45 protein-coding genes and 4 tRNA genes are annotated in these 43,328 nt (G+C 67.2%); 28 read left to right on the top strand and 21 right to left on the bottom strand.

The window, feature by feature from the left end; all coding sequences use genetic code 11:
• Nucleotides 1-153: 153 nt before the first annotated feature.
• The 4 genes from A5733_RS05860 to A5733_RS05845 form a co-directional block, all read right to left on the bottom strand.
• Nucleotides 154-228 (bottom strand) — tRNA-Val (locus tag A5733_RS05860).
• Between the two features lie 17 nt (nucleotides 229-245).
• A tRNA-Cys gene (locus A5733_RS05855) sits at nucleotides 246-319 on the bottom strand.
• A 30-nt stretch (nucleotides 320-349) separates the two neighbouring features.
• Nucleotides 350-422 (bottom strand) — tRNA-Gly (locus tag A5733_RS05850).
• Between the two features lie 109 nt (nucleotides 423-531).
• Nucleotides 532-1,035, bottom strand: a complete 504-nt coding sequence (locus A5733_RS05845) for a DUF6636 domain-containing protein (RefSeq protein ID WP_233152629.1) — start codon at nucleotides 1,033-1,035, stop codon at nucleotides 532-534.
• A 118-nt stretch (nucleotides 1,036-1,153) separates the two neighbouring features.
• Here A5733_RS05845 and A5733_RS05840 point away from each other — a divergent pair.
• Both A5733_RS05840 and A5733_RS05835 read left to right on the top strand, forming a co-directional pair.
• Nucleotides 1,154-1,228 (top strand) — tRNA-Val (locus A5733_RS05840).
• Between the two features lie 105 nt (nucleotides 1,229-1,333).
• Nucleotides 1,334-3,721, top strand: a complete 2,388-nt coding sequence (locus A5733_RS05835) for a Tex family protein (RefSeq protein ID WP_076239442.1) — start codon at nucleotides 1,334-1,336, stop codon at nucleotides 3,719-3,721.
• A 3-nt stretch (nucleotides 3,722-3,724) separates the two neighbouring features.
• On the opposite strand, the gene A5733_RS05830 is transcribed toward A5733_RS05835, so the two are convergent.
• The 3 genes from A5733_RS05830 to A5733_RS05820 are packed head-to-tail and all read right to left on the bottom strand — an operon-like array spanning nucleotide 3,725 to nucleotide 6,470.
• Nucleotides 3,725-4,438, bottom strand: coding sequence for a TVP38/TMEM64 family protein (locus A5733_RS05830; RefSeq protein ID WP_076239441.1), 714 nt, complete (start codon nucleotides 4,436-4,438; stop codon nucleotides 3,725-3,727).
• A gap of 44 nt (nucleotides 4,439-4,482) precedes the next feature.
• Nucleotides 4,483-5,508 carry a ketopantoate reductase family protein gene (locus A5733_RS05825; RefSeq protein ID WP_076239440.1) on the bottom strand — a complete coding sequence of 342 codons (1,026 nt, stop codon included), beginning with the start codon at nucleotides 5,506-5,508 and terminating at the stop codon, nucleotides 4,483-4,485.
• 47 nt (nucleotides 5,509-5,555) lie between these two features.
• The gene (locus A5733_RS05820; protein WP_233152628.1) at nucleotides 5,556-6,470 is read right to left on the bottom strand and encodes a LysR family transcriptional regulator; all 915 of its coding nucleotides are present in this window, start codon (nucleotides 6,468-6,470) and stop codon (nucleotides 5,556-5,558) included.
• 372 nt (nucleotides 6,471-6,842) lie between these two features.
• On the opposite strand from A5733_RS05820, the gene A5733_RS05815 reads away from it, so the two are divergent.
• Genes A5733_RS05815 through A5733_RS05805 form a run of 3 tightly spaced genes read left to right on the top strand, consistent with a single transcriptional unit; the run spans nucleotide 6,843 to nucleotide 9,642 of the window.
• On the top strand, nucleotides 6,843-7,796 hold the full coding sequence (locus tag A5733_RS05815) for a TauD/TfdA family dioxygenase (protein WP_076239439.1): 954 nt from the start codon (nucleotides 6,843-6,845) through the stop codon (nucleotides 7,794-7,796).
• 32 nt (nucleotides 7,797-7,828) lie between these two features.
• On the top strand, nucleotides 7,829-8,848 hold the full coding sequence (locus tag A5733_RS05810; RefSeq protein WP_076239438.1) for an aldo/keto reductase: 1,020 nt from the start codon (nucleotides 7,829-7,831) through the stop codon (nucleotides 8,846-8,848).
• Nucleotides 8,845-9,642 (top strand): NADPH-dependent oxidoreductase, encoded by a 798-nt coding sequence (locus A5733_RS05805; RefSeq protein WP_076239437.1) that lies wholly within the window; start codon nucleotides 8,845-8,847, stop codon nucleotides 9,640-9,642. The genes A5733_RS05810 and A5733_RS05805 overlap by 4 nt, the downstream gene beginning before the upstream one ends.
• 79 nt (nucleotides 9,643-9,721) lie before the next feature.
• Here A5733_RS05805 and A5733_RS05800 read toward each other — a convergent pair whose 3' ends face one another.
• Genes A5733_RS05800 through A5733_RS05780 form a run of 5 tightly spaced genes read right to left on the bottom strand, consistent with a single transcriptional unit; the run spans nucleotide 9,722 to nucleotide 15,977 of the window.
• Entirely contained in the window at nucleotides 9,722-10,936 is a 1,215-nt protein-coding gene (locus A5733_RS05800; protein ID WP_076239436.1) for an acyl-CoA dehydrogenase, read from the bottom strand.
• 5 nt (nucleotides 10,937-10,941) lie between these two features.
• Nucleotides 10,942-12,576 (bottom strand): ABC transporter substrate-binding protein, encoded by a 1,635-nt coding sequence (locus A5733_RS05795; protein ID WP_076239435.1) that lies wholly within the window; start codon nucleotides 12,574-12,576, stop codon nucleotides 10,942-10,944.
• Nucleotides 12,573-14,171 carry an ABC transporter ATP-binding protein gene (locus A5733_RS05790; RefSeq protein WP_076239434.1) on the bottom strand — a complete coding sequence of 533 codons (1,599 nt, stop codon included), beginning with the start codon at nucleotides 14,169-14,171 and terminating at the stop codon, nucleotides 12,573-12,575. Before A5733_RS05790 ends, A5733_RS05795 begins: the two co-directional genes overlap by 4 nt.
• 1 nt (nucleotide 14,172) lies before the next feature.
• Nucleotides 14,173-15,021, bottom strand: a complete 849-nt coding sequence (locus A5733_RS05785; RefSeq protein WP_076239433.1) for an ABC transporter permease — start codon at nucleotides 15,019-15,021, stop codon at nucleotides 14,173-14,175.
• On the bottom strand, nucleotides 15,018-15,977 hold the full coding sequence (locus A5733_RS05780) for an ABC transporter permease (protein WP_233152627.1): 960 nt from the start codon (nucleotides 15,975-15,977) through the stop codon (nucleotides 15,018-15,020). Before A5733_RS05780 ends, A5733_RS05785 begins: the two co-directional genes overlap by 4 nt.
• Before the next feature lie 156 nt (nucleotides 15,978-16,133).
• Here A5733_RS05780 and A5733_RS05775 point away from each other — a divergent pair, with 156 nt between their 5' ends.
• Genes A5733_RS05775 through A5733_RS05765 form a run of 3 tightly spaced genes read left to right on the top strand, consistent with a single transcriptional unit; the run spans nucleotide 16,134 to nucleotide 19,211 of the window.
• A complete protein-coding gene (locus tag A5733_RS05775) occupies nucleotides 16,134-17,087 on the top strand; it encodes an LLM class flavin-dependent oxidoreductase (protein ID WP_076239432.1) in 954 nt (317 codons plus the stop codon).
• Nucleotides 17,088-17,119: 32 nt separating this feature from the next.
• On the top strand, nucleotides 17,120-18,394 hold the full coding sequence (locus A5733_RS05770) for an NtaA/DmoA family FMN-dependent monooxygenase (protein WP_076239445.1): 1,275 nt from the start codon (nucleotides 17,120-17,122) through the stop codon (nucleotides 18,392-18,394).
• 16 nt (nucleotides 18,395-18,410) lie between these two features.
• Nucleotides 18,411-19,211, top strand: a complete 801-nt coding sequence (locus A5733_RS05765; protein ID WP_076239431.1) for an SDR family NAD(P)-dependent oxidoreductase — start codon at nucleotides 18,411-18,413, stop codon at nucleotides 19,209-19,211.
• Here A5733_RS05765 and A5733_RS05760 read toward each other — a convergent pair whose 3' ends face one another.
• Nucleotides 19,212-19,709 carry a DUF1990 domain-containing protein gene (locus A5733_RS05760; protein WP_067770360.1) on the bottom strand — a complete coding sequence of 166 codons (498 nt, stop codon included), beginning with the start codon at nucleotides 19,707-19,709 and terminating at the stop codon, nucleotides 19,212-19,214.
• 31 nt (nucleotides 19,710-19,740) lie between these two features.
• On the opposite strand from A5733_RS05760, the gene A5733_RS05755 reads away from it, so the two are divergent.
• The 11 genes from A5733_RS05755 (at nucleotide 19,741) to pdxT (ending at nucleotide 29,794) form a co-directional block, all read left to right on the top strand.
• Nucleotides 19,741-20,370: a PaaI family thioesterase gene (locus A5733_RS05755; RefSeq protein ID WP_076239430.1), complete on the top strand. Its 630-nt coding sequence runs from the start codon at nucleotides 19,741-19,743 to the stop codon at nucleotides 20,368-20,370.
• Nucleotides 20,367-20,798, top strand: coding sequence for a TIGR02611 family protein (locus A5733_RS05750; protein ID WP_076239429.1), 432 nt, complete (start codon nucleotides 20,367-20,369; stop codon nucleotides 20,796-20,798). The genes A5733_RS05755 and A5733_RS05750 overlap by 4 nt, the downstream gene beginning before the upstream one ends.
• Nucleotides 20,799-20,872: 74 nt before the next feature.
• On the top strand, nucleotides 20,873-22,924 hold the full coding sequence (gene thrS / locus A5733_RS05745; protein WP_076239428.1) for a threonine--tRNA ligase: 2,052 nt from the start codon (nucleotides 20,873-20,875) through the stop codon (nucleotides 22,922-22,924).
• Nucleotides 22,921-23,517, top strand: a complete 597-nt coding sequence (locus tag A5733_RS05740; RefSeq protein WP_076239427.1) for an HIT domain-containing protein — start codon at nucleotides 22,921-22,923, stop codon at nucleotides 23,515-23,517. Before thrS ends, A5733_RS05740 begins: the two co-directional genes overlap by 4 nt.
• Nucleotides 23,514-24,191: a phosphatidylinositol phosphate synthase gene (pgsA, locus tag A5733_RS05735; RefSeq protein WP_076239444.1), complete on the top strand. Its 678-nt coding sequence runs from the start codon at nucleotides 23,514-23,516 to the stop codon at nucleotides 24,189-24,191. The genes A5733_RS05740 and pgsA overlap by 4 nt, the downstream gene beginning before the upstream one ends.
• An 8-nt stretch (nucleotides 24,192-24,199) precedes the next feature.
• Nucleotides 24,200-25,099 (top strand): phosphatidylinositol mannoside acyltransferase, encoded by a 900-nt coding sequence (locus tag A5733_RS05730; RefSeq protein ID WP_076239443.1) that lies wholly within the window; start codon nucleotides 24,200-24,202, stop codon nucleotides 25,097-25,099.
• A 34-nt stretch (nucleotides 25,100-25,133) separates the two neighbouring features.
• Entirely contained in the window at nucleotides 25,134-26,258 is a 1,125-nt protein-coding gene (locus tag A5733_RS05725; protein ID WP_076239426.1) for a glycosyltransferase family 4 protein, read from the top strand.
• Nucleotides 26,259-26,260: 2 nt separating this feature from the next.
• Nucleotides 26,261-27,322 (top strand): NUDIX domain-containing protein, encoded by a 1,062-nt coding sequence (locus tag A5733_RS05720; RefSeq protein WP_067770345.1) that lies wholly within the window; start codon nucleotides 26,261-26,263, stop codon nucleotides 27,320-27,322.
• 163 nt (nucleotides 27,323-27,485) lie between these two features.
• Entirely contained in the window at nucleotides 27,486-28,334 is an 849-nt protein-coding gene (gene pdxS, locus A5733_RS05715) for a pyridoxal 5'-phosphate synthase lyase subunit PdxS (RefSeq protein ID WP_233152630.1), read from the top strand.
• A gap of 33 nt (nucleotides 28,335-28,367) precedes the next feature.
• Nucleotides 28,368-29,216: an acyl-CoA thioesterase II gene (gene tesB / locus A5733_RS05710; RefSeq protein WP_067770341.1), complete on the top strand. Its 849-nt coding sequence runs from the start codon at nucleotides 28,368-28,370 to the stop codon at nucleotides 29,214-29,216.
• Nucleotides 29,213-29,794 carry a pyridoxal 5'-phosphate synthase glutaminase subunit PdxT gene (pdxT, locus tag A5733_RS05705; RefSeq protein WP_076239424.1) on the top strand — a complete coding sequence of 194 codons (582 nt, stop codon included), beginning with the start codon at nucleotides 29,213-29,215 and terminating at the stop codon, nucleotides 29,792-29,794. The genes tesB and pdxT overlap by 4 nt, the downstream gene beginning before the upstream one ends.
• 40 nt (nucleotides 29,795-29,834) lie before the next feature.
• Here the strand turns inward: pdxT and A5733_RS05700 are convergent, their stop codons facing one another.
• The 5 genes from A5733_RS05700 to A5733_RS05680 form a co-directional block, all read right to left on the bottom strand.
• Nucleotides 29,835-30,449 carry an RES family NAD+ phosphorylase gene (locus A5733_RS05700; RefSeq protein WP_076239423.1) on the bottom strand — a complete coding sequence of 205 codons (615 nt, stop codon included), beginning with the start codon at nucleotides 30,447-30,449 and terminating at the stop codon, nucleotides 29,835-29,837.
• A gap of 138 nt (nucleotides 30,450-30,587) precedes the next feature.
• Entirely contained in the window at nucleotides 30,588-31,061 is a 474-nt protein-coding gene (locus A5733_RS05695) for a hypothetical protein (RefSeq protein WP_233152626.1), read from the bottom strand.
• Nucleotides 31,062-31,126: 65 nt separating this feature from the next.
• Complete coding sequence (locus tag A5733_RS05690) at nucleotides 31,127-32,029, bottom strand: NAD(P)-dependent oxidoreductase (RefSeq protein ID WP_076239422.1); 903 nt, start codon at nucleotides 32,027-32,029, stop codon at nucleotides 31,127-31,129.
• Nucleotides 32,026-32,412, bottom strand: coding sequence for a carboxymuconolactone decarboxylase family protein (locus A5733_RS05685; RefSeq protein ID WP_067763788.1), 387 nt, complete (start codon nucleotides 32,410-32,412; stop codon nucleotides 32,026-32,028). Before A5733_RS05685 ends, A5733_RS05690 begins: the two co-directional genes overlap by 4 nt.
• A 33-nt stretch (nucleotides 32,413-32,445) precedes the next feature.
• Nucleotides 32,446-33,105 (bottom strand): TetR/AcrR family transcriptional regulator, encoded by a 660-nt coding sequence (locus A5733_RS05680; protein WP_067763791.1) that lies wholly within the window; start codon nucleotides 33,103-33,105, stop codon nucleotides 32,446-32,448.
• A gap of 61 nt (nucleotides 33,106-33,166) precedes the next feature.
• Between A5733_RS05680 and A5733_RS05675 the strand changes: the two genes are divergently transcribed.
• From A5733_RS05675 to A5733_RS05660, 4 genes are all read left to right on the top strand, one after another.
• Entirely contained in the window at nucleotides 33,167-34,504 is a 1,338-nt protein-coding gene (locus A5733_RS05675; protein ID WP_076239421.1) for a hypothetical protein, read from the top strand.
• Entirely contained in the window at nucleotides 34,501-35,949 is a 1,449-nt protein-coding gene (locus tag A5733_RS05670) for an acyl-CoA reductase (protein ID WP_076239420.1), read from the top strand. The genes A5733_RS05675 and A5733_RS05670 overlap by 4 nt, the downstream gene beginning before the upstream one ends.
• A gap of 28 nt (nucleotides 35,950-35,977) precedes the next feature.
• Nucleotides 35,978-36,304: a hypothetical protein gene (locus tag A5733_RS05665; RefSeq protein WP_233152625.1), complete on the top strand. Its 327-nt coding sequence runs from the start codon at nucleotides 35,978-35,980 to the stop codon at nucleotides 36,302-36,304.
• 77 nt (nucleotides 36,305-36,381) lie between these two features.
• Nucleotides 36,382-37,137 carry a YebC/PmpR family DNA-binding transcriptional regulator gene (locus A5733_RS05660; RefSeq protein WP_067763800.1) on the top strand — a complete coding sequence of 252 codons (756 nt, stop codon included), beginning with the start codon at nucleotides 36,382-36,384 and terminating at the stop codon, nucleotides 37,135-37,137.
• Nucleotides 37,138-37,152: 15 nt separating this feature from the next.
• Here A5733_RS05660 and A5733_RS05655 read toward each other — a convergent pair whose 3' ends face one another.
• Complete coding sequence (locus A5733_RS05655) at nucleotides 37,153-37,803, bottom strand: NAD(P)H-binding protein (protein ID WP_076239418.1); 651 nt, start codon at nucleotides 37,801-37,803, stop codon at nucleotides 37,153-37,155.
• A gap of 35 nt (nucleotides 37,804-37,838) precedes the next feature.
• Entirely contained in the window at nucleotides 37,839-38,672 is an 834-nt protein-coding gene (locus tag A5733_RS05650) for an alpha/beta fold hydrolase (RefSeq protein WP_076239417.1), read from the bottom strand.
• Nucleotides 38,673-38,738: 66 nt separating this feature from the next.
• Between A5733_RS05650 and A5733_RS05645 the strand changes: the two genes are divergently transcribed.
• The 5 genes from A5733_RS05645 (at nucleotide 38,739) to ruvB (ending at nucleotide 41,935) form a co-directional block, all read left to right on the top strand.
• Nucleotides 38,739-39,341: a TetR/AcrR family transcriptional regulator gene (locus tag A5733_RS05645; protein ID WP_076239416.1), complete on the top strand. Its 603-nt coding sequence runs from the start codon at nucleotides 38,739-38,741 to the stop codon at nucleotides 39,339-39,341.
• Between the two features lie 22 nt (nucleotides 39,342-39,363).
• Nucleotides 39,364-39,663 (top strand): hypothetical protein, encoded by a 300-nt coding sequence (locus tag A5733_RS05640; protein WP_076239415.1) that lies wholly within the window; start codon nucleotides 39,364-39,366, stop codon nucleotides 39,661-39,663.
• 75 nt (nucleotides 39,664-39,738) lie between these two features.
• Nucleotides 39,739-40,296, top strand: coding sequence for a crossover junction endodeoxyribonuclease RuvC (ruvC, locus tag A5733_RS05635; RefSeq protein WP_067763812.1), 558 nt, complete (start codon nucleotides 39,739-39,741; stop codon nucleotides 40,294-40,296).
• Complete coding sequence (gene ruvA / locus A5733_RS05630; RefSeq protein ID WP_067763815.1) at nucleotides 40,293-40,880, top strand: Holliday junction branch migration protein RuvA; 588 nt, start codon at nucleotides 40,293-40,295, stop codon at nucleotides 40,878-40,880. Before ruvC ends, ruvA begins: the two co-directional genes overlap by 4 nt.
• Nucleotides 40,880-41,935, top strand: a complete 1,056-nt coding sequence (gene ruvB, locus A5733_RS05625) for a Holliday junction branch migration DNA helicase RuvB (protein WP_076239414.1) — start codon at nucleotides 40,880-40,882, stop codon at nucleotides 41,933-41,935. Before ruvA ends, ruvB begins: the two co-directional genes overlap by 1 nt.
• A gap of 20 nt (nucleotides 41,936-41,955) precedes the next feature.
• On the opposite strand, the gene A5733_RS05620 is transcribed toward ruvB, so the two are convergent.
• The gene (locus A5733_RS05620; protein ID WP_076239413.1) at nucleotides 41,956-43,224 is read right to left on the bottom strand and encodes an HNH endonuclease; all 1,269 of its coding nucleotides are present in this window, start codon (nucleotides 43,222-43,224) and stop codon (nucleotides 41,956-41,958) included.
• Nucleotides 43,225-43,328 lie beyond the last annotated feature (104 nt).

The raw sequence follows: 43,328 nt of genomic DNA, 5'->3' as shown, positions 1-43,328 counted from the left end.
ACGGCTGGGCCGGCAGATCAACACCCTAACCGCCACGACACACCGACAGCCGTACACACATTTTGGCCATTAACCCGCAGGTGCACCGTTGTGTGAGCTTTCCGCTCACAACAGAAAGGCCCGGTCGAAACCGGGCCTGACCTTGAAGAACTGTGGTGCGCGATACTGGGATTGAACCAGTGACCTCTTCCGTGTCAGGGAAGCGCTCTCCCGCTGAGCTAATCGCGCGGGTTGAAACTCTTTCTTGGAGGTGGAGACGGGAATCGAACCCGTGTGCACGGCTTTGCAGGCCGTTGCCTCACCACTCGGCCACTCCACCACTGGGGTTGATGCCACGATCGCACCTTCGAGCGGATGACGGGATTCGAACCCGCGACCCTCACCTTGGCAAGGTGATGCGCTACCAACTGCGCTACATCCGCGCGCCACGAGCGAGATCGTCGCCCGTCGCGATGCAGAACATTAGTCCACGGACGCGCGCAGACACAAATCCCCATTACGCGAGGGCGAAGTGGGGCTTAAAACGGTGTTTCAGAACAGTTGGTACCCCTGGCGTGAGATGGCGAAACCATGACGGGATTTCATGTCCCGACATGTGATGCCGGTTCCGGCGCTCTCGCAGCGCAGGGTTCCGGCGGTGATCGACTCCCGCTCGCTCAGTTGGGCATTCGCCTGTGGTGTGGTGTCGGTGGCGCAGACGAATGCGGCGGGCCGGCCGGGCCGCACCGAGATGCCGCGGCCGTAATCGAACTCACAGCTGGCCGGCCGCATCGGCGGGGCCCAGCTACGGTCGGTGACGTCGCACCGGGCCAGCTCGGCATCGAGGCGGCACCGCACGCTGCCCGACGGTGAGCTGAAGCTGGTGGGTTCGTTGACCTGCCGGTTCGTCAGGACGGACGCGCCGACAATGCGCGGGGTTACGCCCGGAGCGGAATCTGTCACGGTGACCCGATCGCTGCCGCAGCCGCTAAATAGGGCGCTAGCAGCAAAAACAGCGCCGCCGACAGTAGTCAGCCGAATGCGCAGGTGAACCATGACGGGTGACCATACGCCCGCATCGTGGTGCATATTTGGCAAATCAAACAAGTCGATCGGGTGGATACCGATTCGGGGATGGCTCCAGATGCGTGCTAGTGTTCGACGTCGTTCCCACGGTCTCGTAGCTCAGTGGGAGAGCGTCCGCCTCACACGCGGAAGGTCGCTGGTTCGAACCCAGCCGGGACCACCATCACCACCCACGGCTTCGGAGAAATCCGGGGCCGTTTTTTCGTGGCCGGACACACAGTTCCCCGTGCCCGGGTGTTGTCGGTTCGATTCGGTAGGGTCCTCCGACGTGACTCAGAGCGTGACCGTGGGAACCATCAAGTCCGTAACCGCCCGTCTGGCCGAGGAACTCGCCGTGAGCGAGCGGCAGGTCGCCGCCACGGTGGCGCTGCTGGACGAGGGCGCCACGGTCCCGTTCATCGCCCGCTACCGCAAAGAGGTCACCGGCAGCCTCGACGACGGTCAGCTGCGCACCCTGGAGGAGCGGCTCGGTTACCTGCGTGAGCTCGACCAGCGCCGGGAGGCCGTGCTGGCCTCGATCGAGGAGCAGGGCAAGCTCACCGACGAACTCCGCGCCGCCCTGATGGCGGCCGATACCAAGGCCCGGGTGGAAGACATCTACCTGCCCTACAAGCCCAAACGGCGCACCAAGGCCCAGATCGCCAAGGAAGCCGGGCTGGAGCCACTGGCCGACCGGCTGCTGGCCGACCCGTCCCTGGTGCCTGACGAGGCGGCCGGCGAGTTCCTCAACGACGATGTCGCCGACGCGGCCGCGGCCCTGGAGGGCGCCCGCCACATCATCATCGAGCGGGCCTCCGAGGACGCCGAGCTGGTGGGCGCCACCCGCGAGAAATTCTGGGCCGACGGCTCCCTGCGTACCGGACCGTGGTCGGAGGAGGCTGCGAAAAGCCCTGCGGCACAGAAATTCCGCGACTACTTCGAGTTCTCCGAACCGCTGGAGAACATGCCGTCGCACCGAGTGCTGGCCGTGTTGCGCGGTGAGAAAGAGCAGGCGCTGTCACTGAACTTCGACGGCGGCGAGGATGAGCAGTACCAGGCGATGATCGCTCAGGCGCTCGGCATCGACATGACCGCCAAGACTCCGGCCACCCCGTGGCTGGCCACCACGGTGCGGCTGGCGTGGCGCGCCAAGCTGATGATCTCGGCCGCCGTGGATGCGCGGATCCGGCTGCGTCAGCGCGCCGAGGAAGAGGCGGTCGCGGTGTTCGCCCGCAACCTCAAAGACCTGCTGCTGGCCGCGCCGGCCGGCACCCGGGCCACCCTCGGACTGGACCCGGGCTTCCGCACCGGGGTCAAGGTCGCCGTGGTGGACGCCACCGGCAAGGTCGTCGACACCTGCGCGATCTTCCCGCATCAGCCGCAGAAGCAGTGGGACCAGTCCAAGGCCACGCTGGCGGCCCTGATCGCCCGGCACAACGTCGAGTTGATCGCCGTGGGCAACGGCACCGCCTCACGGGAGACCGACGCGCTGGCCAGTGAGCTGATCGCCGATATCCGTGCGGCCGGAGCGAAAGCGCCGGTGAAGGCCATGGTCAGCGAGGCCGGCGCCTCGGTGTACTCGGCGTCGGAATACGCGGCCCGCGAGCTGCCCAGCCTGGACGTCACATTGCGCGGCGCCGTGTCCATCGCCCGGCGGCTGCAGGATCCGCTGGCCGAGCTGGTGAAGATCGACCCGAAATCGATCGGTGTCGGTCAGTACCAACACGACGTCACACCTGGCTCGCTGGCCCGCAGCCTCAACGCGGTGGTCGAAGACGCGGTGAACGCGGTCGGGGTGGATCTCAACACCGCCTCGGTGCCGCTGCTGGCCCGGGTGTCGGGTGTCACCGAATCCCTGGCCGAGGCGATCGTGGCGTACCGGGAGAGCGCCGGCGCCTTCCGCAGCCGCAAGGCGCTGCTGGATGTTCCGCGCCTGGGGCCCAAGGCCTTCGAGCAATGCGCCGGCTTCTTGCGGATCCGTGACGGGGAGGACCCGCTGGATGCCTCGGGGGTGCACCCGGAGGCCTACCCGGTGGTCCGCCGGATCCTGGACCGCTCGAGCGTCACCCTGGCCGAGCTGATCGGTGACGAGCGCACCCTGCGCGGGCTCAAGCCTGCTGACTTCGCCGACGAACGGTTCGGGGTGCCGACGGTCACCGACATCCTGGCCGAACTGGAGAAGCCTGGCCGTGACCCGCGCCCGGCGTTCTCCACCGCCACGTTCGCCGCCGGCGTGGAAAAGGTGGCCGACCTCAAGCCGGGCATGGTGCTGGAGGGCGTGGTGACCAATGTGGCGGCCTTCGGTGCCTTCGTCGACGTGGGCGTGCACCAGGACGGCCTGGTCCACGTCTCGGCGATGGCCGACCGGTTCGTCTCCGACCCGCACGAGGTGGTGAAGTCGGGTCAGGTGGTCAAGGTCAAGGTCGTCGACGTCGACGTGGAGCGCCAGCGCATCGGACTCACGTTGCGGCTCAACGACACTCCGCAGCGTGAGGCGGGCAAGCGGCCCGGCCAGGGCGGTCAGAACCGTCGTGACGGCGGCAACCAGGGCCGCGGCGGTGACCGGCGCGGCCAGAACCAGAACCAGAACCGCGGCAAGAATTCCGGGCGCCGGGACTCGAACCAGCCGATGGGCTCGATGGCCGAGGCGCTACGCAACGCCGGCTTCGGCCGCTAGCGGCTACGTCTGCTCCGGGGCCGGATCGGCCCCGGAGTGATGGCGCCGCCACGAGCGGAATCCGCGGTGCGCGGCGAATGCCCCGATGATGGCTGTGACGCACCAGACGCCGATCGCGGTGTAGGCCAACGGCGCGGACAGGTCGCCGATCGACGCGCCCAGTGCGGTGTAGACGAATGCGCGCGGCACTGATCCGATGAATGCCCCGGCGGCCATCTGCCACAACGGAACCCCGAACGCGCCGAAGGCGTAGGACGCGAGCGCATCGGATACGCCGGGGACGAAGCGCTGTCCGACCACGGCCCACAGGCCGCCCCGGGCGATTTGGCTGTCGAGCCGGTCGGCCCGTCGGGTTCCGAGCAGGGCCCGGGCGCTGTCGCGTCCCGCACGTCGGCCGATCAGGCTCGCGACCACGGCGGTACCCACGGTCGCGCCCAGCGTCACGAAGGTGCCCAGGACGGGTCCGAACAAGACGCCGCTGCCGGCAGCGAGGATCGGACCGGGCACGAACAGCGCGCCCAGCCCCGCCGAGACCACGACGTAGACGAGTGGTGCGGCCGGACCGGCGGCGGCCACCGCGCCACGAACGTCGTCGATGTCGATGACGCGGGCGATGGCCACCAGGTAGAACAAGCCGAACAGGAACGCCACGAAAACGATGAGCCGCAGGATGTGCGGCCACCGGTTGGTGGCGGACGAGTCATCGTGATCAGTCATGGCGAACACGATTCTTCCCCACGAGGTGATCCGTGGGTCCGCCGCTAAGCGCTTGTTGTCACCACGATGTCGTGTCGAAACTGCCCATCGGGTTCGGGCCCTAGCTTCTTCAGCGCGGCGGCGGCGTCGAGTGAACGTACCGGGCGGCCCACCCGCGCGTGTTCGGCGGTGACCCGCTGGATCAACTCGTTGACCGGAGCGCTCTGGCCGTGCAGGCGGGCCTGCAACACGATTTCGCCGTTGAACCAGTCGGTTTCCACCTGAGTGTGCCCCCGGGCCACGCTCTGCCACGTGGAACTGAAGTAGTCGTCGTGGACCCGGCCCTGCAAGAGATCCCCGCGCCGCTGCGCGTCCTGTTCCGCGGTGACGAAGGAAATGCCGGCAGCGGCGAGCACGCGTTCGGCTTCTTCGCGGGCCCGGGCGATCAGTGTGTCGGCCTGAGGCCCCGGCCGGTAGGCCGCGATCACCCCGTTGCCGAGGTTGGCGATCAGCTTGCGGTATTTCCACGCCATGACGTCGTCACGGACCTGTGATTCGAACCGGGCCACTCGTAGGGCGCTGCAGATCTGTTCGGCCAGTGCGTCCCGGCCCGTGGGGTAGCGGCCGAGATCGAGGATGCCCGCCACCGGGTGGCTCTGCTGGATGACCACGCCGGGATCGAGGTGAGCCGCCGGCAGCATCACCGTGACGCCGTAGACATTGGCGAACCTGCGCAGTGCGGCTGCTTCGTTGGCAATGCCGTTCTGAGCGACGAACACCGGTGTGTCGGCCGGGGCGTGGGCACTGAGATCGTCGAGTGCCGCGGCGGTTTGGTGGCTCTTGACCGCCAATATCACCACCGGACGTGTGGACCAGTCGACCTCACCGGCGTCGGCAGCGGCCGGCAGGTCGACGACGTCGGTGCCGGCTTGCGTCACCAGGGTGAGCCCACAGGTGCGGATCGCGTTGAGGTGTGCACCGCGGGCCACAGCCGTCACGTCGTATCCGGCCAACCGCAGCTGGCCGGCGATCACCCCACCGATCGCCCCGACGCCGTACACCACGAACGGGCGGGTCAAAGTTCTCGCCATCGCAGGTTGCCTCGATTCTTCGGTGTGCGCAGGACGACGGTGGTACCTCACGATGCGACGCCGAGTGGTTCAGCGGGCGGTGTCGGTAGTGCTTGGTCTGCGATCGCCCGCAATGTACGCAGGACGAGGTCGATGTTCGGATCGCGCTGTCGGCCGGCGCGGACGACCGCACTGATGGCGCGGCCGCCGAGATCGAGGCCCGGGACAAGCAGGCTTTCCAGGTGGGCGGGCACCGAGAGCCGCGGCACGATGGCCGACGCGACCTCGGTGGCCGCCAGCTCGCACAGGTTCTGCGCCCCGATCAGCCGGTGCTTCACCTGAGGGACGAAACCGGCGCGCTCACATGCCCGGAGCGCGGCCAGCTCCAACCCGGAATTCGGTGGGCCGGTGACCCAGAAACCGTCGGCCAGTGCGCACAGGCCATGCTTTTGGATTCGCAAACGCGCGTCGGTAGGGGCCAGCAGCACGAGCGGCTCGAACAACAACGGCGTGGTGGCCAACCCGCCGGTGGGCTCCGGGCCGAGGAAGTCGTACCGGCAGGTGATCGCGACGTCGACCTCGCCCTGACGCAGCAACCGCACTGCGCCGGTGCTCGTATCCTGCTGAACCTGCACTCGGAGATCCGGTGTGTCGCTGTTGAGCCGTTGCATCAGCGGAACCGCGAGCGTCGGAATGCCCATGTTGAACGTGGCGATGGCGACCTGCCCGGCCACTCGGTCACGGGTTTGCGCCACTGCGGTCATGGCCTCGTCGACGGCGATCAAGATCCGGCGCACGTGCTCGGCGAGTACCTGGCCGCTGCGGGTCAGCCCGAGTGTGCGCCCGTCCCGACGGAACAAGACTGCGCCCGCTTCTTCTTCCAGTACGCGAAGCTGTTGGGATACCGCAGAACTCGTGATATGGCGGTGCGATGCCACGGCACTGACCGAGCCGAGGTCAGCAAGGTCTGCCAGCAGCATCATCCGACGAAGGTCCTGCATCACGCACCGCCGGCGCGGTGCCGGGCGAGCAAGCCATCGACGCATGCGGCATCGGCGTTGAGCCCAGTGGTGAAGTCCGTCGGATTCACGGTCGTCAGAATGACAGAAGTGCCGGTCGCGCGCAGCTCAAGATACGCCGCGGTAGCCACCCCAATGGCGGTGAGCAGGGCTTTCAGGCTTCGGTGCGACAGAAATCATCGCAATTGTAATTCCGGTGTCATCCGGGCTTCACGTGAGATTAAGCCGAGCTGAAGGGATCCGGTAGTCGAAGACTGTTGTTCGTGCCCCGGGCGGCATCGACTCTGGCCGGTGCGAGAGGACTCGCTCAGCCGTCACGAGACAAGGAGTAAGCAGATGACCGACGTCCGCGAAAAGACCAGGGAAAGCAGCAGACTCACCGACACCGGGCTGGACATCGTGCCGGTGGCCGGCTACATCGGCGCCGAGATCCACGGTGTCGATCTGCGCGACGATTTGGAAGCCGGCGTCGTCGAGGAGATCCGGACTGCGCTGCACACCTACAAGGTGATCTTCTTCCGCGATCAGGAAATCGGACATGCCGAACAGGTCGCGTTCGCGCGGCGGTTCGGCAAGGTGACCCCGGCGCATCCGCACGAGGAGGAACCCCCGGAGGGTTTCCCGGAAATCCTGCCGATCGACAGCCGGCGCTACGAACGGCATCTAGGCCGTAAGCGCACCTCGTATGACAGCAGTTGGCACACCGACGTCACCGCGCTGGTGAACCCGCCGGCGGCGTCGATCCTGCGGGCACACATCCTGCCGCCCTACGGTGGTGACACGGCGTGGACCAATCTCGTTGCGGCATATGAGAATCTGCCCAAGGATTTGCGTGACTTCGCCGACAAGCTCGACATCAGGCATCAGTTCAATGCCCGGGCGGTGGCCGGCAGCCAGCGCGATCGTAAGGTGCGTGAGGCCAACCTGGTGAGTTATCACCCTGCGGTTCGGGTGCATCCCGTCACGGGGGAGCGCGCCCTGTTCGTCAGCCCCGGGTTCACCCGCGGTGCCCGGGAGATCCGGGGCTACTCACCGACGCAGAGTGAGGCGATCCTGAAGCTGTTGTGGGACGAGGCCACTCGTACCGAATACACCGTGCGGTTCCGCTGGGCGCCGGGCAGCATCGCGTTCTGGGACAACCGGGCCACCGCACATCTGGCGATCCCTGACGCCGGTCACCTCGACTACGACCGGGTGCTCTACCGCGTCACGCTTGAAGGCGATGTGCCCAGGGGCGTGGACGGCCGTGTGTCCGAGTCGGTCTCGGGTGAGCCGTTCTACGGATCCTGACCGAGCTCGAAGACAAGAGAAAGCAGGCACATATGACAGAGACACCGACGCGCATCGAGCAGCGCCGGTTGGGCGCCGACGGACCGGAGGTTTCGGCAATCGGACTGGGGTTCATGAGCTTTCGCACCGGAGCCGGGCCCGAGGACGAGAAGCAGGCCACCGAACTGGTCGCCGAGGCTGTCGACCTGGGCGTCACGCTGTTCGACACCGCCGACGTATACGGCCCGGAGTTCAGTGAGATTCTGCTCGGTAAGGCGATCCGGGGCCGGCGGGATTCGCTGACCATCGCCACGAAATTTGGCAATGCGCTGGATCGCGACACCAACCCCGATGCCCGGGCGCTGGACGGCAGACCCGAGTACGTCCGCACCGCGATCGAGGGCTCGTTGCGCCGCCTCGGGGTGGACCACATCGACCTGTACTACCAGCATCGCGTCGACCCGGAGGTGCCCATCGAGGACACCGTCGGTGCGCTGGCCGACCTGGTCGAGGCGGGCAAGGTTCGCCATATCGGGCTGTCCGAACCCGGTCCGCAGACGCTGCGCCGTGCGCACGCGGTACACCCCATCGCCGCGATCCAGAACGAGTGGTCGTTGTTCACCCGGGACATCGAGGCCGATACCGTGCCGGTCGCCCGCGAACTCGGCATCGGCATCGTGCCGTACTCGCCCTTGGGCCGCGGGTGGTTGACGGGCCGCGTGCGCAGCACCGAGGACGTCAAGGGGGTGCAGAGCCGTCATCCGCGTTTCGGCGCCGACGTGTTCGACCACAACCGGGCCCTGGCCGACACCGTGGTCGAGATCGCAACTCAGATCGGCGCGCAACCCAGTCAGGTAGCCCTGGCGTGGGTTCTCTCGCGCGGTCAGGACGTGGTGCCGATCCCGGGCACCCGTCACCCTGAGTACCTGCGGGAGAACCTCGGTGCGCTCACCGTGGATCTCGGTGCGGAACATCTGGATCAGTTGGAGGTCATCGCCGACCAGGTCGGGGGACACCGGTCCATCCGTCCCGAGCATCTCGGAGTCGAGGCTCCGGCGACGGCCGCGTCATGACCGTCATCGCCCGCTACGGCGACATCGACGCGGCGCTGGCCGTACACAACGACACGTTGGCGCTGCAACTGGCACACCGGTCAGTGCGGAAGTTCACCGATCAACCTGTGACCGATGAACACCTTTCGGCCTTGGTGGCCGCCGCCCAGTCGGCGGCCACCTCGTCGAATCTGCAGCCGTGGAGTGTGATCGCGGTTCGTGATCCGCAGCGCAAGTCCCGGCTGGCAGCGATGGCGAACAACCAGCAGTTCATCAACGAGGCCCCACTGTTCCTGGTCTGGGTGGCCGACCTCGGCCGGGCCCGGCGGCTGGCACAGCGGTCGGGCGCCGGACTCGACGGCGCCGACTATCTGGAATCGACGATCATCGGGTTCGTGGACACCGCACTTGCCGCCCAGAACGCCGTGATTGCGGCCGAATCACTGGGCCTGGGAACCGTTTTCGTCGGAGCGATCCGCAATCACCCCGAGGAGGTGGCAACCGAGTTGGAATTGCCGCCGCACGCGGTGGCGACGTTCGGTCTGGCGGTGGGCTACCCGGACCCGACGGAGAACGCCGGGATTAAACCGCGGCTACCGCAAGCCGCGGTGCTGCACCGCGAGCGGTACGACGCGCATGCCGCCGACTCGCATGTGCCCGGGTACGACGAACGGATCGCGGTCTACAACAACCGCTACGGCTTGTCCGGCACGTGGAGTGAGCGCGTGCTGAGTCGGCTGGCCGGCCCGCATTCGCTGTCCGGGCGGCACAAGCTGCGCGAGCAACTGGAACGCCTCGGCTTGCCGTCGCGCTGAGGAGACCAGCCGAATGTGAAGAGGATGGCGAAATTTTCGAAAAACCTCGCCATCCTCTTCACGTTGGGCGGAAAGCTGCTCAGAAGAACCCGGAATCGGGCAGCGCCGCGCCGTTGACCGCGAGATCCCCGAGCACCCGCGCCTTGTAGACCGTCGGGTTATGGGAGAACAGGGTCCGCAGATTGCGCCAATGCCGGTCCAGCTGCGCGGAGGCGCGGATCGAGGACGCACCGCCGGCGTCGAAGATGCGCGACGCGGCCCGCAGGGCAGGCTGCTCGATCGCCACCTTGACCCGTGCGGCGGCCACCGCGCCGCGGTCTTCCAGCTCGGCGTCGATGCCGCTGATCCGGGCGGTGTCGAGCGCCGGGGCCAATTCGGTTGCCGCCCGCAACACCAGCGCCTCGGCGGTGTAGGCGACGGCGTCGATCTCGCCGACGATCTCGAGCAGTTGCGGATCTGACGCCGGAGCGTCGGCGGTGGCGAAGGTGTAGGTACGCCGGCGGTCGCGGACCAGCGCGGCGGCCTCGGCGGTCAGCGTGCGCAGAATCCCCGCGGCGATCGCGTGCAGATACAGCTGCACCAACGCCCCGCGCGCCCGGTCCACGCCGACCCGGATGCCGAGCCGCAGCACCTCGTCGTCGTGCACCGCCACGTTGTCGAATATGGTGGTACCACTGCCGGTGTGGCGCTGCCCGATGCCATCCCAGTCGTCGGCATGGGTGATCCCGGCCCGGTCGGCCGGGACCACCGCGGCCACCGGGGAACCGCTTTCGTCCTCGGCCGTCGCGCGCACGTAATCGGAGAACTGGGCTCCGGTGCTGTAGAACTTTCGGCCGGTCAGGCGCAGCCCATCGGTCGTGCGCACCAATTTGGTGTCGTAAGTCTGGCCACCGACGCGGGCGGTGCTGAGCTCAGAACTCACTCCACCGATCAGTCGGCCCTCGGCCACCACCGACAGCCATCGATCCTTGGCCGGACTGCCCGGGACACGTTGTAGCTCTTCGACGGTCGCGTAGTGCACGCGCAGGATGTGGGTCAGGTCCGGGTCGGCCTGCGCCAGGCTGATCAGCAGCCCGAAGAATTCCGGCACGGTGTAGTCGCCACCGCCGAGGTCACCGGCCAGTCGGACCGCGCCCAGCCGGTGCTCCCGTACCAGCTGCAATCCCAGCCCGGGCGGTTCGTGTCCACCCTCGTCGAGGCGGCGCCGATAGTCGGCGGCAATCTCGTCAAGCACATCCTGCAGCTGTGGTCCGCGCGGAACGGGCACAGCCGTCAGCACCGAGTCGGTGGTCATGTGGGTCAATCCTTTCCGGTGATTGCGGTCGTTGACTCGTCGATCCAGGTGTCGTAGAACCAGGGCACCGAGTTGGCCGCGTTGGCGAATCCCCGCACCCGAGGGGCGACGGCGAAAATCTGGGTGTCTTCGAGCAGCGGAATCGAGTACGCGTTGTCGATGACGTAATTGTTGTATTCCTGCAGCACTTTCAGCCGCTGCGCCGGATCGGTGGCTTCGATCTGGGCGTGCAGCAACCGGTCGATGGTCGGGTCCGCGCCGTCGAGGGCGTACAGGTCACCGCCTTTGCTGTCGTAGTTCTGCCAGAGCCGCACCGGGTCGGCGGTGGGCCAGCCGTTGCGCCGCAGGCCAACCGAGTCCTCGATGCTGGCGGTGGGGTAGTTGGCGAAGTCGGTCTGGCGGATCACCAGCCGGATGCCGATGCGCCGCAGTTGGCGCTGGATCAGTTCGTACATCGGTTTGGCGGTGTGGTCGTAGACGTCCACATAGATCTTCACGGCCAACTCGTGCCCGTCTTTGACCCGGTAACCGTCGGCGTCGACGTGGGTCCACCCGGAGGCTTCCAGCCGCCGTACCGCTTCGTCCGGGTCGTAGCGGACGGCGTCGCTGCGGTCGGTGTAGCCGGGAAAGTTCTTCGTGACGATGTTCTGGGCCGGCTTCCAGTTGTCGGTGTAGAGGGTGTGCAGGATTTCATTGCGGTCGATGCCGAAGCCGATCGCCTTGCGCACGTTGATGTCCCGCATGAACGGCGCGCTCTGCCGGACATCGAGGGTGTTGGCCAGCCCGGGGGTACGCAGCCCGCGGACGTCGAAGCCCTCCCGGGCCAACAGGCGTTCGTCGGGCGGTTGTGAGTAGCGGATGGCGTCGGCCTGACCGGCACGCAGCGCGCCGACCCGGACGCTGTCCTCGGTGACCGGGATGACGGTGATGGTGTCCAGGTATGCCTCACCCTGGTGCGGCGCGGTCGCCGGCGCCCAGTTGTAGCCCCGGCGTTTGGACAGCACGATCTGCTTGTCCGGGATCTCCGAGGTGGCGACGAACGGCCCGGAGCCGATCAGGTTGGTGACGACGGATTGCTGCTCCTTGGTGGCATCGATCGTCGCGTCGGCGACCAGACCCGAGGTGTTCAGCGACAGCACCGCGATGAACGGCGCATACGGCTTGCGCAGGGTGACCCGGACCGTCCGGCGCGCGGGGTCGGCCGTGATCGAGTCGACCTCGGGGAAGTAGGTGTTGCGGGTGATGCCTTTGTCTTTGTCTCCCTTGGCTTCCCATTCCAGGTTGCGGCGCACGGACTCGGCGTCCAGCGGTTGCCCGTTGCTGTAGGACACGCCCTCGCGGATGGTGAACTCGTACACCAGCTTGGACGGATCGACCGTCCACTTCTCGGCGATCCACGGCACGAACTCGAAGGTCTTGGGGTCCTGGTAGATCAGGCGGTCCAGCATCTGGTCTTTCAACAGGCTGTTCTGCCAGTAGCTGACCTGGATCTGCAGCGAAGCCGGCGCCTCGGCATCCAGATATGTCAGGTCCCCACCGCGAGCGTCGGCCGGTCGCGCCGGGGCATCGTCGACGCTGCCGCATGCGCTCACCGCGGCGACGACCAGCAACCCCGCGGCCAGGACCCGCCGAATACTCATGCGGCCCGGGCCGGGGCGCCGGGGACGGCATCGAGCAACCGACGGGTGTAATCCTCCACCGGCGCGGTGAAAACGTCAGCTGCAGAACCGCTTTCCACCAAGCGGCCGCGCTCGAGCACGCTGACCTGGTCGGCGATCTGCCGGATCAGACTCAGGTCGTGGGAGATGAACAGGTAGGTCAACGCCAGTTCCTGCTGCAGCTCGATCAACAGGTCGACCACCTGTGCCTGCACATGAACGTCCAGTGCCGACGTCGGCTCGTCGAGCGCCAAAACCGGTGGGTGGAGCACCAAGGCGCGGGCCAATCCGGCCCGCTGCCGTTGACCGCCGGAGATCTCGTTCGGTTTGCGGCCGGCCAGCGCAGCCGGTAGCCCGACCCGGTCCAGTGCCTCGGCCACCTCCCGGCGCCGCTGCGCCCGCGACCCGATCCGGCTGATGCGCAACGGTTCGGCGATCGCCTCACCGATGGTGAACCTGGGATCAAGGGCGGCCAGCGGGTTCTGGTGTACCAACTGCAACGTCCCTGCCTGCTGACGCTGCCGGCCGGCGGGAAACGGGGTGTGTGCGGCCCGCACGGACCCGTCCACCTGCACCTCGCCGGCGTCGAAGTCGGTGAGCCCGGCGAGCACCCGGGCCACGGTGGTCTTTCCGGAGCCGGATTCCCCGACCAGGGCGTGGATCGAACCGGTCCGGACGTCGAACGTGACGTCATCCAGCGCCCGGTGCTCCCCGTAGCGTTTCACCAGCCGCTTCACCCGCAGGATCGACGGGGCCGAGGCGGTCGCGATCGGCCGGTCGGCGTACTTGTCCGGCGACAGCGCGGGTGCCGCGGCGATCAGCGCCCGGGTGTAGTCATGTGCGGGACTGGTGAGCACGCCTGCGGTGGGCCCGGATTCGCGTACCCGGCCGTCGCTCAGCACCACCACGGTGTCGCTGTGCTGTTCGGCCAGCGCCAGGTCGTGGGTGATGAACAGGACGCCGAGCCGGTGTTCGATGCGTAACTGGTCGATCAATTGCAGGATGCGGCGCTGCACGGTGACATCCAGGGCGGAGGTGGGCTCGTCGGCGATCAGCAGCCGGGGCTGACCGGCGATGGCGATCGCGATCAGCACCCGCTGCAGTTGACCACCGGAGAGCTGGTGCGGGTAATCGCCCGCCCGGCGTGCGGCGTCGGCGATCCCGACGTGGTCGAGCAGTTCCACGGCCCGTCGGCGGGCCTCGGGGCGATCGGCGATCCGGTGTACCCGCAATACTTCGGCGATCTGGTGGCCGACCGGTTTGAGCGGATCCAGGGACCCGAGTGGGTCCTGGGGGACGAAACCGACGGTGCTGCCGCGAAGTTCTCGCCACCGGCGTTGTGACAGCGCCGTGACGACGCGATCCTCGACGCGGATGTCTCCGGTGGTGATCCGGCCGTTGGCGGGCAACAGGCCTTGCACGGCACGGGCAATCGTGGATTTTCCTGACCCGGACTGGCCGACCAGGGCCACCACCTCACCGGCGCCGACGTGGAACGAGACGTCACGGACCACCTCGCCTCGGTTGGCGTACTCGATGGTCAGCCCGGAAAGCGACAGTAGTGCAGGAGAATTCATTTCAACCGACCTTTTCTCGAATGATGTGGGCAAGCCGCGACAGGCTCATCACGGTCAACACGATGGCCAGTGCCGGGAAGAACACCAGCCCGGGAGCGGAGTTGATGTAGTTGCGGCCCTCCGAGATGAGCAGTCCCCATTCGGGTTCCGGTGGTTGTGCCCCGTAACCGAGGAAGCTCAGCGAGGCGATCGCCAGGATCGCGGCACCGAACTGCAGTGCCGCCAGGGACAGCACCGAGGAGTAGGAGTTCGGTAGCACGTGCCGGAACAACAGGGTGAGATGCCCGGCCCCCAGATGGGCGCTGGCCTCGACGAACGGAAAGTTGCGCACGGCCAGAACCTCGGAGCGGGCTAGTCGGGCGAACACCGCGATGGAGGAGATGCCCACCGCGATGGCCGCGTTCACGGTGCCGAAACCCAGGGCCACGATGATGGTGATCGACAGCAGCAGTGTCGGAATCGACAGCAGCACATCGATGATCCGACCGATGACGCTGTCGGTGATCCGACCGAAGTAGGCGGCCAGCAGGCCCAGGAAGGTGCCGACCAGCAGGCCGATCACCACGGCGATGAACGATCCGGCGATGGTGGCCGCAGTGCCGGCGACCACTCGGCTGAGCAGATCGCGGCCGATGTAATCGGTACCGAACGGATGCGACAGGCTGGGGCCGGCCAACGGCAGCCCGGGGTTCTCCTGCAGCGGGTCGTAGGGTGCGATGACCCCGGGTGCGACGATCATCGCCGCCACCGCCAGCAGCAACAACACCGGCGGGATGTCCCAGGCTCGCACGGAGATCCGGCGGGCCGGCCGGGTTACGGCCACCGTGGACGCCGTATCGGTGACGATCATGCCGGCACCGCCGATCCGGTGGGTACCGCCGATCTCGCGATCCGCGGATCGATCAGCGGGTAGATCACGTCCACCAGCAGATTGACGACGACGAACGTCACCGACACGGTGATGACCACCGCCTGGATGATCGGAGTGTCCTGGTTGCGAACCGCGGTCTCGGTGAGATAACCGATGCCGGTGCGGTTGAAGATGGTCTCGGTGATCACCGAACCGGCCAGCAGCTCGCCGACCGTGATGGCCACGATCGTTACCGTCGGAATGGACCCGTTCTTCACCAGATGCCCGAAGATGATCCGGCTGTCGTCAAGTCCTTTGGCGCGCAACACTTCCACATAGGGTTGGGCCGCGGCGTTGCTCAGGCCCTGGATCAGAACCTGTGCAATGGGCGCGGCGACCGGCAGGGCCAGTGGCAGCGCAGCCAGCACCGTCGATCGCAAGCCCTCGTCGCGCACCGCCGAAACCCAGCCCAGGTCGAACGACAACCATTGCAGCGCCACCAGTCCGGTGACGAACACCGGGATGGACAGAAAAGTCGGCGGCAGCACCCGCGCGACTTCACGCACCGCGGACCACGGCGCGAACACCGCGGCCAGCGCGATGGCGAAGCCGAGCACTGCTGCGATCAGGAACGCGACGCCGGCCAGCGCCAGCGTCGAGGGCAGCGCATGGGCCATCAACCGGGCGACGGATTGCCCACTGTTGAGCGAATATCCGAGGTCACCGGTGAACAACCGCTGCACCGAGACGCCGAACTGCACGATCGCCGGATCGCTGAGCCGGTAGTAGTCGCGTAACACCTGAGCGTCCTGATCGGAGATCGGGTTCTCCGGATTGGAGATCTGTTGTTCGATCGGATCGCCCGGCAACACGTTGAGCACGAAAAACACCGCGGTGTATGCCAATACGATCACGATGATCGATTGCCCGACGCGCCGCAGGGTGAAGTTCAACACCGGGCGAACGCTAGAGTCGCGCCGCGGCAGCGACAATCATTCGCACCTTTAGGAACTTTAAGTCCAACGTTCAGTTGTGCTTAACCCTCAGCGCAATTGGAGTTGCGGTGATCGCAATTGTTGCCCGGCCCGGATCGTGGAACCACCGTGGATCGCATGGGGTCAACGTTTTCGGTCGGGGTGGAGGTCATCGGTGACGGTCTCGCCGACGACGGTGGCAAGGCCGCCGCTGTGGGACGGCTGGCCGCTCGGCTGGAGGACGCCGGAGTCTCCTACTGGGTGATCGGTGCCGGCCGGGGAGAGGTCAACGAAGTCGCCAGCGTGAGCTTGGAGCCATCCCTGTTGGCCACCATCGCCGCGCGGCACAGCACCCGGCTGGGTCTGGTGATCGCCGCCGCCCCACACCGCGACCATCCGTACAACCTTGCCCGCAGGCTGGTTTCGGCGGATCACGCCGCCCGAGGCCGGGTCGGTTGGCTGGCCCTGGATTTCGACCACAGCATCGCTCTCAACGCCGCCACCGACACCTGGACGGGCACCGATCTGGATGCCGACCACACCGCCGATGCGATCGCCGCGGTGCGCGCACTGTGGCGGACGTGGCCATTGGATTCCGTCGTGGGAGACCTGGACTCAGGTGTGTTCGCCGATGTGACCAGGATCCGGCGGGCCAACGTGCGCAACCGGTATCAGATCACCGGTCCGCTCAATGTGCCCGGCTCGGTGCAGGGCGACCTGCCGGTGTGGCGGCAGGCCGGACCCGACGCGGACGGCGGTGGCGCCGATCTGTTGATCGTCGAAGATGGCGATCCGATCCCGACGGGCGTCGGCGTCGTGATCCGGTTGAGATCACCTGACCGGGTCGAGGCGGTGCTCACCGGGTCCTCCGAGTGGCCCCCGGTGGCCGGGATCCTGCTGCGACTTGCCCCGGCTGAGCTCGACCACGTGCTGCAGCAGGTGCTGCCGGCAGCGCGCGAAAAAGGACTGCCGGGGGATCCCGCAGCGGGCACGCTGCGGGAACGGCTCGGCCTTGCCTTGCCCGAAAGACCCGACCTAAGCGGCAATCCGACGGTGTTCGACACCGTACCCAACCCCGGAGGACGACTGTGACACAACCAAACCGGTTGATCCTGAACGTCAATGTGCTCAACGTCGGTATCCACACCGGTGCCTGGCGGCGCACCAGTGAGCCCCCGACATCGTTCGCCGATCCGGGCTATTACGTGCGGATGGCCGAGATCGCCGAGCGCGGAAAGCTCGACGCGCTGTTTCTGGCCGACGGCCCGGCGTTGCGCGAGCATCCGGCGCTGCGTCCGTCGCAGGCACTCGAGCCGAGCGTCATCCTGGCCTCGGTGGCCGCCGAAACCGAGCACCTCGGCCTGATCGCGACGTTGTCGTCCACCTTCAACGACCCGGTCGAGTTGGCGCACCGCCTGCTCACCCTCGACCAGCTCTCCGGTGGCCGGCTGGCCTGGAACATCGTCACCACCTATTCGGTTGGGGCCGGGGGAAATTTCGGGGTGGCCGACTATCCGGACCGGCACGTCCGCTACCGTCGCGCCGCGGAATTCGTCGATGTGGTGCGCGCGCTGTGGCGCGATGCCGCCGACCCCGGTGGACGCGGAATCGACCACCACGGTGAGGCTTTCACGGTGGTCGGTGCCCTGCCGCAGGGACCGTCGCCGCAGGGATATCCGCTGTTGGTGCAGGCCGGCGGCTCCCCGCAGGGCCGCGAACTGGCCGGCCGCGTCGCCGATGCGGTGTTCAGCGCCGAACTCGACCTGGGCGCCGGCATCGAACACTACCGCTACGTCAAGGATGTCGCGGTGGCTTACGGCCGTGTGCGCAACGACGTCAAGATCCTGCCCGGGCTGATCACCACCATCGGCAGCACCCGGGCCGAGGCCGAGCGCCGGTTCGCCGAGCAGAACGCGCTGCTTCCGCCCGGGCACGATCTCGACCGGCTGTCCCAAGTGCTTGGTGAGGACATGTCGGACTATCCGCTGGACGGCCCGGTACCGGCGCATCTGCTCGGTGAGGTGGCCGATCCGGCGAAATTCGGTGCCTCCCTGGGCTTCCGGGAATCAGTGGTGCGGTTGATCGAGAGTCGAGAACTCACGCTGGGGGAGGCGGTGCGAGAGTTCAGCGGGGCCGGTCACCGGGTGGTGGTCGGCACTCCGGTTGAGGTGGCCGACACCATCGAGCGATGGTTCTTGGCCGGGGCTGCCGACGGATTCAACCTGATGCCCGACGTATTTCCGGACGGTCTGGAGATCTTCGTCGACGAGGTGGTGCCGCTGCTGCAGGCCCGCGGCGTGTTCCGCACCGAGTATGCCGAGACGACGCTGCGCGAGCGATTCACCGGCCGTGCCCATTCCGGTGGGGTACCCACCCTGGTCAAGGCCCAGCCGGCGTAGCCGTAGGTTGATACCCGTGGATACCCCGATCGCTGTCGTCACCGGGGCGAGTCGCGGCGCGGGCCGCGGGATCGCCGCAGCCCTGCTCGCCAAGGGGTGGCGGGTGTATGTCACCGGGCGGACGGTGACGGATCCGGGGGAGGGCGGAGTCGCGGTCCGCCTCGACCACTCCGATGATGCCGCGGTGGGCGCACTGTTCGAGCGGATCGCTGAACACGAGGGCCGGCTGGATCTGTTGGTCAACAACGCCGCCGCGGTCCACGACGATCTGGTCAACCCGAAACCGTTCTGGGAGAAGCCGATCGAGTTGGCCGATGTGCTCGACGTCGGGTTGCGTTCGGCCTATGTGGCGTCCTGGTACGCGGCTCCGCTGTTGCTGGCCGCCGACAAGGGCCTGATCGCGTTCACGTCGTCACCCGGATCGGTCTGCTACATGCATGGCCCCGCCTACGGTGCCCAGAAGGCGGGCGTGGACAAACTGGCCGCCGACATGGCCGTCGACTTTGGCGGCACCGGGGTCTCGACGGTGTCGATCTGGATGGGCATCCTGCTCACCGAGAAGCTCAAGGCCGCCTTCGCCGGACATCCCGACGCCCTCGCCAAGACAGCCGAGCATGCCGAGACCCCCGAATTCACCGGCTATCTCATCGACGCGCTGTACCGCGACCCGGACCTGGCCGCGTTGTCCGGGCACACCGTGATCGGCGCCGAACTCGCCACCCGCTACGGCATCACCGACGAAGGCGGCCGGGTGCCGCCGTCGCACCGGGACATGCTGGGCGCACCGAGGGAGCCCAGCTCGGCAGTCGTCAGATAGTCAGATCCCGGTGAGATAGCGGCGGGTCACGACCCGCTGCAGTAGCCGGGTCACCGGCCCGCCCAACCGGCTCCACCAGGTCGCCGGCCGGGAGAACGCCACCACTTCGGCATGCACCAGATCCGTCGACGCGTCGTAGCGGACCGAGAACAACTCCTCACCCGATTCGGGATGCCCGGCCAGCGTGCCGTAGGCGAAGCCGCGGCGGTCGGGTTCGGAGAGTACATAGACCACCCGGCACGGCGCCGGAACGGGACCGAGCCGGACCAGCAGATCGGTGCCGACAACAGCAGACTCGGTGCCGGCCTGCACCCGCAGCCCCGCGCCGCGCTGCATGCCCCAGCGCAGCACCGCGGCGCCCGCCTGTTCGAAGCGGTCGCGCCCGGTGCCGATGACCGCTGAAGCCCGGGTGTGGCGGTAGCCGTCGGGCAGGTTTCCCGCCGTGGCACCCGTCTCCGGATAGGTCAACGACAGCCTGGCCAACTCGTGCAGTTTCACGTCACCACCATGGCACCAATACGGTGGCTTCGTGGCCCCAGAAATCGACACCGCCAGAACGCACCCTGGCGGCGGCTTCAACCCGCCGAACCCGACCGATCGTGGCGGGCCCGATTATGGCCGGTTCATCGAGGCAGTGCGCACCCTGCAAGACCATGCCCGCGGCGCGGACGCACCCGATGAGGTGATCGCCGAGGCCGCCGACCTGGTCGAGAAAGTGTCGGCGCTACTCGCCCCGTACGAGGCCGACGAATGGCACTCGCCGTCGGGGCGGCGGCTGGACCTACCCAACCGCGGCAACATCACCTCTGTGCCGCTGCGGGTGTCGGTCACCGACGGCCGGGTCACCGGCACCGTCCGGTTTCGCCGGTACCACCTCGGTCGCAACGGTGCGGTGCACGGCGGTGTGCTCGGGCTGATGTTCGACTCGCTGCTCGGGTACACCGCGGCGAGCCTGACCCAGAGTCCTTACCAGCGCACCGCACACCTGGGTATCGACTACCGCAAGATCGTGCCGATCGGCACGCAGCTGCAGGTGGATGCCGGGATCGACCGCATCGAGGGCCGCAAGATCTTCGTCGCCGGGCGGGTGCTCGACGACGGCGAGGTGCTCACCGAGGGCAATGCGCTGTTCGTGCGGCTCAAGCCGGGGCAGCCATGAGCCTCGCGGAAAACCTCGCCGAGGTGAAGCGTCGCTGGACGGCATGGCGCGACAAGCTTCGCGCGCGCCCGGCCGCCGACTTCGCCTACCGGATCGCCATCGGCGTCGTCGGCACGATCGTGCTTGCGGTCGGCATCATCGCCATTCCGTATCCGGGCCCCGGCTGGGCCATCGTGTTTCTCGGGCTGGCAATTCTGGCCAGCGAGTTCGCCTTCGCCAAGCGGGCATTGCACTACGTGCGGGTCCGCTACGACGCCGTGATGGCCTGGTTCGATCGCCAGCACATCGCGGTCAAAGGACTCAGCGCGGCGTTCACCGGACTGGTCGTGGTGGCCACGCTGTGGCTCTTCGGCGCGGTCGGCCTCGTGGCGGGCTTGGTGGGGTTGGAGCAGCCGTGGCTCAAGAGCCCGCTCGGGTTGGGGTCCTGATCAGCAACACCGGCTGCCCACCCCGATAGCATGGTCGCGTTCGCATCAGCCCTCGCATGGTAGGAGACTCCCCGATGAGCGCCGCCCTCAGCCCAGCCCCCGCTGCCCCGATCCGGGTTGCGGCCGGGACGACCGCCGGTGCGGCGGTGCGCGAGGCGGGTCTGCCCAGCCGCGGGGCCGCCGACGCGATCGTGGTGGTGCGTGACGCCGATGGACGGCTGCGCGATCTGTCGTGGGCGCCGGACACCGACGTCGAGGTGACGCCGGTCGCCGCCGACACCGAGGACGGCCGCAGCGTGATCCGGCACTCGTGCGCCCACGTGCTGGCCCAAGCCGTGCAGGACCTGTTTCCGCAGGCCAAGTTGGGTATCGGCCCGCCGATCGCCGACGGCTTCTACTACGACTTCGACGTCGCCGAGCCGTTCACGCCCGAGGACCTGCAGAAGCTCGAGAAGCGCATGCAGAAGATCATCAAAGATGGTCAGCTGTTCTCCCGCCGCGTCTACGACTCCAAGGACCAGGCGCGCGAGGAGCTGGCGGGCGAGCCGTACAAGCTCGAGCTGGTCGACGACAAGTCGGGTGCCGACGACCCGGAGATCATGGAAGTCGGTGGCGACGAGCTCACCGCCTACGACAACCTCAACGCCCGCACCAAGGAACGGGTCTGGGGGGATCTGTGCCGGGGCCCGCACATCCCGACCACCAAGTACATCCCGGCGTTCAAGCTGACCCGCAGCAGTGCCGCGTACTGGCGCGGCGACCAGCGCAACGCCAGCCTGCAGCGGGTGTACGGCACGGCCTGGGAGTCGCAGGAGGCCCTGGACCGCCACCTCGAGCTGATCGAAGAGGCGCAGCGCCGCGACCACCGCAAGCTCGGTGTCGAGCTCGACCTGTTCAGCTTCCCCGACGAGCTGGGTTCGGGGCTGCCGGTGTTCCACCCCAAGGGTGGTGTGATCCGCAAGGAGCTGGAGGACTACTCGCGGCGCAAACACGCCGAGGCGGGTTACGAGTTCGTCAACACCCCGCACATCACCAAAGAACACCTCTACATCACCTCGGGGCACCTGGAGTGGTACGCCGACGGCATGTACCCGCCGATGCACATCGATGCGGAGTACAACGAGGACGGCACGGTGCGCAAGCCCGGGCAGGACTACTACCTCAAGCCGATGAACTGCCCCATGCACCACCTGATCTACCGGGCGCGGGGCCGCTCATACCGCGAACTTCCGTTGCGGCTCTTCGAGTTCGGTTCGGTGTACCGCTACGAGAAGTCGGGCGTGGTGCATGGGCTCACCCGCGTGCGCGGTATGACGCAGGACGACGCGCACATCTACACCACGCGTGAGCAGATGCGGGACGAGCTGACCTCGCTGCTGCAGTTCGTGCTCGACCTGCTCTCGGATTACGGCCTCGACGACTACTACCTGGAGCTGTCCACCAAGGACCCGGACAAGTACGTCGGCTCCGACGAGATGTGGGAAGAGGCCACCGAGACCCTGCGCTCGGTCGCCGAGGCCTCGGGTCTGGACCTGGTGCCAGATCCGGGCGGTGCCGCGTTCTACGGACCCAAGATCTCGGTCCAGGTCAAGGATGCGCTGGGCCGCAACTGGCAGATGTCGACGATCCAGCTGGACTTCAACATGCCCGACCGCTTCGAGTTGGAATACACCGCGGCAGATGGCAGCCGGCAGCGGCCCGTGCTGATCCACCGCGCGCTGTTCGGCTCGATCGAACGGTTCTTCGGGGTGCTCACCGAGCATTACGCCGGGGCGTTCCCGGCTTGGCTGGCGCCGGTGCAGGTGGTCGGCATCCCGGTCGCCGACGCACACCTCGATTACCTGTATGACGTTGCCGCCCAGCTGAAGTCGCGTGGTGTGCGGGTCGAGGTAGACGGCAGTGACGACCGCATGGCGAAGAAGATCGTCAACCACACCAACCAGAAGGTGCCGTTCATGCTGCTCGCGGGCGACAAGGACATAGAAGCCGGCGCCGTGTCGTTCCGCTTCGGTGACCGCACCCAGATCAACGGCGTGCCCCGCGACGAGGCCGTCGAGGCCATCGTGAAGTGGATCGCCGATCGCAACAACGCGGTGCCGACGGCGGAGCTGGTGCAGGCGCGATGACGGACCACGGCGGCGGAGACGCCATCATCGACCACGGCGGCGGAGACGCCATCATCGACCACGGCGTGGGTGCCCCCGACCATCTCCAGCGGCTGTGGACGCCGCACCGGATGAGCTACATCACCGAGGCGGTCAAGGGCGACGCCAAGGTCGGCTCGGCCGGCTCGTCACAGCCGTTCACCGACATCCCCGCGATGTCCGACGAGGACGGGCTCATGGTCGCCCGCGGTGAGCTGGTGTATGCCGTGCTCAACCTCTACCCCTACAACCCGGGTCACCTGATGGTGGTGCCCTACCGGCGGGTGTCGGAGCTCGAGGATCTCGACGAGGCCGAGAGCGCCGAGCTGATGGCGTTCACGCAGAAGGCGATTCGCGTCATCAAGGCCGTCTCCCGGCCGCACGGATTCAACGTCGGTCTGAACCTGGGCGTCTCGGCCGGGGGATCGCTGGCCGAGCACCTGCACATGCACGTGGTGCCGCGCTGGGGTGGCGACGCGAATTTCATCACGATCATCGGCGGGGCCAAGGTCATTCCGCAGCTGCTGAGCCAGACCAGGGAACTACTTGCCACGGAATGGGCCCGTCAGCCGTGAGCAACCTGTTCCTGATGAGCCGGGCGGCCTACGCCAAGCTGTCGAGGCCGGTGGCCAAGGCGGCGCTGCACGCGGGCCTGACACCCGACATCGTCACCATCGTCGGTACCGCCGGGTCGGTCACCGCGGCGCTGACGTTGTTTCCGATGGGCCAGCTGTTCTGGGGCGCGTTCGCGGTGTTCCTCTTCGTGCTCGCCGACATGCTCGACGGAGCGATGGCCCGGGAACGCGGCGGAGGTACCCGATTCGGCGCCGTGCTCGACGCAGCGTGTGACCGGATAGCCGACGGCGCCATTTTCGCCGGCCTGCTGTGGTGGGCGGCGTTTGGCCTGGACGATCCGACGCTGGTGGTCGCGCTCCTGATCTGCCTCGTCACCTCGCAGGTGATCTCGTACATCAAAGCCCGCGCCGAGGCGAGCGGGCTCCGTGGCGACGGCGGCATCATCGAGCGCCCGGAGCGCCTGGTGATCGTGCTGGTCGGCGCCGGGCTCTCCGGTGTGCCGTTCCTGCATGCACCGTGGCTGTTGCACGGGGCCGCATGGCTGCTGGCGCTGGCCAGCGTGATCACGGTGGCACAGCGGATCCATGCGGTGCGCACCTCGCCGGGTGCCATGGACCTGCTGCACCGTACGCAGGCCGACGGCGGCGACACACCGGAACCGGGAGCACCGTGATCATTCCGATGTCGGGGCAGGTGACCGATCTGGGTTATGCGGCAGGCTGGCAGCTCGTCCGGTCGATGCCGGAGTTCGTGGCGCGCAACGTGTTCGACGCGGGCGCTTGTTACGCCGCACGCGGTGGTGGGCCGCAGCAACTGCGCAAGAACCTGGCCCGAGTGACCGGGGTCGCCCCGGACGAGGTGCCCGATGCGCTGATGCGTGCTTCACTGGCCTCCTACGCTCGGTATTGGCGGGAGGCGTTCCGATTGCCGTCGATGGATCTGACCGCTGTGGCAAAGCGTCTCGACGAAGTGTTCGTCGGCGCGGACAAGTTGGCCGCCGCGCACCAGGCCGGCCGCGGCGCTGTGCTGGCGCTGCCGCACAGCGGCAACTGGGACATGGCCGGAGTGTGGCTGGCCCAGCACTACGGCACCTTCGCCACGGTGGCCGAACGCCTCAAGCCCGAATCGCTGTACCGGCGCTTCATCGATTACCGCGAGAGCCTCGGATTCGAGGTGTTCCCGTTGTCCGGCGGCGAGCGCCCGCCGTTCGAGGTGCTCTCGGAACGGCTGCGGGACAACATGTTCGTCTGTCTGATGGCAGATCGCGACCTCACCCGTAACGGGGTGCAGGTCGACTTCTTCGGCGAGCCGACCCGAATGCCCGCCGGCCCGGCCAAGCTGGCGATCGAAACCGGGGCACCGCTGCACCCGGCGCATGTCCACTACGACGGGGACGATTGTGTCGTCGAGGTTTTCGACGCGCTCGACACCTCCTCGGGGGATGTCTCGGTGGTGATCCAGCAACTTGCCGACCGGTTCGCGGCGAACATCGCCGCCCATCCGGCCGACTGGCACATGCTGCAACCACAGTGGCTGGCCGATCTGTCCGATGAACGTCGCGCCCGACTGGGTACCACCTGATGAGCGCTTGTGCGAAGAGGCGACGGAGCTAGCCATGCGTATCGGAATGGTCTGCCCGTACTCGTTCGACGTCCCGGGCGGCGTGCAATCCCATGTGCTGCAACTGGCCGAGGTGATGCGCGCCGGCGGACACTACGTCAGCGTTCTGGCCCCGTCCTCGCCGCATGTGAAACTGCCCGAGTACGTGGTCTCGGGCGGCAAGGCCGTCCCGATTCCGTACAACGGCTCGGTGGCCCGGCTGCGGTTCGGCCCGGCCACGCACCGCAAGGTCAAGAAGTGGATCGCCGAGGGCGACTTTGATGTGCTGCACCTGCACGAGCCCAATGCGCCCAGCCTGTCCATGCTCGCGCTGCAGGCCGCCGAGGGTCCGATCGTGGCCACCTTTCACACCTCGACGACAAAATCGTTGACGCTCAGTGTGTTCCAGGGCATTCTGCGGCCCTATCACGAGAAGATCGTCGGCCGCATCGCGGTGTCCGATCTGGCCCGGCGCTGGCAGATGGAGGCTCTGGGCTCGGACGCGGTCGAGATTCCCAACGGGGTCGACGTGCCGTCGTTCGCCAATGCGCCTCGCCTGGAGGGGTATCCGCGGCCCGGTCGCAGCGTGCTGTTTCTGGGACGGTTCGACGAATCACGCAAGGGCATGGCGGTACTGCTGGGAGCGCTCCCGAAACTGGTGCGGCGTTTCACCGACATCGAGATCCTGATCGTGGGCCGCGGGGACGAGGACGCGTTGCGTGAGGAAGCCGGTGACCTCGCCGGGCATCTGCGCTTTCTGGGACAAGTTGACGACGACGCCAAGGCGGCTGCCATGCGCAGCGCCGACGTGTATTGCGCCCCGAATCTCGGCGGAGAGAGTTTCGGCATCGTGTTGGTGGAGGCGATGGCGGCCGGTACCGCGGTGGTGGCCAGTGAACTGGATGCTTTCAGCCGCGTGCTTGATCAGGGCCAGGCCGGCCGGCTGGTGCCCGTCGGTGACGCCGAGGCGCTGGCCGACGCTCTGATCGAGGTGCTCGCGGACGACGCGCTGCGCGAGCGCTACATCGAGGCGGCCACCGAGCGCGTGGCCCGATACGACTGGTCGGTGGTGGCCGGCCAGATTCTTCGGGTGTACGAGACGGTGGCCAGTACCGGGGGCAAAGTGCAGGTGGGTGACTAGGCATGGCGACCTGGATGGTGATCGCGGCGCTGGTGGTGCTCGTGGTGCTGCTGTTGGCCGCGGGCTGGGCCTATCAGACCGCCAATCGTCTCGACCGGTTGCACGTGCGCTATGACCTGTCCTGGCAGGCGCTCGACGGTGCGCTGGCGCGCCGGGCCGTGGTCGCCCGAGCGGTGGCGATCGACGCCTACGCCGGTGCTGCGCAGGGCAAGCGGTTGACGGCGCTGGCCGATGCAGCCGAACGGGCGCCGCGATCAGGACGTGAAGCCGCCGAGAACGATTTGTCGGCCGCACTTGCCGCGGTCGACCCGGCTGACCTCCCGGTGCGGTTGGTCGCCGAGCTGGCCGACGCCGAAGCCCGGGTGCTGTTGGCCCGCCGGTTCCACAACGACGCCGTCCGCGACACCTTGGCGTTGCGGGAACGGCCCGCGGTTCGCGCGCTGCGTCTCGGCGGAACTGCCGCCTTGCCAAGCTATTTCGAGATCGTCGAACGTCCGGAATCCCAGGATGAGGTCAACCCGGTGAGCCGCCGGACCTCGGCGCGGGTGGTGCTGCTCGACGAGACGGGCGCGGTGTTGCTGTTGCGCGGCAGCGATCCGGCGATCGACGATCCGGACAAGCCCGCGCCGCGGTGGTGGTTCACCGTCGGTGGGGCGGTCCAGCCGGGCGAGGACCTGGCCGCGGCAGCGGCGCGCGAACTCGCCGAGGAGACCGGTCTGCAGGCCAGCCCGGCAGAGCTCGTCGGCCCGGTGTGGCGGCGCGACGCCGTCATCGACTTCAACGCGTCGGTGGTCCGTAGCGAGGAGTACTTCTTCATCCACCGGACCGCCCGGTTCGAGCCGTCGGCAACCGGGCGCACGACGCTGGAGCGGCACTACATTCACGGCCACCGGTGGTGCGATGAGACAATGATTGCCGAGTTGGTTGCCGGTGGGGAGGCCGTGTATCCGCTTCAACTGGGTGAGCTGCTGGCTCAGGCCAATGAACTGGCCGAACAGCCGGCAGCGTCGCCGCTGGCGAATACGCGTGGGACCGCGCATCGCGAGCTGCAAGCCATCCGGTAACTGCGGATTTAATGGATTTGGCGGCCGCACTAGACTGAATCAGTAGAACTTGGAGGACATGGCAGTGGATATCGGCGGGCAGGAGCGCAGCGACCGGGGAATCGCTGGCGCGGCGCAGAACGGTTCGAGTAACCAGACCGGGACCGCGCGCGTGAAGCGCGGGATGGCTGAGATGCTCAAGGGTGGCGTGATCATGGACGTCGTTACCCCCGAGCAGGCCAAGATCGCCGAGGCTGCGGGAGCGGTGGCCGTGATGGCCCTGGAGCGGGTGCCGGCTGACATCCGCGCGCAGGGCGGGGTGTCGCGCATGAGCGATCCGGACATGATCGACGGGATCATCTCGGCGGTCACCATCCCGGTGATGGCCAAGGCCCGCATCGGGCATTTCGTCGAGGCGCAGATCTTGCAAAGCCTGGGTGTGGATTACATCGACGAGTCCGAGGTGCTGACTCCGGCCGACTACACGAACCACATCGACAAGTGGCGCTTCACCGTGCCGTTCGTGTGTGGGGCGACCAATCTGGGTGAGGCGCTGCGCCGCATCACCGAGGGCGCGGCGATGATCCGGTCCAAGGGTGAGGCCGGCACCGGTGATGTCTCCAATGCCACCACTCACATGCGCAAGATCGGCGGGGAGATCCGCCGGCTCACCTCGATGAGCGAGGACGAGCTGTATGTGGCGGCCAAGGAACTGCAGGCCCCGTATGAGTTGGTGGCCGAGGTGGCCCGGGCCGGCAAGTTGCCGGTGACGTTGTTCACCGCCGGTGGGATCGCCACCCCGGCGGATGCGGCGATGATGATGCAGCTCGGTGCTGAGGGTGTGTTCGTCGGCTCGGGGATCTTCAAGTCGGGCAACCCCGAGCAGCGGGCGGCAGCGATCGTGAAGGCCACGACGTTCTACGACGATCCCGATGTGTTGGCCAAGGTGTCGCGCGGTCTGGGTGAGGCCATGGTCGGCATCAACGTCGAGGAGATCGCCCAGCCGCACCGGCTCGCCGAGCGCGGTTGGTGATGAGCCGCTTGCGCGAAGAGCAGAAGTAACTGCATGGCGATTGAAGAGATCCTCGATCTGGAGCAGCTCGAGGTCAACATCTATCGCGGCGGGGTGTTCAGCCCTGAAAGCGGTTTCCTACAGCGAACTTTCGGCGGCCACGTGGCCGGCCAGTCGCTCGTGTCGGCGGTTCGTACGGTCGACCCGGCGTTCCAGGTGCACTCGCTGCACGGCTACTTCCTGCGGCCGGGTGATGCCCGTGCGCCGTCGGTCTACACCGTCGAGCGCATCCGCGACGGCGGTTCGTTCTGCACCCGTCGGGTGAGCGCGATCCAGCACGGCGAGACGATCTTCACGATGTCCGCGTCGTTCCAGACCGACCAGACCGGCATCGAACATCAGGACGCCATGCCCGAGGCTCCCGGGCCTGATGATCTGCCCGGGTTCCGCTCCGGCGGCGCGTTCGACGACGCCGGGTTCGCCCAGTTCGCCGAATGGGATGTCCGGATCGTGCCGCGTGACCGGGTGGCGCGGCTGCCGGCCAAGGCGTCACAGCAGCAGGTGTGGTTCCGGCATCGGGATCCGCTCCCCGACGACCACGTGCTGCACATCTGTGCACTGGCCTACATGAGCGATCTCACGCTGCTGGGTTCGGCCCAGGTCAACCATCTCGATGTCCGCAAGCACTTGATGGTGGCGTCGCTGGACCACGCCATGTGGTTCATGCGCCCGTTCCGGGCCGACGAGTGGCTGCTCTACGACCAGTCCTCGCCCTCGGCCTGCGGGGGGCGTTCCCTGACCCAGGGCAAGATCTTCAACCGCTACGGCGAGATGGTGGCCGCGGTGATGCAAGAAGGCTTGACCCGCTACCAGCGCAACTTCGCGCCGGCGGAGAACTCATGACCCGTCACGTCGGGGTGCTCGCGATGCAGGGCGACACCCGCGAACATCTGGCTGCTCTGCGCGAGGCGGGTGCCGAGGCTGCTACCGTGCGTCGGCTTTCGGAACTCGACGCGGTCGATGCCTTGGTGATTCCCGGCGGCGAATCCACCGCGATGAGCCATTTGCTACGGGAATTCGACCTGCTCGAACCGCTGCGGGCGCGGATCGCCGAGGGCTTGCCGTGCTACGGCTCGTGTGCCGGAATGATCCTGCTGGCCAGCGAGATCGCCGATGCCGGTGCCCAGGGCCGGGCCGCGGTGCCGTTGAAGGGCATCGATATGACGGTGCGTCGCAATGCTTTCGGTCGTCAGGTCGATTCCTTCGAGGGGAACATCGATTTCGAGGGCCTCGACACACCCGTGCACGCGGTGTTCATCCGGGCACCGTGGGTGGAGCGGGTCGGGCCAGAGGTGCAGGTGCTGGCCCGTGCGGCCGACCACATCGTCGCGGTCCGGCAGGGCTCGATGCTGGCTACGTCATTTCATCCCGAGATGACGGGGGACCGGCGCATCCACAAGTTGTTCGTCGACTCGTTGTAGCCGCAGCAAACCCACGGCAGTCACATAGCCAGGCCCGCCGTCAGATAACGAGGTAGCCGAGTCGTTGTGCTGCGGCGGCGATCCGCCGCGAGAGGCCGGGATGGGTGAGCGGCAAGGACATCGCGGGCCGTTTCGGCATGGCCGTTTCGGCGGGGGCGAATAAGGCGATGCAGGGTTGGCCGGCGAAGCGGCTGTTGTAGTGCACGCCGTCGAGGTTGGGGAACGCCTCGGTGATACGGCGGGCCCAGCGTTGGGTGATGGAATGTGGGCCCGTCGAGAGTGCGAACGTGCCGCCAGCTCGGGTGGGCCACGCGCCTGTGCTGTCGGTGGCCAGATCGAGAAGTCGGAGTTCGCGGGTGAGTCGCAGGCCGGTCAGGTATGGGTTGTCGCGGACGCGGTCGATGGTGCGGGTCGCTTGGAAGGCCTCGGCGAGGGCGGGTGTGGGTTCGGATGCGCCGTACCAGACGCCGACCCCCGGATGGTCGCGTGCTGGAGGTGGACGTGGGTCGAACCTCAAGTGCGGGCCGTGTTCCCGAAAGGCATTCCATGCCAGCACGTGATCACCGGTGGTGCGGTGCACACGCCACCACAACTCGTCGGTCGATACGGTGCGGTATTCCGAGTCCCGGATGCCGATTGTGCGCAGTTCTGCCAGAGGTGGCGGGGACGGGAAGCCGTGTGCTCACGTGGCGTACCAGTCGGTGGTCGCGGCCGCCGCAACAGCGTGGTCGACGTCTCCGCCGGCGCGCAGCCACTCCACCGGGGTCATCGGCCGGCCATGGACCAGGTGGGGTTAAGGGGTGCGCAGAAAACCTGCGATGGCGACGGGATGCAGGCCTTCGGGCAGTGCCTTGAGGACCTGGTCGAGGCCGCGGACTTGCCGGGTCGGGCCGCCGTCGGCGCCGGTTTCGAACTGCAGTGTCGGGAAGACCCAGCTCTGACCGTCCGGGATGGCCCATAGTTCGCCGGCGAGCCGCTTCTGCCGCACGCGGGAGGCGCTGACACTGAGGCCTTTGGCGACGTCGTCGGCAGTGAAGGCGGTAACGGCGAGATGCGCGGTGTGTCCGACGATTTCAGTGCCGGCAGCTACGTAGGCATCGCGGTCCTCGGGGAAGTTGGCCTCGTCAAGGAGTCCGGCTTCCTCCTCGGTGAGCGCTGCAGCCCATGGCCGTAGGGCAGGCAGGCCCTTCAAGGCAGCTACGAACTCGGTGGTGGTGATGTCGAAGCGGTCGTGGAGTAACTGCTCTAGCTCGGAATTCGCCGGCATGACACCCTCCTAACGACGATTAACATCATGATGTGAGCGTTAGGACGGGGTGTCGAGGCTCATCGTCAACAAGCAGTAACCGCTCCACCGCCTTCGACGACCACGCCCGCCATCTTTTCCATCGGCTTGATGACCGAGGTGAAGTCGGAATCTGGGCCTTCCTCGCGCAGCGTCTGCTCCCACACCCGTTGCACGGTTTCGGCGATCTCCAACGGCAGCCCCAGTGCGGCGGCCTCACTCAGGTACAAGCCCACGTCCTTGGCCATCAAACCGGTGGCGAAACCGTAGTCGAAGGTGCGGGGGAGCACCGCACGCGGAAACTTGTCGCGGCTGGCGTGGGTGCCGCCCGAGCCGGCATTGAGCACGTCGATCATCACGTCGGCGTCCAGTCCGGCTTTCACACCCATCACCATCACCTCGGCCGTCGCGGCCAGGGTGGTCGCGGCCATCAGGTTGTTGATCAGCTTCATGGTCTGCGCGGCGCCAGGGTGCTCGGAGACGAAGATCGCCCGGCCGATCGCGTCGAACACCGGTGCCAGCCGGTCGAACTCGGCACGCGGACCGGACACCATGATTGCCAGGGTGCCGGCCTGCGCGCCGTGTACCCCACCACTGACGGGACTGTCCAGAGCCGCGATGCCGCGAGCGGCCAGGACGGTGTTATTGCGTTGCGCGGCTTGGCCTCCCACCGTGGAGAGATCGACGAAGCACCGGATTCGGGAACCGGCCGCGACGTCGGCCACCACGGACTCCGACACCTGCGGTGTGGGCAGGCTCGCCAGCACCGTCTCTGTCTGATCGGCCACGTCGCGGACCGACTGCGCCGACCGGGCGCCCAGCGCGACCGCCTTGGCCAGGACGTCCTCACGCACATCGAAGGCGACCACGGGAAAGCCCGCGGCCAACACCCGGCTCATGATGGGCCAGCCCATGTTGCCCAGCCCGACGAAGCCGACCTCTGAACTCATGACTGCTCCGCGTCCAGCTCGGCGAACACGGCCCGGGCCAGCCGAAAGCTGTCGACCGCGGCCGGGATGCCGGCGTAGATGCCGACCTGGAGGAAGATCTCGCAGATCTCGTCGCGGGTGACACCGTTGGTGAGTGCCCCGCGGATGTGGGTGCTCAATTCGTTGGGGCGGTTGAGCACCGCGATCATCGCCAGGTTCAGCATGCTGCGGGTCTTGAGCTCCAGGCCGTCGCGTCCCCAGACCGCGCCCCAGCAGTACTCGGTGACCAGATCCTGCAGGGGTTTCGAGAATTTGTCGGCGTTCCCGGCTGCCTTGCGGACGTAGTCCTCGCCCAACACGGCGGTGCGGATCGCCCTGCCCTTGTCATACGTGTCCTGATCCATCGTGCCCTTTCGATCGTTCGTGTTCTTACGCCATCACGGGTTTCGCGGACGCACCCCGTCGAGGAAGAGTCGGACACAGGTCCGCATGCGTTGGTCGAGGGCGTCGCGGTCCCACTCCACGCCCCACAGGGCCCCGGTCGCCGGGCCGCCGACGGTCATGGAAAGGAATGCGCCGCCGAGCACTTCGGGGTCCTCGACCTCGATGGCCCCGGCCGCGGCATGCCGTCGCAGCAGGTCGGCGATGAAGTGCAGCGCCGGCACGGTGCCTTGGTCGTAGGCCAACCGGTACAACTTCGGGAACCGGTAACCCTCCGCGTTGAGAATTCGTTGCAGTGCGACGCCGGCCTCGCTGGTATAGCTGACGAGCCTGATCTTGGCGATCGCGAGCAGGGTCTCCTCCAGGTCGTCGGTCTCTGCTGCCTGCAGAGTCTCCACCGGCACCAGCCAGCGGTCCACGGCCCGCTGAACCGCGGCTTCGAACAGTGCGGCCTTGTCCGGGTAGAGCCCGTAGATGGTGCGCTTCGCCATGCCGGCGGTCGCCGCGATGCCGTCGATGGTCGAGCGCTCAAACCCGTTGGCCAGGAACACTTCCAGCGCACAGTCGAGCAGCTCACGGTGGCGCTGCTCGGCCTGTTCGCGGGTCGGTCGGCCGGCGCGGGGCCGCGCGGTGGCGCTTGACGAACGTCGGGGCACGGGAGCATATTATCAGTAATGAAACGTTCTAGGTGCTATTAATTTGATTTCAGGAGCCGCCATGACCGCAGCCGACCAACTCCTCGCTCTGCAGACCGCGCCGGACCGCTACGACATCACGCCCGCCGACGTGCAACAACTGCAGATCGAGGCAGTGAACGAGAGATTCACGGATCGGGTCGACCAGATCCCGTTGTTGCGCAACCGCGCACAGTCCGCAGAGATCAGCAAGGTTGCGCAGCGCGAGGATCTGGTGCCGTTGTTGTTCGCGCACGGCGCCTACAAGAGCTACGCCCAGAACTGGCTGACCGATGGCCGGTGGGACCGGATGGCCAAGTGGGTGGGGACCGTCTCCACCTGCGATCCGAGTGGGGTTGACGTCGACGGCATCGCGGGGCTGGATGATTTCGTTGCCCGGATGGAGTCCGCCGGGTGTTTCCTGACCTGCTCCAGCGGCACCACCGGCAAGCCGGCCATGATCGCCTGCTCCGAAAGCGACCTGGACGTCGCCGCGCGGGCCAACGTCACCGGATTGACCTGGGCCACCGGCATTCCGGCCGATGGCAGCCGCAAACTGTTCGGGCTCGGTCCGCGCACCAAGGTCGAGCGCAATGAGCGCACCCGCATCGCGCTGGTGGAAGCGTTCTGCAGCGAAGCTGACAGCTACCAACTGCCCGTCGAGCCGATCTCGGTCGGTTCGATCATGAAGATGATCGAGCTGCGTCGCCGCATCGGCGACGGCACCGCGAGCCCTTCGGAGATCACTGCCTTCGAGACCACCAGTGCCGAGCGGCAGAACGCGATGGATGCAGCCACCGCCGGGGCGGTCGACGAGCTGATCGACAGCCGCGACCGTGCGCTGCTGCTCACCGGAATGTTCGCCTCGCTCTACCAGATGGCCCAGGGGGTGCGGTCAAAAGGCTTCTCCGGAACCGACTTCCGGGACGACACCGCGCTACTGGTCGCCGGCGGCCTCAAAGGTGCCGCCCTGCCGCCGGGCTACCGGGAGTTCATCTTCGACACCTTCAACATCGCCGATGAGCGGGTCTACCACTTCTACACCATGCAGGAGCTCAACACCCCGTTCCCGAAGTGCCGGGCCGGCCGCTACCACGTGCCGCCATGGGTGTTGTTGCTGCCCTTGGACGAACCCGGGGAAAACCTCGTCGACACCACCGCCGGGCCCGTGCAAGCGCGCGCGGCATTCTTCGACCTGTCGCTGGACGGCCGCTGGGGCGGCGTCATTTCCGGTGACCGCGTCGACGCCGATTTCGGGGTCTGCGAGTGTGGCCATCAGGGGCCGACCGTCGGGCCGGACATCACCCGCTATGCCGATCTGGGTGGGGACAAGATCACCTGCTCGGGCACCATCGACGCCTACGTGCGGGGTGAAGCATGAGCGCGGCGGTGGCGTTGTCAGCCCCGTTCATGATCCGCGGCAAATTGGTCGAAGGGGATGCCGTACAACACCGGTCACGTGACCTCGGCGTCGATTTCACCACGCCGGCAATCGATCTCGACACCTTGATCACCTCCCGTCAAGAATTGCCGCCACTGCTGAATGTCCCGGTGGCCGAGATCATCGACTTTCTCGTCGAGACCGGCGAACGCCTGGCGCTCGACGGCAATTCGCACATGCAACGCTGCCTGGACCTGGTGGCCGAGACCAACCCGCTGCCGCGGCGTGTGGTGGAGAACCTCTACCGCAGCGCGCCCGCGCTGTTGAGCCGCGACAGCCTGTGGGCCCAGGTCGAGTCCAACTTCGCCGAACCGGCGGTGCTCGACGGCTGGGTCAGTCGGACCGACACCAGCGGCAACACCGGGGCCGTCCGGGCTTTCCCGCCTCGCATGGTGCACATGCTGGCCGGAAACGCGCCGGCGGGTTGTATCGCCTCGATCGCCCAGGGCGCCTTGGTCAAGGCCATCAATCTGTTCAAGATGCCGTCCTCGGATCCGTTCACCACGGTGGCCGTGCTGCGGACGATGGCCGAGATCGATCCGGAACACCCGGTGGTGCAGTCGATGTCGGCGGTGTACTGGGCCGGTGGTGATGAGGCGATCGAGCGGACCCTGTACCGCCCGCAGTACTTCGACAAGATCGTGGCCTGGGGCGGCGGGCCGGCGATCAACAACGTCATCAAGTACCTCGGTCCCGGGATCCAGCTGGTGTCGTTCGACCCGAAATCGTCGATCTCGATGATCGGGCGTGAGGCGTTCGCCTCCGACGAGGTGCTCGCCGAGGTGGCCGAACGGGTGGCCGCCGACACCTGCGTCTTCAACCAAGAGGCTTGCCTGGCAAGCCGATTCGTGTTCCTGGAGACCACCGACCGCGAGCAGGCGCGAGGGTTCTGTGCCGCGCTGCTACCGCGTCTCGGAGATGACCGGCTGTTCGGTTCTGCGGTGGCCCCGCTGCCGCCCACCGACATCCGCGACGAGATCGAGGTGATGGGTGCGATGGGCGATGAACTCGAGGTGTTCGGCCGATTCGACGGCCGCGGCGTGGTGCTGCTGTCCGATGAGCCGGTCGACTTTCATCCGTCCAACAAGATCTCCAACGTGGTGATGGTGGACTCACTCGAGCACGCCGTCCGCTACGTCAACGTCGCGACGCAGACCATCGGCGTCTACCCCTATGAACGCAAGGTCCAGTTGCGCGACGTGTTGGCCGGCGCGGGCGCCCAGCGGGTGTGCCGGGTGGGTACCGCCAACGGTCACGTCGCGGGCGGCCCGCACGATGCCATGTACCCGCTGGCCCGGTTCGTGCACTGGATGGGCGACGACGATATTTTCAGCGGCAACCCCAACGCCAACGCCAACGCCGCGTTGCCGATTTGTGCCGGGTAACGCCCGCACACCGGCGTACGCTGCCGGCATGTCTACGTCGTCGCCAACGTCCATGCGGCGTCGACCTGGCGTCGTCGAGTCGGTGATCAGTTGGGCCGTATGGGCCTTCGCCGGCTTGATTGCCGTGTTGCTGGCGTTCGCCGCGATCTTTCCCGTGGGCTTCAGCGGCGCGTACCCCGACCAGGCCGATGACGCGGCGACCGTGGCGGGGTGGGCGGCGCTCACCGTGGCGGTGGTCGTCCTGGCCCCGATCGGCATGGCGATCGGACATTGGCGGCGTTGGCACATCTGGTACTGGCCAGTGTTGTGCGCGGCCTCGGCGGCCACGACGCTCGTCCTGCTGCAGGCCTTGTAGGCGTCGTATCGAGCGCGGTAGGACCGGCCACGTAAACTGGAGGGCCGGAGTTTTAACCGGAAAAGGGGCGTACCTGCATGAGCGGCCATTCCAAGTGGGCCACCACCAAGCACAAGAAGGCCGTCATCGACGCCAAGCGCGGCAAGATGTTCGCCAAGTTGATCAAGAATATCGAGGTCGCGGCACGTGTCGGCGGGGGAGATCCGGCCGGTAACCCCACGCTCTACGACGCCATCCAGAAGGCGAAGAAGAGCTCGGTACCCAACGACAACATCGAGCGCGCCCGCAAGCGCGGCGGCGGTGAAGAGGCCGGCGGCGCCGACTGGCAGAACATCACCTACGAGGGTTACGGCCCCAACGGTGTGGCGGTGCTCATCGAGTGCCTGACCGACAACCGCAACCGGGCGGCCGGTGAGGTGCGCGTCGCGATGACCCGCAACGGCGGCAACATGGCCGACCCGGGCTCGGTGGCCTACCTGTTCTCCCGCAAGGGCGTGGTGACGCTGGAGAAGAACGGCCTGACCGAGGACGACGTGCTGATGGCCGTCCTGGAAGCCGGAGCCGAGGAGGTCAACGACCTCGGTGACTCCTTCGAGATCATCTCCGAGCCCACGGACCTGGTCGCGGTGCGCACCGCGTTGCAGGACGCCGGCATCGACTACGAGTCGGCCGAGGCCAGCTTCCAGCCCTCGGTCACGGTGCCGGTCGATCTCGAAGGCGCGCGCAAGGTGCTCAAGCTGGTCGACGCACTGGAAGACAGTGACGACGTGCAAGACGTCTACACCAACATCGACATCCCCGACGACGTCGCCGCGCAGCTCGACGAGGAGTAGTCGGCCTACCAGGGCTCAGTGCAGCGCCGCGTCGATCGGCGTCTTTCCGGAGATCACCTCGAACGTACGGCCGGCGGTCTCCGGCTTGTCCAGGACGGCGAGCAGCACGCGTGCCACATCCTCGCGGGGGATGCTGCCCCGGCCCGTCGATTCGGCGACGGTCACGTGTCCGCTGCCGGGCTCGTCGGTGAGTCCGCCCGGTCGCACGATCGTGGTGCGTAAGCCGGCGCGCGCACGCACGTCGGCGTCAGCCTCGGACTTGGCGTGCATGTAGGCCCGAAACACGTCGTCGTAGTTCTCATCGAGCGAGCGGTCGTCGGCCGACAGCGCCGACACCATCACGTAGCGGCTCACGCCCGCCGCCTCGGCGGCGTCGGCCAGCAGGATCGCGGCATCCCGGTCGACGGTCTGCTTGCGTGCGGCCCCGCTGCCCGGCCCGGCCCCGGCGGCGAACACCACGGCATCAGCGCCGCGCACGGCGTCGGCCACCTCCGTGACCGACGCCTGCTCCAGGTCGAGCACGACGGCTTCTGCCCCGCCCGCCGCCAAATCGGCTGACTGGTCGGGGTTTCGGATGAGGCCGATCGCCTCGTCGCCCCGTGCCGACAGCAACCGTTCCAGAATGAGGGCGATCTTCCCGTGTCCGCCCGCGATGACCACGCGCATAGTTACCTCCTAGGGACACGGTATCCCCGGGTGGCTCACTGGGTCAGGAAGCGGCCGATCTCCTCGGCGGTGCGTTCGGGTTGATCGAGCATGATCAGCACCTTGGCGTCGTCGATCTGGCGCAGTTGCCCGTTGGGAAGTAGCTCGGCCAGGCGGCGACCGTGTGCGGGCGGCATCACGGTGTTGTCGCTCCACAACACCAGCGCCGGGCCGGTGAAATCGGCCAGCGCATTGGTGGCCCGGATCAACTCGGCCTTGTCGAATCGGCTGCGGCAGTAGCTGATCAGGTCGCGGCGGATCCGTCGATCGGCCAGCGCGGCATCGGTCCAACCCTCGAAAATGTGTTGGGGAATCGGCCTTTTCGACATCTCGCCCCACAGCATCGGTTGCCGGCGCAGCCACTCGATCCGCATCTGGCGCAGCGCAAAGGAGACGGTGCCGGTGGTGCGGCTGGCGAGCCACAGCACCGTGGCGTAGGGCGCCGGCGGGAAGTTGTCGAACGCCTCCGACGGGCAGATCACCAGTCGCGCAATGCGTTTGTCACGGCCGGTATCGGTCAGGAACAGCGGACCGCCCCAGTCGCTGACAATCAGCGTGACGTCGGCCAGATCCAGGGCGTCGAGGAAATCGGCGACGATGCCCAGCATCCGGTCCATCCTGAGGTCGGTGCCGTCGGGCATGGGGATGCGGTGTCCACCCATGGGCAGCACCGGCAACAGGTAGCGGAAGCCGCTGGGCAGCAGCGGCAGAGTCGTATCCCACTGCGTGTCGTTCATCAACAGTCCGTGCAGTAGCACCACGGGCGGACCGGCCGGATCTCCTTCTTCCCGATATTCGATGGTTCCGACGGGTAGTTCCACTGTCTTCATATCGACTCCAGGCGCTAGAACAATGATTCTAGAATGTGTGCTCTAGTCTGTCTGTAGGAGGTTCAGATGGCAAGGTCCACCCGGGAGAAGATCCTGACCGCCACCGTCGAGCTGATGCGGCACAAGGGCTATGCGGCGGTCGGTATGAAAGACATCGTGGTGGCCTCCGGAGCCCCGATCGGATCGCTCTACCACCACTTCCGCGGCGGAAAACTGCAAATCGCCCGCGAGGCACTGATCGACGCGGGGGCCGCCTACGGACTGCTCATCCCGACCATCGTCGACGAGTACGACGATCTCGGGCAGGCCATCGAGGGGATCTTCAACCAGGCTGCTGAGGACATGGCGGCCAGTGGATTCGCGAACATGTGCCCGGTCGGCACCGTGGCTGCCGAAACCTCCGACACCGTCGAGGAGTTGCGAACGGCTGCGGCCGGCGTGTTCACCGCGTGGCTGGACGGCGGCGCCGACTATTTCGCCCAACGCGGCGTGGACCCGGCAGCGGCGCGTGACGTGACGGTGGCCGTCGTGGCAGCCCTCGAGGGTGCGTTCATCCTGGCGCGAGCGCTCCGCGACGTCCAGCCGCTCCATGCCGCCGGCCGCGCTTTGGCTCCGTCCTACCGCGGGATTGCCCTCGGCGCCCGCCTGTCTACTGTTACGGCGAAATGAGCCGGAACGGGGAGCCATGGGGATGACGAACGAGGCGGTGACCGACCCGCGCGGTGTGGTGTGGAATGTGCGGCGCAAATGGATGTCCGGGCCCGACACGTGGACCGACTCCGACGGTGTGATCGGGGCGATCTTGAGCATAGTGGTGTTGCTGCAATTGCTGGCCTGGCCGTTCTGGTTCCTGGCGAAATTCCTCGGAGTGCCGTGGACGATCATCATCGAACAGGCCGGCCGGGAAGTCGGGACCGAGCGCGTCCGGGGATGGCGGGCCTCCCGCCGACGGATGGAGGAGATCCGCCGCAACATCGGCGCGTCTCGCTGATTGGCGTGTCCCTGCGTCGCCCCGTCGGCGTGGCCCGCTAGGCTATCGAACAGATGTTCTGACGAAGGGGTTCGTGTGCGGGTGATGGGAGTGGATCCCGGGTTGACGCGCTGCGGCCTGTCGGTGGTCGAGAGCGGCCAGGGCCGGAAGGTGACTGCGCTGGATGTGGACGTGGTCCGCACCCCGGCCGATACACCGCTGCACAAGCGGCTGCTGGAGATCAGCGACGTTGCCGAGTACTGGATGGACACCCATCGGCCGGATGTGATCGCGATCGAGCGGGTCTTCGCGCAACAAAATGTCTCGACTGTGATGGGAACGGCGCAGGCCGGCGGGGTGATCGCGCTGGCCGCCGCCCGGCGTGACATCGAGGTGCACTTTCACACTCCCTCCGAGGTCAAGGCGGCCGTCACCGGCAACGGTCGCGCCGGCAAGGCGCAGGTCACCGAGATGATCACCAGAATTCTTGCGCTGCAAGCCAAACCGACACCGGCCGACGCCGCGGACGCCCTGGCCCTGGCGATCTGCCACTGCTGGCGGGCGCCGATGATCGCGCGGATGGCCGCCGCCGAGGCCATGGCCGCTGAACAACGGCGCAAGTACACGGCGAAACTCAAGGCGGCCCGGGCATGATCGCCTCGGTGCGGGGCGAGGTCATCGACATCGCGCTCGACCATGCCGTGATCGAGGCTGCCGGTGTCGGCTACAAGGTGATGGCCACGCCTTCGACGCTGGCGAACCTGCGCCGCGGCACCGAGTCCCGCCTGATCACCGCGATGATCGTGCGTGAGGATTCGATGACGCTCTACGGGTTTGCCGACGGTGAGGCCCGCGATCTGTTCCTCACGCTGCTCGGGGTGTCCGGGGTCGGGCCGAAGATCGCCTTGGCGACGTTGGCAGTGTACGACCCGCAGGCGCTGCGGCAGGCGTTGGCCGACGGCGACGTCACCGCGCTGACGCGGGTTCCGGGCATCGGTAAACGCGGCGCCGAGCGCATGGTGCTCGAATTGCGCGACAAGATCGGTCCGGTCACCCCCGGGGCCGCCGGCGGCGCCATCGGTCATGCGGTGCGGGCGCCGGTGGTGGAAGCCCTTGTCGGACTTGGCTTTGCCGTCAAGCAGGCCGAGGAGGCCACCGACAAGGTGCTGGCCAACGATCCCGAGGCCACCACGTCGTCGGCGCTGCGTGCGGCGTTGTCCATGTTGGGTAAGAAGTAATGGGCCGTTTCGATGACGCCGAGGAGTCCGACGAGCGGGAGGTCTCGCCGGCGCTGACGGTCGGTGAGGGCGATATCGATGCCAGCTTGCGTCCGCGCTCGCTGGGTGAGTTCATCGGCCAGCCCCGGGTGCGCGAGCAGCTGCAGTTGGTCATCGAAGGCGCCAAAAACCGCGGTGGCACACCGGATCACATCCTGCTGTCGGGTCCACCGGGGCTCGGCAAGACGTCGCTGGCGATGATCATCGCGGCCGAGTTGGGATCCTCGCTGCGGCTCACGTCCGGTCCGGCGTTGGAGCGGGCTGGCGACTTGGCCGCGATGCTGTCCAACCTCGTCGAGCACGATGTGCTGTTCATCGACGAGATCCACCGCATCGCCCGGCCCGCCGAGGAAATGCTGTATCTGGCAATGGAGGACTTCCGCGTCGACGTGGTGGTGGGCAAAGGCCCTGGCGCCACGTCGATTCCGCTCGAAGTAGCACCCTTCACGCTGGTGGGCGCCACCACTCGGTCAGGGGCATTGACGGGCCCACTGCGCGACCGGTTCGGGTTCACCGCACACATGGATTTCTACGAACCTGTTGAGCTCGAGCGCGTGCTGGCCCGGTCCGCGGGCATCCTCGGCATCCACCTCGGTGCTGAGGCCGGCACCGAGATCGCCCGCCGATCCCGTGGGACGCCACGTATCGCCAACCGGCTGCTGCGCCGGGTCCGGGACTACGCCGAGGTGCGTGCCGACGGCGTGATCACCCGCGATATCGCCAAGGCCGCTCTTGAGGTCTACGACGTCGACGAACTGGGCCTCGATCGGCTGGACCGGGCCGTATTGTCCGCACTGACCCGTAGTTTCGGCGGTGGCCCGGTCGGGGTGTCCACGCTCGCAGTGGCGGTGGGGGAGGAAGCCACCACCGTCGAGGAGGTCTGCGAACCCTTCCTGGTGCGTGCCGGGATGGTGGCCCGCACCCCGAGGGGCCGGGTAGCCACCCCGCTGGCGTGGACGCATCTGGGGATGCAACCGCCGGTCACCGGGTTAGGCCAGCCCGGGCTGTTCGAATAGACCGCATGGTCGTTACTGCTCTAGGCCGCGGGCTTGTTGAACACCACGTGGATTTCCCGGGTGAGTCTTCGAATTCCGCCCGGTAGTGGTGGCGCGGTCGAACGGTAGATGGCGCCGGTCGGAGTGATGTGTTCGGTGCAGTGCCGGCCGAACTCATCGACCCCTGGCACCACCTGCCAGCCGGGTGCTTCTTTGACGTAATTGCAGCGTTCACACAGTCCTTCACCGTTATCGGCGCTGGTCGGGCCGTGGCGGTGATACGGGGTGACGTGGTCGATGTGCCGGATCGGGGCGTTGCAGTACGGGGTGCGACAGATTTCGTCGCGCACCGCGATGAACCGGGCCAGGCCTTTGGGGAACCGCCGCGAACGCGATTCCATGGCAACCAGGGCGCCGGTGTCTGGAGCCGCGTAGAGCCGTCGCAGGGTGACCCAGGAATCGTCGGCGTCCAGGGCGTCACTGATCAGACGGCGCGCCACGGAGGCGGGGATGGGTCCGTAGCCTTCCAGGCGTGCCGGATGGGCGGCGCCGGCGAAGAGCGTCTCGTCTGAGAGCACCAGATTGACCCCGACACGGAGGGGCGCGGCCGCCTCACGGCCGGTGATCCGCGCGACCACAGTGTCCGCCATTGCCTGGCCACGGTTGCGGCCGTCGGTGCGGCTGTCGGCTGCGGCGTTGAGAGCGCCGCGGACAGCCGCAGCGTCGGTGGCCGGTAGCACGACGGTCATCATCGCCATGTTGTCGGCCGCGGGTCGGAAGGTGACGTTGCGATCTTCCGGTGCTCTGGCGGCCCGGTTGGCGACCGCCTGTGGATCCAATTGGCAGGCAATTCTTTTGGCCTCAGATGTGATTCGCGCATCACCGAGGCCCTCGAGCGTCGAGGCATCGCCACACAGCTCTTCGTCGAAGCGCCGCCGATCGGCGGGGGACAGGCAGGCTGCTTCGCGCACGATCAGCCGGGCGCGTGATTCGGTGAGGATGCCGGTTTCCAAGGCGTGCAGCGTATGGCGAAGGTCGCGAACCAAAATCCTGGCGTCGGTGAGGTGATGGCTGCCGCGGGTCGGTGAATCCAGCCGCGCCATACCGATTTCCGACCCCAGCCCGCGGCCGCGCTGACGGATGGGTACGCCCGCGGCGGCTTCGGCGGCCCTGCGTGCGGCGTCCAATGCGGCGGTGGCGCGGGCCTGCCCGGCTGCAGCGGCCGACTTGAGCCGTTCGAGTTCCGCGATGCGTTCCCGCAGGGTCGCCTCGTCGGCGTCCGCGGCGATCGTTGCGTATTCTTCGAACATATGTGCGACTATACACCTCGAGGATGACCGCGTTGACTCATCAGGAATGCGCGTGAAACGGTGAATCGTTGCCTCATCGGAAGTGCGCGCGTAGGCCCAATGGA

The organism is Mycobacterium sp. NS-7484, assembly GCF_001953975.1.
In the GTDB taxonomy this organism is placed as follows: domain Bacteria; phylum Actinomycetota; class Actinomycetes; order Mycobacteriales; family Mycobacteriaceae; genus Mycobacterium.
Note: the sequence above shows the minus strand (reverse complement) of the source record. Positions and strands in the feature narration are given on the sequence as shown.

Bases quoted from the DNA above. Each gene is read 5' to 3' on its own strand.
- A5733_RS05845 (WP_233152629.1), bottom strand. From the start codon at position 1,035: ATGGTTCACCTGCGCATTCGGCTGACTACTGTCGGCGGCGCTGTTTTT.
- A5733_RS05830 (WP_076239441.1), bottom strand. From the start codon at position 4,438: ATGACTGATCACGATGACTCGTCCGCCACCAACCGGTGGCCGCACATC.
- A5733_RS05825 (WP_076239440.1), bottom strand. From the start codon at position 5,508: ATGGCGAGAACTTTGACCCGCCCGTTCGTGGTGTACGGCGTCGGGGCG.
- A5733_RS05820 (WP_233152628.1), bottom strand. From the start codon at position 6,470: ATGATGCTGCTGGCAGACCTTGCTGACCTCGGCTCGGTCAGTGCCGTG.
- A5733_RS05815 (WP_076239439.1), top strand. From the start codon at position 6,843: ATGACCGACGTCCGCGAAAAGACCAGGGAAAGCAGCAGACTCACCGAC.
- A5733_RS05810 (WP_076239438.1), top strand. From the start codon at position 7,829: ATGACAGAGACACCGACGCGCATCGAGCAGCGCCGGTTGGGCGCCGAC.
- A5733_RS05805 (WP_076239437.1), top strand. From the start codon at position 8,845: ATGACCGTCATCGCCCGCTACGGCGACATCGACGCGGCGCTGGCCGTA.
- A5733_RS05800 (WP_076239436.1), bottom strand. From the start codon at position 10,936: ATGACCACCGACTCGGTGCTGACGGCTGTGCCCGTTCCGCGCGGACCA.
- A5733_RS05795 (WP_076239435.1), bottom strand. From the start codon at position 12,576: ATGAGTATTCGGCGGGTCCTGGCCGCGGGGTTGCTGGTCGTCGCCGCG.
- A5733_RS05790 (WP_076239434.1), bottom strand. From the start codon at position 14,171: ATGAATTCTCCTGCACTACTGTCGCTTTCCGGGCTGACCATCGAGTAC.
- A5733_RS05785 (WP_076239433.1), bottom strand. From the start codon at position 15,021: ATGATCGTCACCGATACGGCGTCCACGGTGGCCGTAACCCGGCCGGCC.
- A5733_RS05775 (WP_076239432.1), top strand. From the start codon at position 16,134: ATGGGGTCAACGTTTTCGGTCGGGGTGGAGGTCATCGGTGACGGTCTC.
- A5733_RS05750 (WP_076239429.1), top strand. From the start codon at position 20,367: ATGAGCCTCGCGGAAAACCTCGCCGAGGTGAAGCGTCGCTGGACGGCA.
- thrS (WP_076239428.1), top strand. From the start codon at position 20,873: ATGAGCGCCGCCCTCAGCCCAGCCCCCGCTGCCCCGATCCGGGTTGCG.
- A5733_RS05740 (WP_076239427.1), top strand. From the start codon at position 22,921: ATGACGGACCACGGCGGCGGAGACGCCATCATCGACCACGGCGGCGGA.
- A5733_RS05730 (WP_076239443.1), top strand. From the start codon at position 24,200: ATGTCGGGGCAGGTGACCGATCTGGGTTATGCGGCAGGCTGGCAGCTC.
- A5733_RS05725 (WP_076239426.1), top strand. From the start codon at position 25,134: ATGCGTATCGGAATGGTCTGCCCGTACTCGTTCGACGTCCCGGGCGGC.
- A5733_RS05720 (WP_067770345.1), top strand. From the start codon at position 26,261: ATGGCGACCTGGATGGTGATCGCGGCGCTGGTGGTGCTCGTGGTGCTG.
- pdxS (WP_233152630.1), top strand. From the start codon at position 27,486: ATGGCTGAGATGCTCAAGGGTGGCGTGATCATGGACGTCGTTACCCCC.
- tesB (WP_067770341.1), top strand. From the start codon at position 28,368: ATGGCGATTGAAGAGATCCTCGATCTGGAGCAGCTCGAGGTCAACATC.
- pdxT (WP_076239424.1), top strand. From the start codon at position 29,213: ATGACCCGTCACGTCGGGGTGCTCGCGATGCAGGGCGACACCCGCGAA.
- A5733_RS05695 (WP_233152626.1), bottom strand. From the start codon at position 31,061: ATGCCGGCGAATTCCGAGCTAGAGCAGTTACTCCACGACCGCTTCGAC.
- A5733_RS05690 (WP_076239422.1), bottom strand. From the start codon at position 32,029: ATGAGTTCAGAGGTCGGCTTCGTCGGGCTGGGCAACATGGGCTGGCCC.
- A5733_RS05685 (WP_067763788.1), bottom strand. From the start codon at position 32,412: ATGGATCAGGACACGTATGACAAGGGCAGGGCGATCCGCACCGCCGTG.
- A5733_RS05675 (WP_076239421.1), top strand. From the start codon at position 33,167: ATGACCGCAGCCGACCAACTCCTCGCTCTGCAGACCGCGCCGGACCGC.
- A5733_RS05670 (WP_076239420.1), top strand. From the start codon at position 34,501: ATGAGCGCGGCGGTGGCGTTGTCAGCCCCGTTCATGATCCGCGGCAAA.
- A5733_RS05665 (WP_233152625.1), top strand. From the start codon at position 35,978: ATGTCTACGTCGTCGCCAACGTCCATGCGGCGTCGACCTGGCGTCGTC.
- A5733_RS05660 (WP_067763800.1), top strand. From the start codon at position 36,382: ATGAGCGGCCATTCCAAGTGGGCCACCACCAAGCACAAGAAGGCCGTC.
- A5733_RS05655 (WP_076239418.1), bottom strand. From the start codon at position 37,803: ATGCGCGTGGTCATCGCGGGCGGACACGGGAAGATCGCCCTCATTCTG.
- A5733_RS05650 (WP_076239417.1), bottom strand. From the start codon at position 38,672: ATGAAGACAGTGGAACTACCCGTCGGAACCATCGAATATCGGGAAGAA.
- A5733_RS05645 (WP_076239416.1), top strand. From the start codon at position 38,739: ATGGCAAGGTCCACCCGGGAGAAGATCCTGACCGCCACCGTCGAGCTG.
- A5733_RS05640 (WP_076239415.1), top strand. From the start codon at position 39,364: ATGACGAACGAGGCGGTGACCGACCCGCGCGGTGTGGTGTGGAATGTG.
- ruvA (WP_067763815.1), top strand. From the start codon at position 40,293: ATGATCGCCTCGGTGCGGGGCGAGGTCATCGACATCGCGCTCGACCAT.
- ruvB (WP_076239414.1), top strand. From the start codon at position 40,880: ATGGGCCGTTTCGATGACGCCGAGGAGTCCGACGAGCGGGAGGTCTCG.
- A5733_RS05620 (WP_076239413.1), bottom strand. From the start codon at position 43,224: ATGTTCGAAGAATACGCAACGATCGCCGCGGACGCCGACGAGGCGACC.